The sequence below is a fragment of the Jeongeupia naejangsanensis genome (assembly GCF_016865585.1).
Taxonomy (GTDB): Bacteria; Pseudomonadota; Gammaproteobacteria; order Burkholderiales; family Chitinibacteraceae; genus Jeongeupia; species Jeongeupia naejangsanensis.
Window position 1 is genome coordinate 56,994 of sequence record NZ_JAESND010000009.1, and the last position, 52,302, is coordinate 109,295.

The 52,302-nt window shown below is 65.2% G+C and carries 63 protein-coding genes and 1 riboswitch (2 of these 64 running past the window's edge); of the genes, 33 read left to right on the top strand and 30 right to left on the bottom strand.

Annotated elements, in window-relative coordinates:
• The 10 genes from JMJ54_RS15475 to JMJ54_RS15520 form a co-directional block, all read left to right on the top strand.
• Positions 1-428, top strand: the 3' portion of a protein-coding gene (locus tag JMJ54_RS15475) for a glycosyltransferase (RefSeq protein WP_203539459.1). The gene continues 391 nt to the left of window position 1, outside the view; 428 of the gene's 819 nt are visible here — the last part of the coding sequence; its start codon lies off the left edge, out of view; it ends in the stop codon at positions 426-428.
• Positions 425-1,243 carry a glycosyltransferase gene (locus JMJ54_RS15480; RefSeq protein ID WP_203539460.1) on the top strand — a complete coding sequence of 273 codons (819 nt, stop codon included), beginning with the start codon at positions 425-427 and terminating at the stop codon, positions 1,241-1,243. Before JMJ54_RS15475 ends, JMJ54_RS15480 begins: the two co-directional genes overlap by 4 nt.
• Entirely contained in the window at positions 1,240-2,319 is a 1,080-nt protein-coding gene (locus JMJ54_RS15485) for a glycosyltransferase (RefSeq protein WP_203539461.1), read from the top strand. The genes JMJ54_RS15480 and JMJ54_RS15485 overlap by 4 nt, the downstream gene beginning before the upstream one ends.
• Positions 2,312-3,769 (top strand): undecaprenyl-phosphate galactose phosphotransferase WbaP, encoded by a 1,458-nt coding sequence (gene wbaP / locus JMJ54_RS15490; RefSeq protein ID WP_203539462.1) that lies wholly within the window; start codon positions 2,312-2,314, stop codon positions 3,767-3,769. The genes JMJ54_RS15485 and wbaP overlap by 8 nt, the downstream gene beginning before the upstream one ends.
• A 46-nt stretch (positions 3,770-3,815) precedes the next feature.
• Positions 3,816-5,132 carry an amino-acid N-acetyltransferase gene (argA, locus tag JMJ54_RS15495; protein ID WP_203539463.1) on the top strand — a complete coding sequence of 439 codons (1,317 nt, stop codon included), beginning with the start codon at positions 3,816-3,818 and terminating at the stop codon, positions 5,130-5,132.
• 62 nt (positions 5,133-5,194) lie between these two features.
• Entirely contained in the window at positions 5,195-7,615 is a 2,421-nt protein-coding gene (locus tag JMJ54_RS15500; protein WP_203539464.1) for a putative bifunctional diguanylate cyclase/phosphodiesterase, read from the top strand.
• Complete coding sequence (locus JMJ54_RS15505; protein ID WP_203539465.1) at positions 7,596-8,009, top strand: CoA-binding protein; 414 nt, start codon at positions 7,596-7,598, stop codon at positions 8,007-8,009. The genes JMJ54_RS15500 and JMJ54_RS15505 overlap by 20 nt, the downstream gene beginning before the upstream one ends.
• Before the next feature lie 65 nt (positions 8,010-8,074).
• Positions 8,075-8,908: a diaminopimelate epimerase gene (gene dapF / locus JMJ54_RS15510; RefSeq protein WP_203539466.1), complete on the top strand. Its 834-nt coding sequence runs from the start codon at positions 8,075-8,077 to the stop codon at positions 8,906-8,908.
• Positions 8,909-9,013: 105 nt separating this feature from the next.
• On the top strand, positions 9,014-9,709 hold the full coding sequence (locus JMJ54_RS15515) for a DUF484 family protein (RefSeq protein WP_203539467.1): 696 nt from the start codon (positions 9,014-9,016) through the stop codon (positions 9,707-9,709).
• Positions 9,678-10,619 carry a tyrosine recombinase XerC gene (locus JMJ54_RS15520; protein ID WP_203539468.1) on the top strand — a complete coding sequence of 314 codons (942 nt, stop codon included), beginning with the start codon at positions 9,678-9,680 and terminating at the stop codon, positions 10,617-10,619. Before JMJ54_RS15515 ends, JMJ54_RS15520 begins: the two co-directional genes overlap by 32 nt.
• Positions 10,620-10,794: 175 nt before the next feature.
• On the opposite strand, the gene JMJ54_RS15525 is transcribed toward JMJ54_RS15520, so the two are convergent.
• Entirely contained in the window at positions 10,795-11,085 is a 291-nt protein-coding gene (locus tag JMJ54_RS15525) for a DUF7674 family protein (RefSeq protein ID WP_203539469.1), read from the bottom strand.
• Positions 11,086-11,202: 117 nt separating this feature from the next.
• On the opposite strand from JMJ54_RS15525, the gene JMJ54_RS15530 reads away from it, so the two are divergent.
• Positions 11,203-11,904 carry a hypothetical protein gene (locus tag JMJ54_RS15530; protein ID WP_203539470.1) on the top strand — a complete coding sequence of 234 codons (702 nt, stop codon included), beginning with the start codon at positions 11,203-11,205 and terminating at the stop codon, positions 11,902-11,904.
• Between the two features lie 296 nt (positions 11,905-12,200).
• Here JMJ54_RS15530 and JMJ54_RS15535 read toward each other — a convergent pair whose 3' ends face one another.
• On the bottom strand, positions 12,201-13,709 hold the full coding sequence (locus JMJ54_RS15535; protein WP_203539471.1) for a cyclic-di-GMP receptor FimW-related protein: 1,509 nt from the start codon (positions 13,707-13,709) through the stop codon (positions 12,201-12,203).
• Positions 13,709-15,052, bottom strand: coding sequence for an adenosylmethionine--8-amino-7-oxononanoate transaminase (locus JMJ54_RS15540; RefSeq protein WP_203539472.1), 1,344 nt, complete (start codon positions 15,050-15,052; stop codon positions 13,709-13,711). Before JMJ54_RS15540 ends, JMJ54_RS15535 begins: the two co-directional genes overlap by 1 nt.
• Before the next feature lie 263 nt (positions 15,053-15,315).
• On the opposite strand from JMJ54_RS15540, the gene JMJ54_RS15545 reads away from it, so the two are divergent.
• The 8 genes from JMJ54_RS15545 (at position 15,316) to JMJ54_RS15580 (ending at position 19,484) form a co-directional block, all read left to right on the top strand.
• Positions 15,316-15,561 (top strand): BufA1 family periplasmic bufferin-type metallophore, encoded by a 246-nt coding sequence (locus tag JMJ54_RS15545; RefSeq protein WP_203539473.1) that lies wholly within the window; start codon positions 15,316-15,318, stop codon positions 15,559-15,561.
• 167 nt (positions 15,562-15,728) lie between these two features.
• Entirely contained in the window at positions 15,729-16,574 is an 846-nt protein-coding gene (gene bufB / locus JMJ54_RS15550; protein ID WP_203539474.1) for an MNIO family bufferin maturase, read from the top strand.
• Positions 16,568-17,293, top strand: coding sequence for an HvfC/BufC N-terminal domain-containing protein (locus JMJ54_RS15555; protein WP_203539475.1), 726 nt, complete (start codon positions 16,568-16,570; stop codon positions 17,291-17,293). The genes bufB and JMJ54_RS15555 overlap by 7 nt, the downstream gene beginning before the upstream one ends.
• Complete coding sequence (locus JMJ54_RS15560) at positions 17,290-17,742, top strand: DoxX family protein (protein ID WP_203539476.1); 453 nt, start codon at positions 17,290-17,292, stop codon at positions 17,740-17,742. Before JMJ54_RS15555 ends, JMJ54_RS15560 begins: the two co-directional genes overlap by 4 nt.
• Positions 17,743-17,791: 49 nt before the next feature.
• Entirely contained in the window at positions 17,792-18,097 is a 306-nt protein-coding gene (locus JMJ54_RS15565; RefSeq protein ID WP_203539477.1) for a panthothenate synthetase, read from the top strand.
• Positions 18,098-18,162: 65 nt separating this feature from the next.
• A complete protein-coding gene (locus JMJ54_RS15570) occupies positions 18,163-18,774 on the top strand; it encodes a sigma-70 family RNA polymerase sigma factor (protein WP_203539478.1) in 612 nt (203 codons plus the stop codon).
• On the top strand, positions 18,761-18,964 hold the full coding sequence (locus JMJ54_RS15575) for a zf-HC2 domain-containing protein (RefSeq protein WP_203539479.1): 204 nt from the start codon (positions 18,761-18,763) through the stop codon (positions 18,962-18,964). The genes JMJ54_RS15570 and JMJ54_RS15575 overlap by 14 nt, the downstream gene beginning before the upstream one ends.
• Before the next feature lie 106 nt (positions 18,965-19,070).
• Positions 19,071-19,484: a VOC family protein gene (locus JMJ54_RS15580; RefSeq protein ID WP_203539480.1), complete on the top strand. Its 414-nt coding sequence runs from the start codon at positions 19,071-19,073 to the stop codon at positions 19,482-19,484.
• 13 nt (positions 19,485-19,497) lie between these two features.
• Here JMJ54_RS15580 and JMJ54_RS15585 read toward each other — a convergent pair whose 3' ends face one another.
• The 9 genes from JMJ54_RS15585 to JMJ54_RS15625 form a co-directional block, all read right to left on the bottom strand.
• Positions 19,498-19,749 (bottom strand): hypothetical protein, encoded by a 252-nt coding sequence (locus JMJ54_RS15585; protein ID WP_203539481.1) that lies wholly within the window; start codon positions 19,747-19,749, stop codon positions 19,498-19,500.
• 145 nt (positions 19,750-19,894) lie between these two features.
• Positions 19,895-20,329 carry a nuclear transport factor 2 family protein gene (locus tag JMJ54_RS15590; RefSeq protein WP_203539482.1) on the bottom strand — a complete coding sequence of 145 codons (435 nt, stop codon included), beginning with the start codon at positions 20,327-20,329 and terminating at the stop codon, positions 19,895-19,897.
• Positions 20,319-21,104, bottom strand: a complete 786-nt coding sequence (locus JMJ54_RS15595; protein ID WP_203539483.1) for an SDR family NAD(P)-dependent oxidoreductase — start codon at positions 21,102-21,104, stop codon at positions 20,319-20,321. The genes JMJ54_RS15590 and JMJ54_RS15595 overlap by 11 nt, the downstream gene beginning before the upstream one ends.
• Complete coding sequence (locus tag JMJ54_RS15600; protein WP_203539484.1) at positions 21,089-21,640, bottom strand: DUF3833 domain-containing protein; 552 nt, start codon at positions 21,638-21,640, stop codon at positions 21,089-21,091. The genes JMJ54_RS15595 and JMJ54_RS15600 overlap by 16 nt, the downstream gene beginning before the upstream one ends.
• Positions 21,637-22,881, bottom strand: coding sequence for an MFS transporter (locus tag JMJ54_RS15605; protein ID WP_203539485.1), 1,245 nt, complete (start codon positions 22,879-22,881; stop codon positions 21,637-21,639). The genes JMJ54_RS15600 and JMJ54_RS15605 overlap by 4 nt, the downstream gene beginning before the upstream one ends.
• Positions 22,878-23,393, bottom strand: coding sequence for a chalcone isomerase family protein (locus JMJ54_RS15610; protein ID WP_203539486.1), 516 nt, complete (start codon positions 23,391-23,393; stop codon positions 22,878-22,880). Before JMJ54_RS15610 ends, JMJ54_RS15605 begins: the two co-directional genes overlap by 4 nt.
• 4 nt (positions 23,394-23,397) lie before the next feature.
• Complete coding sequence (locus JMJ54_RS15615) at positions 23,398-24,609, bottom strand: SAM-dependent methyltransferase (RefSeq protein ID WP_203539487.1); 1,212 nt, start codon at positions 24,607-24,609, stop codon at positions 23,398-23,400.
• Positions 24,606-25,394: a DUF1365 domain-containing protein gene (locus JMJ54_RS15620; RefSeq protein WP_239000131.1), complete on the bottom strand. Its 789-nt coding sequence runs from the start codon at positions 25,392-25,394 to the stop codon at positions 24,606-24,608. The genes JMJ54_RS15615 and JMJ54_RS15620 overlap by 4 nt, the downstream gene beginning before the upstream one ends.
• The gene (locus JMJ54_RS15625; protein WP_203539488.1) at positions 25,379-26,665 is read right to left on the bottom strand and encodes an NAD(P)/FAD-dependent oxidoreductase; all 1,287 of its coding nucleotides are present in this window, start codon (positions 26,663-26,665) and stop codon (positions 25,379-25,381) included. Before JMJ54_RS15625 ends, JMJ54_RS15620 begins: the two co-directional genes overlap by 16 nt.
• Before the next feature lie 110 nt (positions 26,666-26,775).
• Here JMJ54_RS15625 and JMJ54_RS15630 point away from each other — a divergent pair, with 110 nt between their 5' ends.
• Positions 26,776-27,411: a TetR/AcrR family transcriptional regulator gene (locus JMJ54_RS15630; RefSeq protein WP_203539489.1), complete on the top strand. Its 636-nt coding sequence runs from the start codon at positions 26,776-26,778 to the stop codon at positions 27,409-27,411.
• Here JMJ54_RS15630 and JMJ54_RS15635 read toward each other — a convergent pair.
• A complete protein-coding gene (locus tag JMJ54_RS15635) occupies positions 27,408-29,438 on the bottom strand; it encodes a pyridoxamine 5'-phosphate oxidase family protein (protein ID WP_203539490.1) in 2,031 nt (676 codons plus the stop codon). The genes JMJ54_RS15630 and JMJ54_RS15635 overlap by 4 nt on opposite strands.
• Positions 29,439-29,447: 9 nt before the next feature.
• Positions 29,448-30,095, bottom strand: coding sequence for a glutathione S-transferase family protein (locus JMJ54_RS15640; protein ID WP_203539491.1), 648 nt, complete (start codon positions 30,093-30,095; stop codon positions 29,448-29,450).
• A gap of 131 nt (positions 30,096-30,226) precedes the next feature.
• Here JMJ54_RS15640 and JMJ54_RS15645 point away from each other — a divergent pair, with 131 nt between their 5' ends.
• From JMJ54_RS15645 to JMJ54_RS15660, 4 genes are all read left to right on the top strand, one after another.
• Positions 30,227-31,108, top strand: coding sequence for a LysR family transcriptional regulator (locus JMJ54_RS15645; protein WP_203539492.1), 882 nt, complete (start codon positions 30,227-30,229; stop codon positions 31,106-31,108).
• A gap of 244 nt (positions 31,109-31,352) precedes the next feature.
• Complete coding sequence (locus JMJ54_RS15650; RefSeq protein WP_203539493.1) at positions 31,353-31,643, top strand: co-chaperone GroES; 291 nt, start codon at positions 31,353-31,355, stop codon at positions 31,641-31,643.
• A gap of 54 nt (positions 31,644-31,697) precedes the next feature.
• Positions 31,698-33,335 (top strand): chaperonin GroEL, encoded by a 1,638-nt coding sequence (groL, locus tag JMJ54_RS15655; RefSeq protein ID WP_203539494.1) that lies wholly within the window; start codon positions 31,698-31,700, stop codon positions 33,333-33,335.
• 167 nt (positions 33,336-33,502) lie between these two features.
• Positions 33,503-33,802, top strand: coding sequence for a hypothetical protein (locus JMJ54_RS15660; protein ID WP_203539495.1), 300 nt, complete (start codon positions 33,503-33,505; stop codon positions 33,800-33,802).
• On the opposite strand, the gene JMJ54_RS15665 is transcribed toward JMJ54_RS15660, so the two are convergent.
• The 7 genes from JMJ54_RS15665 to JMJ54_RS15695 form a co-directional block, all read right to left on the bottom strand.
• Entirely contained in the window at positions 33,799-34,254 is a 456-nt protein-coding gene (locus JMJ54_RS15665; protein WP_203539496.1) for an acyl-CoA thioesterase, read from the bottom strand. The two genes, JMJ54_RS15660 and JMJ54_RS15665, sit on opposite strands and share 4 nt — an antisense overlap.
• Before the next feature lie 66 nt (positions 34,255-34,320).
• Positions 34,321-35,286 carry a lipoyl synthase gene (gene lipA / locus JMJ54_RS15670; protein WP_203539497.1) on the bottom strand — a complete coding sequence of 322 codons (966 nt, stop codon included), beginning with the start codon at positions 35,284-35,286 and terminating at the stop codon, positions 34,321-34,323.
• A 37-nt stretch (positions 35,287-35,323) separates the two neighbouring features.
• Entirely contained in the window at positions 35,324-35,962 is a 639-nt protein-coding gene (gene lipB / locus JMJ54_RS15675; protein WP_308438020.1) for a lipoyl(octanoyl) transferase LipB, read from the bottom strand.
• The gene (locus tag JMJ54_RS15680) at positions 35,959-36,255 is read right to left on the bottom strand and encodes a YbeD family protein (RefSeq protein WP_203539498.1); all 297 of its coding nucleotides are present in this window, start codon (positions 36,253-36,255) and stop codon (positions 35,959-35,961) included. Before JMJ54_RS15680 ends, lipB begins: the two co-directional genes overlap by 4 nt.
• Positions 36,252-37,136, bottom strand: a complete 885-nt coding sequence (locus JMJ54_RS15685; RefSeq protein WP_203539499.1) for a D-amino acid aminotransferase — start codon at positions 37,134-37,136, stop codon at positions 36,252-36,254. The genes JMJ54_RS15680 and JMJ54_RS15685 overlap by 4 nt, the downstream gene beginning before the upstream one ends.
• Positions 37,137-37,187: 51 nt before the next feature.
• On the bottom strand, positions 37,188-38,348 hold the full coding sequence (locus JMJ54_RS15690) for a D-alanyl-D-alanine carboxypeptidase family protein (protein WP_203539500.1): 1,161 nt from the start codon (positions 38,346-38,348) through the stop codon (positions 37,188-37,190).
• Between the two features lie 153 nt (positions 38,349-38,501).
• Positions 38,502-39,368, bottom strand: a complete 867-nt coding sequence (locus JMJ54_RS15695) for a PhzF family phenazine biosynthesis protein (protein ID WP_203539501.1) — start codon at positions 39,366-39,368, stop codon at positions 38,502-38,504.
• A 186-nt stretch (positions 39,369-39,554) separates the two neighbouring features.
• Here JMJ54_RS15695 and pcnB point away from each other — a divergent pair, with 186 nt between their 5' ends.
• The 6 genes from pcnB (at position 39,555) to panC (ending at position 44,361) form a co-directional block, all read left to right on the top strand.
• On the top strand, positions 39,555-40,889 hold the full coding sequence (gene pcnB, locus JMJ54_RS15700) for a polynucleotide adenylyltransferase PcnB (RefSeq protein WP_203539502.1): 1,335 nt from the start codon (positions 39,555-39,557) through the stop codon (positions 40,887-40,889).
• Positions 40,889-41,386 (top strand): 2-amino-4-hydroxy-6-hydroxymethyldihydropteridine diphosphokinase, encoded by a 498-nt coding sequence (gene folK / locus JMJ54_RS15705; protein ID WP_203539503.1) that lies wholly within the window; start codon positions 40,889-40,891, stop codon positions 41,384-41,386. The genes pcnB and folK overlap by 1 nt, the downstream gene beginning before the upstream one ends.
• A 128-nt stretch (positions 41,387-41,514) precedes the next feature.
• Positions 41,515-42,306, top strand: coding sequence for a 3-methyl-2-oxobutanoate hydroxymethyltransferase (gene panB, locus JMJ54_RS15710; protein WP_203539504.1), 792 nt, complete (start codon positions 41,515-41,517; stop codon positions 42,304-42,306).
• Positions 42,307-42,315: 9 nt separating this feature from the next.
• A complete protein-coding gene (locus JMJ54_RS15715) occupies positions 42,316-42,906 on the top strand; it encodes an HD domain-containing protein (protein ID WP_203539505.1) in 591 nt (196 codons plus the stop codon).
• Between the two features lie 13 nt (positions 42,907-42,919).
• Positions 42,920-43,519: a transglutaminase-like domain-containing protein gene (locus JMJ54_RS15720; protein ID WP_203539506.1), complete on the top strand. Its 600-nt coding sequence runs from the start codon at positions 42,920-42,922 to the stop codon at positions 43,517-43,519.
• A 5-nt stretch (positions 43,520-43,524) separates the two neighbouring features.
• Entirely contained in the window at positions 43,525-44,361 is an 837-nt protein-coding gene (gene panC / locus JMJ54_RS15725) for a pantoate--beta-alanine ligase (RefSeq protein ID WP_203539507.1), read from the top strand.
• A 133-nt stretch (positions 44,362-44,494) separates the two neighbouring features.
• On the opposite strand, the gene JMJ54_RS15730 is transcribed toward panC, so the two are convergent.
• From JMJ54_RS15730 to JMJ54_RS15750, 5 genes are all read right to left on the bottom strand, one after another.
• Positions 44,495-45,013, bottom strand: coding sequence for a P-loop nucleotide/nucleoside kinase family protein (locus JMJ54_RS15730; RefSeq protein WP_203539508.1), 519 nt, complete (start codon positions 45,011-45,013; stop codon positions 44,495-44,497).
• A gap of 67 nt (positions 45,014-45,080) precedes the next feature.
• Positions 45,081-45,668: a hypothetical protein gene (locus JMJ54_RS15735; protein ID WP_203539509.1), complete on the bottom strand. Its 588-nt coding sequence runs from the start codon at positions 45,666-45,668 to the stop codon at positions 45,081-45,083.
• A gap of 96 nt (positions 45,669-45,764) precedes the next feature.
• The gene (locus tag JMJ54_RS15740; protein ID WP_203539510.1) at positions 45,765-46,085 is read right to left on the bottom strand and encodes a DUF1330 domain-containing protein; all 321 of its coding nucleotides are present in this window, start codon (positions 46,083-46,085) and stop codon (positions 45,765-45,767) included.
• Between the two features lie 151 nt (positions 46,086-46,236).
• Complete coding sequence (locus JMJ54_RS15745; RefSeq protein ID WP_239000132.1) at positions 46,237-46,863, bottom strand: LysE family translocator; 627 nt, start codon at positions 46,861-46,863, stop codon at positions 46,237-46,239.
• 138 nt (positions 46,864-47,001) lie between these two features.
• A complete protein-coding gene (locus tag JMJ54_RS15750; protein ID WP_203539511.1) occupies positions 47,002-47,385 on the bottom strand; it encodes a Rid family detoxifying hydrolase in 384 nt (127 codons plus the stop codon).
• A 194-nt stretch (positions 47,386-47,579) separates the two neighbouring features.
• Between JMJ54_RS15750 and JMJ54_RS15755 the strand changes: the two genes are divergently transcribed.
• Entirely contained in the window at positions 47,580-47,882 is a 303-nt protein-coding gene (locus JMJ54_RS15755) for an Lpp/OprI family alanine-zipper lipoprotein (RefSeq protein WP_203539512.1), read from the top strand.
• Between the two features lie 62 nt (positions 47,883-47,944).
• On the opposite strand, the gene JMJ54_RS15760 is transcribed toward JMJ54_RS15755, so the two are convergent.
• A complete protein-coding gene (locus tag JMJ54_RS15760; RefSeq protein WP_203539513.1) occupies positions 47,945-48,487 on the bottom strand; it encodes a L,D-transpeptidase family protein in 543 nt (180 codons plus the stop codon).
• A 27-nt stretch (positions 48,488-48,514) separates the two neighbouring features.
• On the opposite strand from JMJ54_RS15760, the gene JMJ54_RS15765 reads away from it, so the two are divergent.
• A complete protein-coding gene (locus tag JMJ54_RS15765; RefSeq protein ID WP_308438021.1) occupies positions 48,515-49,567 on the top strand; it encodes a L,D-transpeptidase family protein in 1,053 nt (350 codons plus the stop codon).
• A 7-nt stretch (positions 49,568-49,574) separates the two neighbouring features.
• On the opposite strand, the gene rnk is transcribed toward JMJ54_RS15765, so the two are convergent.
• Positions 49,575-49,988, bottom strand: coding sequence for a nucleoside diphosphate kinase regulator (rnk, locus tag JMJ54_RS15770; RefSeq protein ID WP_203539514.1), 414 nt, complete (start codon positions 49,986-49,988; stop codon positions 49,575-49,577).
• A 178-nt stretch (positions 49,989-50,166) separates the two neighbouring features.
• A riboswitch (FMN riboswitch) is annotated at positions 50,167-50,320 on the top strand.
• A gap of 96 nt (positions 50,321-50,416) precedes the next feature.
• Here rnk and ribB point away from each other — a divergent pair.
• A complete protein-coding gene (ribB, locus tag JMJ54_RS15775) occupies positions 50,417-51,091 on the top strand; it encodes a 3,4-dihydroxy-2-butanone-4-phosphate synthase (protein ID WP_203539515.1) in 675 nt (224 codons plus the stop codon).
• Positions 51,092-51,129: 38 nt separating this feature from the next.
• On the opposite strand, the gene JMJ54_RS15780 is transcribed toward ribB, so the two are convergent.
• Both JMJ54_RS15780 and hemW read right to left on the bottom strand, forming a co-directional pair.
• Entirely contained in the window at positions 51,130-51,660 is a 531-nt protein-coding gene (locus JMJ54_RS15780) for a hypothetical protein (protein WP_203539516.1), read from the bottom strand.
• A gap of 160 nt (positions 51,661-51,820) precedes the next feature.
• On the bottom strand, positions 51,821-52,302 hold the 3' end of the coding sequence (gene hemW / locus JMJ54_RS15785; RefSeq protein WP_203539517.1) for a radical SAM family heme chaperone HemW. Its footprint extends 745 nt past the window's final position; 482 of the gene's 1,227 nt are visible here — the last part of the coding sequence; its start codon lies beyond the right edge, outside the window; its stop codon occupies positions 51,821-51,823.

The window sequence follows — 52,302 nt, forward strand, 5'->3', positions numbered from 1 at the left end:
ACGAGAGCGGTGACCGTTTCACCGTGCAGCAGCCACAGACGCATGAAGAAATCGTGCTGCAGATGCACGACGACAACGCCTTCACCCATCCGGCGGTGATGTTCCGGACCAGCGCGGTACGCGAGATCGGCCTGTATCCGACCGACTGCCGTGCCGCCGAGGATTTTGCCTATTTCTGGCGCTTTGTCGCGCGCTACCGCACCGCCAATCTCGCCGAAGTGCTGACGAAGAGCGAGTACAACGACGCCGGCATTTCGATGAGCAAGCGACGGGTACAGCAGGCCGCGCGGTTGAAGCTCCTGTGGCGCCATTTCGACTGGACGCCGCGCTCGGCCGCGAAAATGGCCAAGGCGCTGATCTCGCTCATTCTCCCTTTAGCCGCAGCCCGTACAATCAAACGTCTCATTGGGCGCAAGAACTGGTCATGAACGACACGCAAAACCGGCTGATCTGCCTGATCCCGCATTACAACAATCCCGGTGCGCTGGTCGCGTCGCTCGGCTCGATCGGCGCAGCCGAAGCCTGCGACGTGCTCGTCGTCGACGACGGCAGCACGCGTGCGCCGATCGATGTCGCCGCCTGCCGCTCGGCGTTTGTCGCGCAGGGGACGCTGCGTTTCCTGAACCTGCCGCAGAACCGCGGCATCGAGCATGCGCTGAACGCCGGCCTCGAGTGGATTCGCGGACGCGGTTACGAACTGGTTGCCCGACTCGACTGCGGCGATCTCAACGTCTCCGACCGGTTCGCAATGCAGACCGCGTTTCTGGATGCCCACCCCGACATTGCCTTGCTGGGCGGCGCGGCGGAGTTCGTCGACCAGCAGGGCAAGGTGCTCTACGTGATGCGCCATCCGAGCGAACACGCCGACATCGCCCGGACGATGCGCGCCAATTCGGCCTTCATCCACCCGGCGGTGATGTACCGCGTTGCAGCGCTGGCCGAAACCGGGCTGTATCCGCTCGATACGCCCGCCGCCGAGGATTACGCACTATTCTGGCAGTTCGTTGCGCGTTTCCGGACCGCCAATCTGCCCGAGGTGCTGATCCGGTACGAACTCGATCCGGGCGGCATTTCACTGTCGAAGCGCAGCAAACAACTGAAAAGCCGGCTGCTGGTGCAGCGCCGTCATTCGGACGGCAGCCCCGCCGCGCTGGCCGGCATCGCGCGCACGTATGCGCTGCGTCTGGCACCGGCCGGGCTGATCGGCAGGCTCAAGGCCCGCCTGCGCAAGGGGCGCACATGAGCGCCATCGTCCACGTCGTCGAATCGTTCGGCGGCGGTACGCTGTCGATGGTGTCGGCGTTTGCCAACCGCCAGGCCCGCGACGGCCATACGGTGACGGTGATCCACAGCGTGCGAGAGGAAACGCCGGACAACTGGCCGGCGCTGTTCGACACGCGCATCCGTTTCATCCAGCTGCCGATGCAGCGGTCCATCCACCCGGTCAACGACTGGCGCGCGGGCAGGGCGCTGGCACGCTGGCTCAAGGAACTGGCGCCTGACGTCGTTCACCTGCATTCGAGCAAGGCCGGGGCGCTAGGACGGATCGCCAGCATGTTCGTGCGCGGTCCGCGCTACTTCTTTTCGCCGCACGGACTGTCCTTCCTGCAGCGTGCCGAAGGCCAACTGAAGAACACCGTATTCCTCGTGCTGGAAAAACTGCTCGCACATACCTCGGTCACCGCGATCGCGTGTTCGCACTCGGAAGCCGGCGAGATCCGCCAGCACCTGACGCCGCGCGTCGTCGTGGTCGAGAATGCCGTCGACGTCGCGGCGATTCCGCAAGCCGCCGGCAACGACGGCGTGGTGCGGATCGGTACCGTCGGCCGGGTGGCGCTGGCGCGCAATCCCGAGCTGTTCGCCGAGGTTGCAACGCGCTGCCGGCAAGCCGGCGTCGAGTTCGTCTGGATCGGTGGCGGTGACGCGGCCGGTGAAGCGGCGCTGAAAGCCGCCGGCGTGGACGTGCTTGGCTGGCTGCCGCGCGCGCAGGCGCTCGAACAACTGGCGACGCTCGACATCTATATCCAGACGAGCCGCTGGGAAGGCCTGCCGGTGGCCGTGATCGAGGCGATGGCCGCCGGCCTGCCGGTGGTCGCGACCGATGTCGTCGGCAACCGCGACCTGATCCGCCATGGCGACAACGGTTATCTGGTCAGCGATGCGGCCGGCTTTGCCGAACGGCTGGCGCCGCTTATTGCCGACGCCGACGCGCGCCGGTCGATGGGCGCGCGTGCGCGCGGTTTTGCGGCCAGCCACTATTCGCTCGATACGATGATGAACACGCTCTACGACGTTTACGGAATTCCCCCGCATGGATAAGCACCGCCAACCCGAACGCGCCAAGCCCTGGCTGGCGCTGGCCGACTTTGCCGCGCTGGCCGCCGGTTTCGCCATCGCGATCGGTCTTTTGTACCTGTTCCGCTACCACCGGATCGGCAGCGGCCTGGCCTTGTGGTGGGAGTGGGAGGGCAAGCAGCAGGGCCAGGCCTTCCTGTTGCTCGCCGGCCTGTCGGTCGCCAATTTCTGGTGGCGCGGTCATTACAGCGTGCGGTTGCCGTTCTGGGACGAACTGCTCGAACTGTGCCGCTGGCTGCTGCTGGCGGCACTGCTGAACGGCATGGTCGTGCTGCTCGGCAAGTTCACCGTCTCGCGCTTCCTGTGGCCGGTGTCGTGGAGTCTGGCGCTGGTGCTGGTGCCCTGGTTCCGCGCACTGATGCGGTCGTGGCTGCTCAAGCGCGGTGTCTGGCAATTGCCGACGGTGATCATCGGTGCCGGCAGCAACGCCGTAGAAGCATTCCGGGCGATGATGAGCGAGAAGCAGCTCGGTTTCCGGGTCAAGGCGCTGGTGTCGATCGACCGTGATGCGCCGGACGAAATCGCCGTCGACGACAAGCATGTGCTGCGCGTGGTCAAGCTCGACGCCGGCGAACTGATTCCGTGGCTCGAGGCCGAGGGGCGGCCGCACGTAGCGATCGCCGTCGACGCAGACGAGCTGCGCGCGCTCGAAGGGCCGATCGAGCAGCTCAGCCTGCGTTACAAGCATCTGCACATCATTCCGCCGGTTGCCGGCCTGCCCTTGTTCGGCGTCGTACCGCACCATTTTTTCAGCCATGAAGTGCTGTTGCTGCGGGTCAGCAACAACCTGATGGTCTGGCCGCTGACCTTGCTCAAGCGCGCGTTCGACCTGTTCGGCGCATCGGTCGGCCTCTTGCTGCTGTCACCGCTGTTCGCTTATGCGGCAATCCAGATCAAGCGCCAGGGTGGTCCCGGCGCGGTCTTCTTCGGTCATGTGCGCATCGGCATGAACGGCGTGCCGTTCAAGTGCTGGAAATTCCGCACCATGGTGCACAACAGCCAGGAAGTGCTCGACAGGCTGCTGGCGTCCGATGCGGAAGCCCGGGCCGAGTGGGACAAGGACTTCAAGCTCAAGAACGACCCGCGCGTGACGCGGATTGGCGCCTTCCTGCGCAAGACCAGTCTCGACGAGATTCCGCAGCTGTGGAACGTGATCAAGGGCGAGATGAGCCTCGTCGGGCCGCGTCCGGTGATCGAGGCCGAACTCGAGCGTTACGGCGACAAGGTCGATTTCTACCTCGAGGCGCGACCAGGGCTGACCGGGCTGTGGCAGGTCTCCGGCCGCAATGACACGACCTACGCCGAACGCGTGGCGCTGGATGCGTGGTATGTAAAGAACTGGAACCTGTGGTATGACATTGCAATCGTCTGCAAGACGATCAAGACCGTCGTAACCGGTCGCGGCGCGTACTGACGTGACCGCGAGCAAACCCACCGAACCCAAGGAGAGCTTCCCGCGCATGGATACCCCCGATTTCGTGCAATGGTGTCGTCAGGCCGCCCCGTACATCCATGCCTTCCGCGGCCGCACCTTCGTGATCGCGCTGGGTGGCGAGGTGGTGCGTGACGGCCGTTTCTCGACGCTGACCTACGACATCAACCTGCTCGCCAGCCTTGGCGTGCGGCTGGTCGTGGTACACGGGGCGCGACCGCAGATCGATGCGCGGGTGCAGGAAAAGGGACTCGAACTCGATTACCACAAGGGCGTGCGCGTTACCGACAGCGTCACGCTCGAATGCGCGATGCAGGCGATCGGCCAGGTCCGCGTCGAAATCGAATCGATGCTGTCGATGGCGATGGCCAATTCGCCGATGGCCAATGCCGACATCCGCGTTTCGGCCGGCAACTTCATTACCGCGCAGCCGATGGGCGTGCGCGACGGTATCGACCTGCAGTACACCGGCGAGGTCCGCAAGGTCGATACCACGGCGCTGAACTACCGGCTCGACGACGGCGAGCTGGTCTTGCTGTCGACGCTGGGCTACTCGCCGACCGGCGAGATCTTCAATCTGACGCTCGAGGACGTCGCGACCAGCGCGGCCGTGGCGCTCAAGGCCGACAAGCTGCTGTTCATGTTCGGCCACGACGGCGTCGTCGATCCGGAGGGCGAGCTGCTGCACGAACTGACGGCGCTCGAAGCAGACCAGTTCCTGGTCGCGAACCCCGAGGTCAACGAAGACATCCGCCTCTATCTGCCGTGTGCGGCGCGCGCGGTGCGGCGCGGCGTGAAACGGGCACACCTGATCAACCACTCGCTCGACGGCGCGTTGCTGATGGAACTGTTCACCCACGACGGCGTCGGTACGATGGTGTCGCGCGAATCGCTGGAAACGCTGCGCGAGGCGACGATCGACGACGTCGGTGGCATGCTGTTGCTGATCGAGCCCCTCGAGGATGCCGGCGTGCTGGTGTTCCGGGGGCGCGAGCTGATCGAGCGGGAAATCCACCGCTACTCGGTGCTCGAACACGACGGCAAGATCATCGGTTGTGTCGCCATCCATCCGTTTGCCGATAGCCGCATGGCCGAAATGGCCTGTCTGGTGATCCATCCGGACTACCGCGACGAGGATCGGGGCGAACAATTGCTGCATCACGTCGAACAGCGCGCGCGTTCGCTCGGCATGACCCGGCTGTTTGCGCTGACGACGCGCACCAGCCACTGGTTCGTCGAACGCGGATTTGCACAGGCTTCGATCGACGATTTACCGATCGAGAAGATGCGCCTTTACAATTACCAGCGCCGCTCCAAGGTTTTCATCAAGTCGCTCAAGGGCTAGGGCCTGCCCGAGGCGGCGATTTCGCTCACAGGGATAGAATGCGGCTGTCCGTTCCGCCTTTCATGCGCAGTTTGCGCGGTCGCTTGCTGACCGCCTGCGCGGTGATCCAGCTTGTCGTGCTGATGATGGTGATGGCCAATACCTCGCGTATCTGGCACGACACGGTACGGCAGGCGCTCGGCGTGCGCATCAATGCGCTGTCGCAGCTGTTCAATGCCACGCTGGCGCCACCGCTGACCCGCAGCACCGCCGAGGCCAAGGCGGTGCTCGACTCGCTGCAGTCGGTCGACGGTATCCGCTATCTGGTGCTGCGGCGTGCCGACGGGACCGTGATTGCCTCGCGGGGCTGGCAGATCGGCGTGCCGCTGCCCGAGGTCGACGTGCTCGACGCCGATCATCCGCTCGGCAAGCAAGTCCATGCCGCGGCGCCGATCAGTGTCGGCGATCAGGCACTGGGGGAGCTGCGCTACGGCGTATCGACCCAGCCGTGGCACTCGCTGATCGGCACGCTGAGCGTACAGAACGCCGCCATTCTCGCTTTCGGTCTGATCTCGACGCTGGTGCTGATGATCTGGCTCATCGTCTGGCTGACGCGGGCGTTGAACCGGCTGGTCGACAGCGCCGCCGATCCGCTGCATTTTTCGCCGTTGCCGGTGCCGGAGGGTAGTGACGAACTGGCGCTGCTGACGCGCCGCTTCAACGGCATGGGCGAGGCCATTCGCGAGCGGTTGCGCGAGCTGGCCGAGGCACGGCGGCGCGGCGAGGCGAATCTGGCGCTGGCCGAGACCGAGCGTGCCCGCCTGACCGCACTGCTGTCGGCGATGCGCTTCGGCGTGCTGTTCGTCGACAACGAGCAGCGCATCGTGTTTCACAATCCCGCGTTTTCCGCGTTGTGGGGCGTACCGTCGACGGGCCTGACCGGCCGGCCGGTCGACGACGTCCTGCGGCAGGCCGCCAATCGGCCACCATTGGTCGATCTGCCGGCGCACTATCGGGGCGAATTGCCGCCGGGGCACGATCGCGTCGATTTTGGCGAGCTGACGATGAATGACGGCCGCATCATCACCCAGCAGGGCTATGGTGTCGCCGAGCGCGACGGCAGTGCCAATGGCCGCGTCTGGCTGTTCGAGGACGTCACCCAGGCACGGCAGCTGGCCGAGCGCATGGTCAACCTCGCCGAACGGGATGCCCTGACCGGACTCTACAACCGGCACCGTTTTCAGGAAGAAATCGAACGGATGGTCGTGGATGCCGAGCGTCGGAACGGCACGACGGCCTTGCTGTATTTCGACCTCGACGAGTTCAAGTACGTCAACGACACCTTCGGCCACGCCAGTGGTGACGAACTGCTCAAGACCATCGCCCGCGAAGTCGGCACCCAGGTCCGTCGGCACGAGTTGCTGGCCCGGCTGGGCGGCGACGAATTCGCCATTCTGCTGCCCGACTGTACGGTATTCGAGGTCGGCAAGCTGGCCGACCGCCTGGTCAGCCGCATCGCCCAACTGCAGTTCTCCACCGACGGCCACGTGCTGCGGCCGTCGACGTCGATCGGCGTTGCCCTGTATCCGCAGCATGCGAACAATGCCGCCGAACTTGTCGCCCACGCCGATGCGGCGATGTACCAGGCCAAGGCGGCCGGCAAGTCGACGTGGCGCATGTACCGTGCCGACTCCGATACCTCGCGCATCGCGCTGACCCGGCTGTCGTGGAAGGAGCGCATCATCAATGCGCTGGAAACCGACGGCTTCGAGCTGCACTTCCAGGGCATCTACCGTACGGCCGATCGCGAACTGGTGCACCTCGAGGCGCTGGTGCGGATGAAGGACGCCAGCGGCGCGCTGATCATGCCCGGCTCGTTCATTCCGCATGCCGAAAAAACCGGCAAGATCGTCGACATCGACCGCTGGGTCATCAAGCGCACGATCGAGCTGCTCGCCGCCCGGCCGAACATGCCGTCGGTGGCGATCAATGTCTCCGGCCGTTCTTTCGACGAGCCCGAGCTGCCGGATTTCATCGGCCGGCTGCTGCGGCTGCACTGCGTCGAGCCGACGCGGCTGCTGGTCGAGCTGACCGAAACCGCAGCGGTGTCCGATATCGGCGAAGCGCAGCGCTTCATCGACGCGCTGCGCGCGACCGGCTGCACGGTCTGCCTTGACGATTTCGGCAACGGTTTCGCCTCGTTCGCCTACCTGAAGCAGCTCAAGGCCGATATCCTGAAAATCGACGGCCTGTTCATCCGCGATCTGCCCAACGACACCGACAGCCAGGTGTTCGTGCGCGGCATGGTGTCGATGGCGCACGATATGGGCAAGACGACGATTGCCGAGTTCGTCGAAAACGAAACGATCTACCGGATGCTGCTCGAGATGGGCGTCGATCTGGTGCAGGGCTATTACCTCGACCTGCCCAACCGCGAGCATCCCGGCCTGTTGCGCGGCCTTGAACGCCGCAAGGAGAATGACGATGTTCCGCAATCCGACTGACGCAGAGGTCCGAGACTTCCTGAGCGGGGTGAAACGCATCGCCGTGGTCGGCCTGTCGCCGAAGCAGGACCGGCCGAGCTTTCGCGTCTCGTACTATCTGCAGGCCGAGGGGTTCACCATCGTGCCGGTGCGGCCGGGCGTCAACGACGTGCTGGGCGAAATTGCCTATCCGACACTGGATGACATTCCCGGCGATATCGATCTGGTCGACGTGTTCCGTCGTGCCGAAGAAGTCGGTGCGGTGGTCGACGCGGCGATCGCCAAGGGCGCGCGTGGCATCTGGATCCAGTCGGGTATCATCAACGAAGAAGCCGCCGAGCGCGCGCGCGACGCCGGGCTGTTCGTCGTGATGGACCGCTGCCTGATGGTCGAGCACGCACGGCTGCTCGGCTGACGCCGCTGGCCGGTCCGATTGTGGCCGCCCCTTAATCCGAACGAATCCCGAACGAATTCCGACTCATGAGCTCACTCCGCTTTACCAAGATGCAGGGCCTCGGCAACGATTTCGTCGTCGTCGATGGTGTGCGCCAGCAGGTCGCGCTCGACGCGGCAACGCTGCGCCGTCTCGGCGACCGCCATTTCGGCGTCGGTTTCGATCAGTTGCTGCTGGTCGAGACATCGAGCACGCCCGGCATCGATTTCCGCTACCGCATCTTCAACGCCGACGGCAGCGAAGTCGAACAGTGCGGCAACGGCGCGCGCTGCTTTGCACGCTTCGTCGTCGATCAGGGTCTGACCGACAAGACCGAGATCGCCGTCGAGACGGCCCGCGGGGTGATCTACCCGCGGCTCGAAGCCGGTGGCGACGTTACCGTCGACATGGGCGCGCCGCGTTTCATTCCGGCCGACATTCCGTTTGTTGCCGAGGCCGACGCGGTGGTTCATCAACTTGACGTCGGCGGTGAAACCGTCGGGATCACCGTCGTATCGATGGGCAACCCGCACGCGGTGCAGGTCGTGTCCGACGTCAACAACGGCGCGGTCGAACGCTTCGGCGCCGCCATCGAAAACCACCCGCGCTTCCCGGCGCGCGTCAACGCCGGCTTCATGCAGGTGCTGGCGCGGGACGAGATCGCGCTGCGCGTGCACGAACGCGGTGCCGGCGAGACGCTGGCCTGCGGTACCGGTGCCTGCGCGGCGGTCGTTGCCGGCATCCGCCGCGGTCTGCTCGATGCAACGGTGCGCGTGCATACGCGTGGCGGCGGCCTGAGCATCAGCTGGGCCGGCGAAGGCCGGCCGGTGCTGATGACCGGCCCGGCCGTCACCGTGTTCGACGGCGTGATCACGCTCTAGGCAGCACGTTTCCCTGTCGTCGTATACCGGGCTGCGTCCCGGGATGGCGGCAGGGCGGCTGTTTAATCAATTCCCAGAAGCAGCGATTCCAATCGAGGAGTACCGATGCAACCGCACGAGATCGTCGCCTGGCTGCAGGCCAATCCCGCATTTTTCGACGATTTTGCCGACGAGATCGCCCAGATCTACGTACCGCACCATCACCACGGGCAGGCGGTGTCGCTGGCCGAACGCCAGCTGGTGACGCTGCGCGAACGCACCCGCAAGCTCGAGTCGCGCATGGGCGCGTTGCTGCAGTTCGGCGAGGAAAACGATGTCACCAGCGAACGGCTGCATCGGCTGACCCTGTCCCTGCTGCGTGCCACCAGTGTCGGCGAAATGCTGGCATCGCTGCGGGCATCGCTGGCCGGCGAATTCGGTCTGGCCAACGTCGCGCTGCGGCTCTGGGGGCTCGACGCCGATGGGGCCGATGCCGGCCTGCCCGAGCTGGCACCGGCCGGCGAGGCCGCACAACGGCTCGCCGAACAGCTGGTGTCGCCGTACTGCGGCGCGCATCTGAGCGACGACCTCCGCGCCTGGTTCGGCGAACGCGGTGCCGAGCTGGCATCGTTCGGGCTGTTCGCGCTGCGCATCGCGGACCGGCCGGTCGGCCTGATGGTGCTCGCCAGCGACGATGCCGAGCGTTTCTACCCGGACATGGGCACGCTGTACCTGAACCGTCTGGCCGAGCTTGTCGCGGCGGCGCTGTCGCGGCATGCGGTGCTGAACGATGCCGAAGCCGCCGTCAGCGATCCGGTCTGAGCCGCCGCGCCATCTCGGCGATTTCGAGCATTTCGATCTCGTCCTGACGGCCGAAGCGGCAAGCCCGCAGACCCGTTCGGCCTATCGCCGCGACCTGCTGGTGCTGGCCGAACTGGCCGGCGATACCGATCTGGCCGGGCTCGAGACCAGAACTGCGCGTGGCTATGTGCGCATGCTTGTCAGCCGGCAACTCTCCGGGCGGAGCGTGGCACGCATGCTGTCGGCGTGGCGCAGTTTCTACCGGGTGATGATGCGCGATCGGGGCTGGACGCAGAATCCGTTCGCCACGGTGCGCGCGCCCAAGGCGCCGAAGCCGCTGCCGGCGGCGTTCGATGTGGCGACGGTCAACGCCGTGATCGACGGGATCGGCGACGACGATGCGATCGACTGCCGCGACCGGGCCATTCTGGAACTGTTGTACTCGTCGGGGCTGCGTGTTGCCGAACTCGCCGGACTGCCGCTGGCGGACATCGATTTCTCTACCGGCTTCGTGCGCGTGCTCGGCAAGGGCGGCAAGACGCGCGAAGTGCCGGTCGGTGCCTCCGCGATCGAAGCGATCCGGCGCTGGCTGCTGTTGCGACCGCAATACGCGTCGGTCGGGGTCGCCACTCTGTTCGTCAGCATTCGCGGTACGCCGATGACGACACGCGCAGTCGAATACCGGCTGCGCCACTGGCAGCGCAAACTGGGCCTGAGTGAACGGCTTTATCCGCACAAGATGCGCCATAGCGTTGCCAGCCATCTGCTCCAGCGCAGCCACGACCTGCGCGCGGTACAGGAGTTCCTCGGCCACGCCAACCTCAGCACGACGCAGGTCTACACCCACCTCGACTTCGAACACCTGAAGGAAGGCTATCTGAAGGCCCACCCGCGCGCGAAGCGAAGCGGAGATGACGACAGCGACGCTTGAACGCCTTGGCTTGTTGCTGCCGTTCTAACCTGAACACGGCTTAGTTGCGGCCTCATTCCAGCGGCAGCTCCTCGTACGCCGTACAGAGCAAAATACGCCAGCCGTCGTTGCCGCGCAGCAGGTTGCAGGTCGTGTGAAACCGCCATGAAGGCAGCTCGCCGGTGCGTTCGATTGTTCACTGTAAGTCGACAACGGCATGATCCGGTCCTTGGGCGAGAAATGCCGAAGGGGCAAACCGGGCGTCAACATAGCCGTTGTTCCGGTATTGCCTGCACAAGACCGTCATATTAGGCAGGAGCGGCCAGCAAAGGACGGTGGTCCGGCGGGAGACTTGCCAGAACAGGCTTTCAACAAAAGCGACGTTAATGCAGTTCCTGACTTCGATGCTGCCCGATGCATAGGCACGACCGACAAAGTCGAAAAGTATCTGAGTCCCGTCGGCATAGGCGCTGTGCTGCATTGGCATGCATAGATCACCCCATCTCTTTTGTACGCTTTCTTTTGTTGTAATTTAAAAATCATGGCCTACGGTGACTGTTCGACAGATTGCCTGTCGAAAAACCAAACCATGAGGATGAATGCCATGCCGTCGATTAATCAGTTCGCTTATGTACCCAATAGCACCTACTACCAATTCGCCTACGGCGGATCCATCCCGAACATGGCAATCGTCAACCTGCCGTCCGATGCAAATCTGGCGCGCTGGACGATGCTGAATGACGGTCAGCATTACCGTTTTTACTGCTTCAAGGGCAGCACGAACGACACCCTTTATCAGGCTGCTTTCAATCCGGCCACCGGAAACTATGAATATGGCTTTCAGTCCATTCCGGAACTGAAAATCACCGGCGCGCCAGCAGATGCCGATGCAAGCAGCGTGTCCATGCTTTATGACGGGAGCACCAACACCTACCGCCTGTATTTGCGTCGTTTGGGTGATGCTACGGTGCTGTATCAGTTCGGCTTCAACCCCGCCACCAATCATTACGAGTACGGCCACAACTCGATCCCGGTGCTGCATGTGACCGGTGCACCGGCAGATACCGACTTTCATCGTTGGTCCATGCTGTTCGATGGCAGCGTCTACCGTTTGTACGCATTCAAGGTGGGCAGCGTGAACAGCTTCTACCAGTTTGGTTACAACCCGCAGACGCAAACTTATCAGTACGGCCATGAGTCGATCCCCGTGCTGAATCTGGAAGGCACGCCGTCAAACAGCAATCTGACGAGCATGGCGCTGCTGTACGGTCAGGGTGATTACCGTTTTTACTTCCAGACTCTGTAAACACTGGCGCTGGTAGTCATGAAAACGACGAAGCGGCCCACAGGCCGCTTCGTCGTTGATTTCCGCAGATTCTACACGTCACTAGCTGCACCAAATCAGGCCATTCCATAGTGATCGCGCTGGGGGGCTTTCAAACCGGATGCAGCCGTGACTGTTTTTGTCGAGTTCGCTCCAGTGTTTAGCGGCTCTGGCAGTCCGCTTTGGCAGCCAGCTCCGGAAAGCAGTGTCGCGATGTTCGAAAGGACTCGGCGATGGTTTTCGGTGAGCCGTGCACGGTGTGGTCCTGCAACCCGCGCTCAGCCGGGCTGGTACTCGAACAGGTCGTAGCCCATCTGCTGCTCGACCAGTTTGGTGGCGCGCAACCGCAGTACGCCGTTGCCGGTATCGACCGCCAGCTCGCGTAGCGGGGCGTAGGTCCCCTTGGATGCTGCCAGTTGCGCGGCCTGCTTGAGGACGGTGATTTCGGGAATCAGTAGCGCCGGCTGGGCCGGAACGTTTTCCCTCGGACCGGCCGCGCGCACCATCGCCGGTGTCGGCTGGGCACTCATCACCTGCAGGCCCATGTCGATGCCGCCGTCGTCGCGCTGCTGCAACCAGCGGACCGAGGCGATCATCCAGGGTTCGTCGGCGCTGGCCCGCAGCGCGACGATTTCGCCGGCGCGGGCCAGTTCGGCCGGCATCGCGTCACCGCGTACCGCGTAGCCGCCCGGGCTCTCGTTGACGATGCGCCACTGGCTGATTTTCGGCGATACGGTGCCGGTGTCGATCTGGCCGGCGCTGGTGGTGTGTACGGTGGCGGCGAGACCGAGACAAAGCTCGATGCGCGTATCGGCGAGGATGCGCTGGAACAGGCGTTTCGGCGCGATGCTCCATTGCCGGCTGACGCGACGGAGGATTTCCATCCACATCAGCACCTTGGCACGGTCGTGCGCCAGTGGAGCCTTGGCTTCGAGCGCATGCAGCGCGCGATACAGCTTCTTGCCGAGTTCGATCGTATCGATGAGCAGTGCGGCGCCGTCGATCCCGTCGGTGTTGCGCGCGCCGATGTAACGCGGCGCGCTGTCCTGGTCAAGCCGGACCAGAAAGAAGCCGGCCGCGGCGCTGAGCTTGGACGGGGACTGGAAGCGGATCAGCGGCGCGTAGCTGTCGACGAGTTCGATGACCTTGTCGAGTTCGTCCTGTGCATAGCGCGACGGGTCGGCCAAGGCCAGCAACAGCATGCGCTTGTAGTACAGATTGCTGCTGGTCTGGTGATCGTCGTTGCCTTCCTCGAGCAGCTTGTGTTCACCGGCATGACGGAACAGCTGGTGCGTCTCGCGCCAGAAACCGGCCGGCATCGCCATATAGGTCCGGCTGGCCAGCCGCAGCTGCTGGTAGTGCGTCTGCATGGTCCGCTGGATCACTTGCGCGGCCAGGCGCTGGTTGCCGAACAGGCTTCGTTTTTCCAGCCGGTCGATCAGGGTTCGCTTGTAGCCGGTGGCCAGCTCCTGCCACAGCGCGCGCATCAGCTGCGCGGCCTGGCGGGCGCGTTCCGCCATCGGCAGCCCCGGTACGCGATACAGGCTTTCCAGCCCGCCAGCGAGCAGGTCGATGGCCGTGCCGTACTGCTCGAGCAGCGCGAAGCGTTCGTCCGGCGCGATGCGGACACGGTTGCAGCTGGCGAGTGCGTCGAGCACCTGGCGGCCTGCGTCCTGCACCTGCGACATCGGCAGGCGGATCAGCCAGTCGCGCAACTTGGCGGGGTCGCGCTCGACGATGGGGTCGAGGCGGGGATCGAAATCGGGGAGGGCGAGCGTCAGCATCATCAGGCCAGCGGCAGGTCCTGGGTGTGATCGCCGCTCGCGAGCGCGGCGTCGAGTGCGGCGAGCGCGCCATCGGCCAGCAGCCGGGCTTCGTCGTCGCTCATCACGTACGGCGGCATGAAATAGACGGTATTGCCGATCGGCCTGACCAGCAGGCGCTGTTCGAGCGCGGCGGCAAAATAGCGTTGGGCAAAGCCGGCACCGGCGTCCGAAACATCGAAAGCCCAGATCATGCCGGTCCGGCGGAAATGGGTGACGTTCGGATGCGCACGCAGCGGCACGAAAAGCGCATCCCAGCGCTCGGCCTTGGCGTGGTTGGTCGCGATGACGTCGTCGGTCTCGAAAATGTCGAGCACCGCGTTCGCTGCGGCACAGGCCAGCGGATTGCCGGTGTACGAGTGCGAATGCAGGAAGCCGCGCGATACGTCGTCGTGATAGAAGGCCTGGTAGAGCGTATCGCTGCACAGCACGCACGCCAGCGGCAGGAAGCCGCCGGTAATGCCTTTGGACAGGCACATCAGGTCCGGCTGCACACCGGCGCCCTGGCTGGCGAACATGCTGCCGCTGCGGCCGAAACCGACGGCGATTTCATCGGCGATCAGCAGGACGTGGTGCCGGTCGCAGGCGGCACGCGCCAGTTGAAGGTAGCGCGGCGAATGCATCGCCATGCCGGCGGCGCCCTGAACCAGCGGCTCGACGATCAGCGCGGCGATTTCGCCATGATGCCGCGCCAGCAGGTGCTCGAGCCGGCTGGCGGCGCGATCGACGACGTCGTCCGCGCTTTCGCCCGGCAGCGCGCGGCGCGGATCGGGGCTCGGCGCGACGAAGTGCTGGCCGATCAGCGGGGCGTATGCGTCGCGGAATACCGGGACGTCGGTGACGGCCAGCGCGCCAGCGGTTTCGCCGTGATAGCTGCCTTCGAGATAAACAAATCGGTGCTTGGCCGGATGGCCGACATTGCGCCAGTAGTGGGCGGCCATCTTCAACGCGATTTCGACCGCCGACGCACCGTCGGAGCCGTAGAAGGCATGACCGAGACCGGTGAGTGCGCCAAGCCGTTCGGACAGCCTGACGACCGGTTCGTGGGTGAAGCCCGCGAGCATCACGTGTTCGAGTTCGTCGAGCTGGGTCTTGATCGCGGCCTTGATCCGCGGTTCGCCATGACCGAACAGGTTGACCCACCAGCTCGATACCGTGTCGAGATAGCGCCGGCCATCCGCATCGACCAGCCATGCGCCTTCGCCACGGGTGATCGGTATCAGCGGCAGCGCCTCGTGTCGCTTCATCTGGGTGCAGGGGTGCCAGACGGCGGCAAGGCTGCGGGCGAGCAGGTCGGAATTGGCCATGGGAAAACTTGCAGGTTTGGAATGTCATTGTAGCCGCATCCGCGTGCCGGAAGCGCCGGTATGGCTGCCGCTGTGGCCTTCTTGCGTCGTCATGGCCAAGCAGAGCAGAGGCAAGGTTTTCTTACGGCCGTAGACCGTTTTCGCCGCTCGGCAGAGCGATGGCCAGATTTTTTTCGCCCTCGCTGTCATATCCAGGGGCCTTGTCCGACTCTGATTGGGAGAGACGCAATTGCGGCTCCCTTTCAACTCTCTGGAGAACGATCATGGAAAAGAAACATTTGCTGGTTGCATCGGCGCTGGCCGCGGTCCTCGGCGCAACGATGTCGGCGCCGACATTTGCTGCGGACAAGGAGAAGTGTTTTGGCGTTGCCAAGGCAGGCCAGAACGACTGCAAGGGCAACAGCCATTCGTGCGCCGGTCAGGCCAGCAAGGACATGGACCCGGCTGAATGGAAGTTCGTCCCGGCAGGCACGTGCGCCAAGATGGGCGGCTCGCTGAAAGCAATGTAAACGAGTGGCTGACAAAACCGGGGCGGGTGGCGCGGTGCTGGCCGGGTGTCCCTGCAGTCCGAACGGCGTCTGCGTGCCTTGTCTGCATGCGTTTCTCCGGGGCCTGTCAGCTGCTTCTTGCGCTACAACGGGGCCGGGTCCGTCCGACCGGCTCGCTGGAAGATGAGATGAGTACATTACCCCACTCCGTTTTGCCGCCTGCCGCAGGGCTGGGGCTGCGATCGCCGCATGTCGCCGACGTGCTGTCGCAGCGTCCCGATGTCGCCTGGTGGGAAGTGCATAGCGAGAACTATTTCGGTGGTGGTCTGTCGATTGCCCAGCTCGAGGCCGTGCGTGCCGATTACCCGGTCAGTCTGCATGGTGTCGGTCTGGGGCTGGGCAGCGCCGAGCCGCTCGATCCGGCGCATCTGGCGCAGCTGAAGGCGCTGGTCGCGCGGATCGAGCCGGCCATGGTGTCGGAACACCTGTGCTGGAACCGCGCGGCCGGGCGCTTTTTCAATGACTTGCTGCCGGTGCCGCGGATCGAAGGTGCGCTGGCGCTGCTGGCTGACCGCATCGACGCGGTCCAGACCGCGCTGGGCCGGCGCATCCTGATCGAAAACGTCTCGAGCTACATTGCCTACGACGACGAAAGCTATGGCGAGGCAGAGCTGCTGGCCGCGCTGGTCGGGCGGACCGGCTGTGGCGTGCTGCTCGATGTCAACAATCTGTATGTCAACGCGCTCAATCTTGGGGTCGATCCGCTGGCCGAGATGGCCTGCCTGCCGGTTGATTGTGTCGGTGAAATTCATGTCGCGGGTTTCGAAGTCCTCGACGGTGTGGTGATCGATACCCACGGCACATCGGTCAGCGCACCGGTGTGGGCCTTGCTCGACGCCGCGCTGGCGCGGTTCGGGCCGCAGCCGGTGCTGCTCGAGCGCGACACCCATCTGCCGCCGCTGGCCGAATTGCTCGACGAGTACCGGGCGCTGACGGCGCGGGTCGAAGCCAGGAGCGAGGTCTTCGCATGCTGAGCTATGCCGACACGCTGGCCGAATTCGCCGCCGGCCTGGTGGACGACGCGTTCGAGCCAGGCTGCCTGACTGCGGCAAGCCGGGGCAATCTGGCGCTGTATCGCAACAATGTCCGGCTGAACCGGGTCGACGCGCTGGAAAACGCATTTCCGACCGTGGCGGCGCTGGTCGGGCGCGACTGGTTCCGGGCGATGGCGCGCGCCTACGTGATCGCGATGCCGGCTGCGTCGGCGAACCTGCACGACGACGGTGCGGCACTGGCCGGTTTTCTTGACGGCTTCGCGCCGGCTGCGGACTTGCCTTACCTCGCCGACGTCGCGCGTTTCGACTGGGCGCGCCACCGCGCGTGGTATGCCCCCGATTCGGCGCCGCTGGATCGGGCGCGGCTTGCGGCGCTGGATGAGGGCGGCTTTGGGCGCTGCACGCTCGGATTCGATCCGGCGCTGGCACTGGTTGTTTCATCGCGCTGGCCGATCGCCGACATCGCGGCCATGCACGAAGGTGGCGCATCGGCCGACCCGGATGCCGGCGGGCAGGCGGTGCTGGTCTGGCGCGAAGGCTGGCGGGCGGTCGAGCTGCACGAAGCCGGATGGCTGAGCGCATTGCTGGCCGGATCGCCGGTCGGTGACGCGTTGTCCGGTGCCGAGGGTGAGCCCGAACTGCTGCTGGCATGGCTGTTCGGCCACGGGCTGATCCGCAATCTCGAGGAGAACGAATGATGACGATACTGGCCAGACTGGGCTGCATTTACGGTTGGGGCGAGTCGCAGGTCGCGAAACTGGCGCCGTTGCTGGCGCTGGCTGCCCGCTTGTACGTGGCCAGGGCTTTTTTCCTGTCCGGGCTGACCAAGATCCGCGACTGGGACACGACCCTGCTGCTGTTTACCGAGGAATACCACGTCCCGATTCTCGCGCCTGCGGTCGCGGCACCGCTGGCGACGGCGGGCGAGCTGGTGCTGCCGGTGCTGCTGGTGCTCGGCCTGTTCGGCCGGTTTGCCGCGGCGGGCCTGTTCGTCGTCAACATCGTCGCGGTGATTTCGTACCCGGATCTGGGCGCTGCGGAGATCAAGGATCACGTGCTCTGGGGCGTGATGCTCGTCTATCTGGTGGTTCACGGCTGCGGCGCGTGGTCGCTCGACCGGTTCTGGCAGCGGCGCTACACGAAGTAGGCGTCTGCGGCAGCGCCATTCAATGCCGCGCTTTTGAGGAGTTCATCAGATGAAAATGTTGCTCACGGTCGAGTTTCCGATCGAACCCTTCAATTCGCTGGTCAGAAGCGGCAAGGTGGGTGAGGTGATCGGGCGTATCCTTGAAACGATCAAACCCGAGGCCGCGTACTTCACCGAACAGGACGGCAAGCGCGGCGGCTTCTTTGTCGTGGACGTGCCCAGCGCGTCGGCGGTGCCGTCGCTGGCCGAGCCTTTTTTCCTCAACTTCGATGCCTGTTGCAAGTTCCGCATCCTGATGACGCCGGCCGATCTGCAGCAGGCCGGACTGGAGCAACTGGGCAAAACGTGGGGGTAAGTCTCGACGTACCGGAGTCGGGCGGCTGGCCTTGCGAGTCCGCCCACCCTCATCAGGACACGCATTTGAATACAAGCCGCGCGCAGGACGGGATTCACGACGACGCTTATCTGGTCGGGCTGCGCCGCGACCTGTTCCGCTTCGCGCGTCTGCAGTTGCGCGATGAAGCCGCCGCCGAGGATGCGGTGCAGGAGGCCATGACGGCGGCCTGGTTGCAGGCTGACGGTTTTGCCGGCCAGTCCGAACACAAGACCTGGGTGTTCGGCATCCTGCGGCACAAGATCATCGACGCGATGCGGCAGCGGCAGCGGCTGGTGAATCTGGCCGATCTGGGCAGCGAGCGTGACGACGACGCGCAGCTCGACGCCTTGCTGTTCGATGCCGGCGGCCACTGGGACAAACCCGTCAAGCCAAGGGCGTGGCCCGACCCGCAGACGCTGCTGGCGCAGCGCCAGTTCTGGCGCCTGTTCGAGGCCTGTCTCGAACATTTGCCGGAGCAGTACGGCCGCGTGTTCATGGCACGGGAGTTTCTCGGGCTGGAAATGGAGGAAATCTGCGGCGAGTTCGAAGTGACCGCCAATCACTGCAGCGTGCTGCTTTACCGTGCCCGGTTGCGGCTGCGCACCTGTCTGTCTGAAAAAGGCTTCTCGGCGGAGGACGACCATGGCCAACTGTAAGACCGTCTCGAAGTTGCTGTCCGACGCGCTCGATCGTCCGCTATCGCCGCACGAGTGGCTGGTGGTGCACGCCCACTTGCCGATCTGTTCCGGATGCCGCAACTTCCGTCGCCAAGTGCAGATGCTGAAGCAGGCCGGTGACCGGTTGCGCGGTGGCCGGCTCCCCGAGGCTCCCCCGGCCGACGACTGAGCTGCCTTCCGGCCTGGCCAACTCCCGTTTCGCCTTGCTGGAGTCCGGCGCGCGGACTAGAACGCGACGTGTGCCGCGCCGCGGCCGGACTCTCGAGGAGTACATCATGCACGTGCAAGCGTACCTGACCTTCAACGGCCGTTGCGACGAAGCGCTGGCCTTCTATCAGCAGGCGATCGGCGCGAAGGTGGGCATGCTGATGCGCAACAAGGATGCACCACCGGGATCGGGCTGCGACGGTCTGGACGAGGTGTGGCTGAACAAGGTGATGCACTGCGACTTTACCGTCGGCGATTCGCAGCTGATGGGGTCGGACGGGATGCCCGGTTCGCCGCCGCAGGCGATGAGCGGCTGTACGCTGTCGATTGCCACCAGCGATCTCGAGCAGGGGCGCAGGATGTTCGATGCGCTGGCCGATGGCGGGAACGTGCAGATGCCGTATCAGCAGACGTTCTGGGCCAGAGGCTTCGGGATGCTGACCGACCGGTTCGGGATCAACTGGATGGTCAACTGCGAATAGCGGTTGCGCCGGGTCAGATGTGGCCGGACTGCTGCCGGTAGATCTGTGCCAGCTCGCTCAGCAGGTGCTCGGGTGTATCGCCGAGCTCGCGAGCCTTGGCCACGATCCGCGACATCACCGCGCTTTTCAGTTTGACCAGTGCCATACGGCGCGCCTTGGCGGCCTGCTCGGCACGGTCTTCGGGGCTGACCGTGGCCGGTGACGTGGCGAACAACAGCGACGGATGGTCGCCATCCTTGATGCCGTCGGGGAGTTTGAAGTTCATGGCTGCGATTCTAGTCGGCTTGTGTGACCAAAGGATGATGTTTCTTACAAGATAGCCTAAAACGCGGCCGAGCGGCGATGCCCAGTAAGCAATTAATTTGTTAACAAATTGTGCAGCCCCGTCTCCGGCGCTTGCGGCCAGGGATTCAGCCGGCTGCAGCCGCTGGCAGCGCCAGACGGCGGCGCAGCCAGCGTAGCGGTGCACCGACCACGGGCAGCTTCTGCAGCAGCTCCTCGGCGGCATCCCAGTAGTCGCGGTGCACGGTGATCCGGCCCCGGTCATCGAAACGGAAATGGGTGCCGCCATGCACGCGGTAGGGGCGACCGCGAAAGCCGAAGTCGAAATCCCAGGTCACGAAGGCCTGCGTTCCCTGCTGCAACCGCGTGACGATGCGAAAGTGCGGCTGTTCGAGCGTCGCGAACATGTGCGCGTACAGCCGGGTGATGTCGTGATGGCCTTGCAGCTCGTTGAACGGGTCCTTGAAATACGCGTCGGCCGCATAGAACTGCGCAATCCGGTCCAGACCGGCCGGCGTCAGTCCGGCGTACCAGTCGAGCAGCGCGTCGAGATCAGGACTCATGGGCGACCATCCTTTGCAGCAGGGCCAGACGCGGCCGTTGCGGCAACAGCCGCAGCAGCTTCATCAGCAGGGTGAAACGGCGGGGAAAGTGGATTTCGAAGCGGCCGCGCGCAATGCCGCTCAGGATGCGGGCGGCGGCCTGTTCGGGGGTCTGCAGTGCCGGCATGGTGAAGTCGTTCTTGTCGGTCAGCGGCGTTTTGACGAAGCCCGGGTTGACCAGATACACCCCCAGCCCGTGCCGGTGCAGGTCGCAGTACAGCAGCTCGGCCAGATTGATCAGCGCCGCCTTGGTCGGCCCGTAGACGGTGGCGCCGGGCAGGCCGACGTAACCGGCCACGCTGGCGATCAGCGCAATGCCGCCGTGCCGGCTGGCGAGCATCGCCGGCACGATCAGCTCCAGCCCGTAGTAGACACCGGCAAGGTTGATTTCGAGCGTACGGCGGGCCGGGCCGGCGGCGATCTGCCAGCTGCGTTCGGGCCGGTAGTCTGCGGCGCAGAAGACCACCAGATCCGGCATGCCCCAGTGCAGCAACAAGGTGTGCCAGCCGGTTGCCCATGCCTGCGGGTCGGTGACGTCGAGCGGCAGCACGAGTGCGGCCGGATTCTGCGCGGCGAGCCTTTCAAGTTTGTCGGCGCGACGGGCCGACAGCGCGACACGGGCGCCGGCGGCCAGCAGCCTGCGCACCAGCGCCGCGCCGATGCCGCTCGATCCGCCGATCACCCAGACGGTCTGCCCGGTCCAGGCCGCGAAGCGGGGATTCAGCGGTCCGAACATGGCGGCGCCTCCCCGCAGCGCTTGCGGAAGAACAGCGTGACCTGACCGAGTTCGATGCCGAACTTGCGCATGCTGGCCCGGTTGATCAGCGTGCGGTCGTCGGCAAGGAACATCCAGTCGTCGAAGTCGACCTCGTACTCGCTGCCGTCGACCGGCAGTCGCAGCCGGTAGCGCCAGTGCAGCGCATTGCCGGCCAGATCGCCAACGGCTTCGCCGATCACGTCGTCGGCGCGGCCGCGCCAGCGGCCGGGGCCGTCCGGTGTCAGCGTCCAGATGCGCTGTTGCCGGCTGCCGTCGCTGTAGACGAAGCGCTCGTCCAGGATCAGCCGGTCGCCGTCGCGGCGGCCGTCGATGTCGACCTTGAAGCGTTTGATGACTTCGCCGTCGCGCTTCTGGAACATGCCCCATGCCTCGGTACGGCCGGTGAAATAGTGGGCCGGATCGAAGACCGGTGTCTGCTGGCGGTACGTTTCGATATCCGGTGCCGCGCAGGCGCCGAGCCACAGCGCGGCCAACAGGCTGCAGACCGTTTTCATCGCATCTTCCCCATGGGCAGGCGCGCCAGCCAGCGCTGCAAGGTCAGGAAGGCCAGCAGTTTCAGCGCGCAGGGCAGGCCGGCGTAGACGAGTGCCAGCGCCGTGCCCCCCGCTGGGCCACCCCGGTTGCCGCCGTGGTAGCCGAGCGCGGCCAGCAGCGGCAGTGCCAGCCCGGACAGCGCCAGCGCGAGTTTGCCGAGCAGGCTCCAGACGCCGTAGTAGGTGCCCGGTGCATCACCGAGTGGAATGATCCGCGCCAGCAGCACCGGCGGCAGCGCCAGATCGGCGCCGAACGCCAGCCCCGACAGCACGCAGACCGCCAGATAGGCCCAGACCTGCCCCGGCTGCAGCAGCACCGCCCAGACGAAGCCGGCCATGCCGGCGAGCATGCCGGCCTGCCACGCGCGGGCGACGCCGATGCGGCGGCACAGCCGTGTCCAGCCCGGCAGGCCGGCTGCGCCGGCGACGAAATAGGCCGACAGGAAGACGCCGGACCACGCCGGTGCCATCAGGCGGTCGCGAATGAAGAACAGTGCCAGCGTGGCCGGGATCGCCACCGCCACGGCATTGATGAAGTAGGGCCAGAGCAGACCGCGGAACACCGGAAGCGCCAGCGCATGCCGCCAGCCACCCCGGGCCGGACCGGCTGGTTGACCCATCGACGGCGCCGCGCGCAACAGCAGGCCGAGTCCGATGGCCAGCAGCAGCGCGAAGACCAGCGAAAACAGCTGCCACCAGCGTGCCTGATCCGGGTTGGTCAGCGTTGCACCGTAGCCGGCGAAGGCGCTTGCCAGCAGGACCCCGACGAGCCCCGCGCCTTCGCGCCAGGCGGCCGCAGCGGTCTGGCTGGCTGGCGCCAGCGTTGCGCCCCAGGCCAGATAGGCGATGTTGATGAAGCCGTGCGCGGTACAGGCGAGGACCAGCATTGTGCCCAGCCACCATGCCAGGGCCCCGTCGACGACCTGCGGTGCCCACAGTCCGGCAAAGCCGGTCGCCAGCAGCAGGCCGCTCGCGGCGAGCCAGCGGTGCAGGTGCCGGCGCCGCACCAGATGGTCGACCCACTGGCCCAGCCACGGGTCCTGCAGCATGTCGATCAGCCGGGCGGCGAACAGCACCGTGCCGGTGATCGCCAGCGGCAGCCCCAGCTGCTGGCTGTAATAGGCCGGTGCAAGCACGTAGACCGGCAGCGCCGCCATCGCCAGCGGCAGTCCGAGCAGGCCGTAGGGCAGCAGCGGGTTCATGGCTGCAGGCCCAGCAGTTGCCGCCGCAGCCCGGCGTCGCGGCTGTCCGGCGCCAGCCAGATGCGGAAGAAGGCCCGGGCGAACTCGGGGTCGGCAATGCCGGCAAGCCGGCGGTCGCGCGCGTAGAAACGGCAGCCGTAGCCGGGCAGATAGACGCCGGTCAGCTCGTCGCCGGGGGCGACGTCTATGAAGGCCTGTTCCAGCTGGCTGCGCCAGCGGCCCAGCGTGGCGGCATCGACCGGCCTTGCGGCCAGACGCTGCATCTCGTCGAGGCTGGTGTCGACCAGACGGGACCGGCTGATCGAACGGTGATAGGTCAGCTGCAGGGCGAACGGCGTGCCGTCGTCGCGCAGCGGGCCGGCGCTCCAAAGCCTTGCCGTGTACACGCGCCAGCCCAGCCAGGTGAAGTCGCCCTGGCCCTGCAGTGCCGCCTGCGGCAATGCCTCGCGCCACGACTGCGCCGCCGCGGCAGGGCCGAGCAGCGCCAGCACGAGCAGCAGCGCGGTTTTCATCGTCTCAGTCCCGGCGCAGCGCGAACTGGGCGACGCCGATCCGCCCTTCGTCGAAGCCGGCTTCGCAGTAGGCAAGGTAAAGCCGCCAGATGCGGATGAAGGCCTCGTCGAAACCCTGGGCGCGGACCTCGTGCAGCCGGTGCTCGAAGGCCCGGTGCCAGCGGCGCAGCGTTTCGGCGTAGTCGGCGCCGAAGTGCAACTGGTCCTCGCAGCGCAGGCCGCGGCGTGCAGCGGCGGCAACGAAGCGTTGCGGGCTGGGCAGCATGCCGCCCGGAAACACGAACTGCTGGATGAAGTCGCTGCCGGCGCGATAACGCGCGAAGCGGGCCTCGTCGATGGTGATGCTCTGCACCAGTGCCGCGCCGCCGGGCCTGAGCAGACGTTGCAGCGTGGCCATGTAGCCGTCCCAGTAGGCTTCGCCGACGGCTTCGAACATCTCGATCGACACGATGGCGTCGTAGCGGCCGCGCAGGTCGCGGTAGTCGCACAACTCCACGCTGGCGGACGGCAGCCCGGCCAGCCGCGTCTGCGCCAGTGCCAGTTGTTCGCGCGACAGCGTCACGCCGTGCACGGTCAGCCCCCGTTGCGCCGCATGTTCGAGAAAGCCGCCCCAGCCGCATCCGATTTCGAGAATGCGCATGCCGCGCCGCAGCTTCAGTACGTCGATGATGCGCTGGTATTTGGCCGCCTGCGCATGGCCGAGGTCCTGCCGCAGGTCGCCGTCGAACCAGGCGCTCGAATAGGTCTGGCTGTCGTCGAGCCACAGCGCGTAAAAATCGTTGCCCAGATCGTAGTGGGCGTGGATGTTGCGGGCGCTGCCGCGCCGGCTGTTGCGGTGCAGCCAGTGGCGCAGGCGGTGGACGAGGCCGGCGAGCCGGCCGCCGAACAGCGTCCGCGTCAGCACGGCTTCGTTCTGCAGCACCAGCCGCAGCAGGGCGGTCAGGTCGGCGGACGCGAGCCAGCCGTCGCGCAGCGCCTCGGCAAAACCGATGTCGCCGCTGCGCAGGATCCGCGCGCAGGCCCGCCAGTCGTGCAGTTGCAGCTCGGCATGCGGGCCGCCGTCGGGCTGGCCGAAGCGCAGCTGCTGGCCGTCGGGCAGCGTCAGCAGCAGCTGGCCGCGTTGCAGCCGCGGCAGCATGGCGAGCAGCGCGCGGGCGGTGGCCGGCGGCCGGGATGCCGGCAGCGGGATGGCGGAACGGGGCAGGATGGCGCTCATGGTCGGGACTCCGGTTCTGCACTCAGCCGCTGTTCGGGTGGCGCCGGTTTGCGGAAGAACGGCACGCCGCGCAGCCAGAGCTGCAGCGCCTGCCAGTGGATGCGGAAAACGACGCCGAGTGTCAGCAGCGGCTGGCGCAGCAGCGCGCGGCGCAGCGTCGGGGCCTGCCACGGCAGCAGCCGGCCCGAAATCGCCGTGCGGATCAGCGTGCCGTCGCGGTCGTCATGGTCGATGGCGACGCAGCTCAGGCCGTCGCGTTCGGTCACTCGGAAGCGGTAGCCGCCTTCGACGCGGCAGAACGGCGACACGTGCAGGCGCTTGCGGCAGTGCAGCTCGGTGCCGGCGGTGATCACGCCGCCGTCGGGGGCGCCGAGCAGGTAGGCGTGATGCTCGCCGAAGGTGTTGTTGACCTCGGCCAGCAGCGCCCGCAAACCGCCGGCCGCGTCGTGGCAGAACCAGAAACTCACCGGGTTGAACACGTGGCCGAACACGCGCGGAAACGTCTGCAGCCAGACCTCGCCGTCGGCCGGCAGGCCGGCATCGGCAAGCTGGCGGCGGATCCACGGCAGCAGCGGGCTGCCGTCGCGCGGGCCGTAGTCGCGGATGCGCAGCGACAGCGGCCGGCGGGCGTCGATGCCGAACCAGCGGTTGCCGACGGCGTCGAGCTGGCCGAGGTTCAGCCGGATGCAGAACACCGGGTAGACGAAACGGTGGCGCACCGGCCGCAGCCGCGCGTGCATCACGCGGCCGACGAGGACGAAGCCGGCGTTCACAGCTTGGCCCATGGCGGCAGCAGGTCGAAATCGGCGGCGACGCGCAGTGCCGATTTCAGCCCGTCCTCGTGAAAACCGTAGCCGGTCCAGGCGCCGGCGAACCAGGTCCGCCGCTGGCCCTGCAAAGCCGGCAGCATCTGTTGCGCGGCGATCGCCGCAGTATCGAGCAGCGGGTGTTCGTACTCGAAACGCGCCAGCAGCTTCGATTCGGCCGGCCAGCGGGTCGGGTTGAGCGTGACGATCACCGGGGTGTCGAACGGCAGCGGCTGCAGGCGGTTGATCAGATAGCTGACCGACGTCGTCCGGCCCTGTCCGGCATCGACGTCGCCGAGGTAATTCCACGCCGACCAGACGCTGCGGCGCTTGGGCAGCAGCGTGGCATCGGTGTGCAGCAGCGCGGTATTGGGCTGGTAGCGCACCGATGCCAGCACGGCGCGTTCGCGCTCGCTCGCATCGGCCAGCATGCGCAGCGTTTGCGGTGCGTGCGTGGCGAGCACCACGGCATCGAACTGTTCGTTGCCGGCATCGGTATGCAGCTGTACGCCATGCGCGTGCCGGGTGACCGACCACACCGGCGTGTCGAGACGGATGTCGGCGACGGCGGCGGCCAGCCGGCGCACGTATTCGCGCCCGCCGCCGGCCACGGTGCGCCACTGCGGCCGGTTCGACAGCCGCAGCAGCCCGTGGTTGAGGCAGAAGCGCAGGAAGGTCTCGGCCGGAAACTGCAGGATGTCGCGGGTCGAGCTCGACCAGATCGCGCCTGCCATCGGCAGCAGGTAGTCGTCGGCAAAACGCTGGCCGTAGCCGTCGCGCTGCAGCAGTGTCGCCAGTGTCTGGTCCGTTCCGGCCGTGGCCAGCAGCCGGTTTTCGGCCAGCCGGTTGAAGCGCAGGATGTCGCCGAGCATGCGCCAGAAGCCCGGCGACACGAGGTTGCGGTGCTGGGCGAATACCGTGCGCAGGCTGCTGCCGGCCCATTCGAGCCGGCCGTCGTCGACCGAAACGCCGAACGACATGTCCGAGGCGTGCGAGCCGATGCCGAGTTCGTCGAACAGGGCGATCAGGTTGGGATAGGTGTGGTCGTTGAAGACCAGGAAACCGGTATCGACCGGGTGGGTGTGGCCCTCGAGCGTGACGTCGACGGTATTGGTGTGGCCACCCAGCCGCGATCCGGCCTCGAACAGCGTGACGTGATGCTGGCGGGACAGCAGCCAGGCACTGGCAAGGCCGGCAATGCCGGCACCGACGACGGCGATCCTGCTGTGCTGGGCAACGGTAGCGTTCACGGGTTTTCCCCTGCTGGGCCGGAAGGGCTTGGCACCAGTGCGTGCGGTGCTAATATGCAGGTTAGAACCGGAAAGTAAAAAATGCTACTCGTTAGTAAAAGAGAATACCGATGAGTTTATCCGACAGGTTGAGCTTCAAGGATCAGGCCTTCCGGCTGCGCGAGGAGGCCGTGATGGCGGCGACGACGCGTCTCCTGGCGAGCAAGGGTTTCGACCTGATGACGATGGACGACGTCGCGCTCGAGGTCGGCATTTCCAAGCCCAGCCTCTACAAGCATTTCAAGTCCAAGGAAGACCTGGCGACCGAGGCGATGGTGCGGCTGCTCGATGGCGCGCTGGATTTTCTGGCCGGGCAGGATGCCGCGCTGACACCGTTGCAGCGCCTGCAGGACCTGCTGGCGTGGGCATTGCGGGTGCGCCTGCAGGGCGGACTGCCTTTCCTGCCGTCGGGCAGCCCGCAGGTGCGTGCCATGCTGGTGCGCAGCCTGCGTTACGTGACGCGGGTGCTGAAGCTGAACGGCCAGCTCGACCGGATCGTCACGCAGGCCAAACAGCAGGGGGCGCTGCGTGCCGACCTGCCCAACGACGTGATCCTCTACAACTACTATTCGCGCACCTGCGATCCGGCGGTCGAGTACCTGCAGCTCTACGGCAAGTACGACAGCGACGCGATCGTCGCCCACATGCTCAGTGTGGTGTTTGACGGCCTAGCTCCGCCCCGGGCCGACAGCGCGGACGCCGGCTAGAGCGCCAGCACGACCGGGCTGACCGGCATCGCACAGCAGATCAGCGCTTCGCCTTCACGCGGCGTGTAGGCGGGCGGATTCGGATAGCAGACCTCGCCCGAGCGCAGCGGCGTGCTGCAACTGCCGCACAGGCCGGCGCGGCAGCTGTAGGCCGGCGAGAGCCCGCTGGCTTCGGCGGCCTCCAGCAGGGTCTGGCCCGGGTTCCATTCGGTGCTTCGGTCGCTGCGTTCGAACCGGACCGGTTGTGCCACCGTCGGCGCCGGTACCGCTGCGGCAGCGTCGGCTTCGAGCGGCTCGCCCTGACCGAAGAATTCGTAATGGATGCGGTGCTTCGCGATGCCGAGCCCGCGCAGCGCCCAGTAGGTCTGGCGCATGAAGCCGTCCGGGCCGCACAGATAGACATCGTAATCGTCGAGTGGCAGCAGGCTGCGCAGCAGGTCGGCGTCGATCCGGCCGGCGCTGTCGTAATCGTGCCCGAGCCGGTCGGCTTCGTCCGGTTGCGAGTAACGGACGTGAACCCGCAGCTTCGCGTGTTGCGCGGCGCGTTCGCGCAGCATCGCGCCGAACGCGTGTTCTCGCCCGTTGCGCGCGGCGTGGACGAACCAGACCGAACGCGCGCGGTGGCGTTCGCCGCTGGCCGGCGCCAGCGTGTCGAGCATCGCCAGCATCGGCGTGATGCCGACGCCGCCGCTCAGCAGGATGACCGGGCGTGTGCTCGCCGCGTCGAGCACGAACTGGCCGCGGGGCGCCTGTGCGTCGAGCAGGTCGCCCGCCTGCAGTGCATCGTGCAGATGCCGGGAGACCCGGCCTTCGCGTTTGACCGAAATCCGGTACGTCTGGCCGTCGGCCGCCTGCGACAGCGAATATGTCCGCGTCAGCAGCCCCAGGCCCGGCACGTCGATGCGGATCGGCAGGAACTGGCCGGGCTGGTACGGGACGACGCCGAGGCCGTCGGCCGGCTGCAGATGGAAGGACGTGATCGTCCCGCTTTCGCGGACGCGTTGCAGCACCCGCAGCGGCCGGTACCGGTCGGCCAGCTGCATCAGTGCCACCGCTTCGTCGACGGCCTGCCAGTCGCCGGTACCGGCGAGGATCGGCGAGGTTTCCTGCAAGGCCCAGCGCAGCGGCAGGCGGCCGCGCAGCCGCAGCACCCGCTCGACCCGGAAGCGCACCAGCCGCTCGGCGCCGGCAAAAGCGCGCAGCTCGTCACCGTCCCAGACGATCTCGCCACGGCCGGCCAGATACAGCAGGTCGCCGCTGTCGAAGTCGGGGAACAGCAGCCCGGCGCGCGGATTGGCCTGCAGGTTGCCTAGCGTGTTGAAGTGGAAATTGCCGACGAAGTCGGGCCAGACCAGCGTGTTGTCGTCGACGCGGACAAAACCGGGCTTGCCGCCACGGTGCGAGACATCGGCGCCGTCGCGGCCGGTATCGACGCCGGCTTCGGCGAAGTGGGTGGCGATGAAAAAGGTGTCGGCGGCGGCGATCCGGGCGAGTGCCGCTTCATCGAGCACCGTTGCAGACTCCGGTGGCGCCGGTATCGCGTCGGGCTCGACGCGGCGGTATTCGCGTTTCTGGATGTACTGCGGACAGTTGCCGAAGCTCTGCGTCACCGCGACCGAGATGCCGCGCGCATCGGTGTCGGCAACCGTTCCGTTCATCCGGTTGCGCCGGCGGGTTTCCAGCTCGATGCCGAGCAGGCCGACCGGTGCGCCGGCCTGCAGCGCGGTGGCGAGCGGATCGTCGGTCACCGGTCGGGCGTCGAGCCGCAGCGTGCGCGGCTCGGGCGAACGGGCAAAGCCCGGATCACCGACCAGCAGCGTCGCCCACGGCTGGCCGTCGGCATCGACGGCGCCGAGGACGACGAAAGGCAGCTGGGCGAAGAACTCGCGGTGCTGGTCGGGCATGTAGCCGCGAACGACCTGCCGGCCGATCGCCTCGACCTTGTCGCGCACGCCGACGCGCGCCTGTACCGCCTGCTCGCCGGGGTGGAACGGCGAGGACTCGTGCGACCATCCGACCAGGGCCATCGTTGTCTCCTATGCGGTCTGTGCGGCGAGGCCGACCGGCGATTCGATCATCGGGACGAAGCCCGGCAGTGCCTCGATCCGGGCCAGCCAGCTGCGCACTTGCGGGTAATCGGCCAGCGAGACGTCGCCTTCCGGCGCGCGGGCGATATAGCTATAGCAGGCCACGTCGGCGATCGTTGCCTGTTCGCCGGCCAGATAACCCTGTGGCGGCAGTTCGGATTCGATCACCGCGAGCAGTACATGGCTGCGGGCGATCAGCGCCGGCAGGTCCAGCTTGGCGCCGAACAGGTTGACCAGCCGCGCCGATGCCGGGCCGGCGGCGATCTGGCCGGCGGCGACCGACAGCCAGCGCTGCACCCGGGCCGCGCCGAGCGGATCGGCCGGCAGCCAGCGGCCTTCGCCGTAGCGCTGCGCCAGATAGACGAGGATCGCGTTCGAGTCGGCCAGTACGGTGCCGTTGTCGTCGATGACCGGAATCTGGCCGAAGCGGTTCAGCTTCAGGAAATCGGGGCTTTTCTGCTCGCCGCCACGGAGGTCGATGTCGACCAGTTCGTACGGCAGGCCGAGCAGGCCGAGGAACAGTTCGACGCGATGGCTGTGGCCGGACAGCTGGTGGCGGTAGAGACGGATAGGCTGGGCAGGGTGTTGGGTACTCATGATGGTGGCCTCGTTGGGGAGTAGGTGTTATGCATTCTGGATAGGTTCTTCTTCCGGATAAATGTCATCTCGACTATTTAACTACTCCATAATCCGGATCAATCCGGCCGTTCCGGTCATCGGGAAAGCTCATGGACAAATTGCGTGCGATGCAGACTTTCGTCGCCATCGTTGAACACGGCAGCCTCACCCGCGCGGCCCGCGCGCTGGCGTCGTCGCTGCCGGTGGTGGTGCGCACGCTGGCGGCGCTGGAGGAGGCGCTCGGCGTACGGTTGCTGAACCGCACCACCCGCAGGCTGTCGCTGACCGACGAAGGCCGCGCCTATCTGGAGAGCTGCCGCCACATCCTCGGCGCGGTCGACGAAGCCGAGCAGCGCCTGTCCGACCAGCACGATGAACCGAGCGGCCGGCTCGTCGTCACGGCATCGGTGCTTTATGGCCAGATGTACGTTGCGCCGGCGGTCACGGGCTTCCTGCAGGCCCACCCCAAGGTGCAGTGCCGGCTGGTGCTGCTCGACCGCGTCGCCAATCTGATCGAGGAAGGGATCGACGTCGGCATCCGCATCGGCCCGCTCGACGATTCGAACCTGATCGCCCAGCGTGTCGGCGAAATCCACCGCATTGCGGCGGCCAGCCCGGACTATCTGGCCCGGCACCCGGCGCCGCAGCTTCCCGGCGATCTCGTTCACGCCAACTGTATCCGCTTTACCGGCAACGGCCGCACGACCTGGCTGTTCCAGAATCAGGGGCGGTCGCTGAGCGTGCCGATCTCGGGTAACCTGGAGTGCAATCACGGCCTGCCTGCGGTGGATGCCTGCGTGGCCGGCCTCGGCATCGGCCAGTTCCTGTCCTACCAGATCACCGAGCATCTGGCCGCCGGCCGATTGCTGCCGCTGCTGCAGGATTTCCAGCTGCCGCCTCTGCCGGTCCACATCGTCTATCCGCACGCCGGCCTGCTGCCGCACCGGACCCGTCTGTTCATCCAGTGGATGAAGCGGGCGCTGGCGGGCTGACTGCGCGGGTGTGAATTGTCCCGGACACTTTGCCCCGGGGTGATGGGCGGTCTTCCTTGGCGCCCGACAGTTGTGTTCACAACTCGCGTGAACGGTACGTGCCGACAAGCGCGGTGGTTTCACCCTCTTGAAAAACCCCTACCTCGCCCCTACTATTGGCACTCGTTAGCCTCGAGTGCTAAAACCGTCTGTCTAGAACGCGTTGCGTTCGATTTGCGTTACTCATCTTCAGGAGAAGTCAACGATGAAAATCCGTCCTTTGCATGACCGCGTTGTCATCAAGCGTGTCGAAGCCGAAGAAAAAACCGCTTCGGGCATCGTGCTGCCGGGCAACGTCGCCGAAAAGCCGGACATGGGCGAAGTGGTCGCCGTCGGCAACGGCAAGGTCCTGGAAAACGGTTCGGTTCGTCCGCTCGGCCTCGCCGTCGGCGACAAGGTGATCTTCGGCAAGTACAGCGGCCAGACCGTCAAGGTCGACGGCAACGAGCTGCTGGTGATGCGCGAAGAAGACGTGATGGGCGTCGTCGAGCAATAAGCTCCGATCCGCACGGTTCAATCTTTCCCTAAAGAATTCAGGAGTATCTGGAAAATGGCTGCAAAAGAAGTCAAGTTTGGTGATTCCGCCCGTTCGAAGATGGTTGCCGGCGTCAATGTGCTCGCCGACGCGGTCAAGGTGACCCTGGGCCCAAAGGGCCGCAACGTCGTGCTCGAGCGCTCGTTCGGCGCCCCGACCATCACCAAGGACGGTGTGTCGGTTGCCAAGGAAATCGAACTGAAGGACAAGTTCGAGAACATGGGAGCACAGCTCGTCAAGGAAGTGGCGTCGAAGACCAGCGACATCGCCGGTGACGGCACCACCACCGCGACCGTGCTGGCCCAGGGCATCGTCAACGAAGGCCTGAAGTACGTGGCTGCCGGTTTCAACCCGACCGACCTGAAGCGCGGTATCGACAAGGCCGTGATCGCCCTGGTTGAAGAGCTGAAGAAGATCTCCAAGCCGACGACCACCAGCAAGGAAATCGCCCAGGTCGGTTCGATCTCGGCCAACAGCGATGAAGCCATCGGCCAGAAGATCGCAGAAGCGATGGACAAGGTCGGCAAAGAAGGCGTGATCACCATCGAAGACGGCTCGGGTCTGGAAGACGAACTGGCTGTCGTGGAAGGCATGCAGTTCGACCGCGGCTACCTGTCGCCGTACTTCATCAACAACCCGGACAAGCAGATCGCCCTGCTGGACAACCCGTTCGTGCTGCTGTTCGACAAGAAGATCAGCAACATCCGCGATCTGCTGCCGGTGCTCGAGCAAGTCGCCAAGGCTGGCCGTCCGCTGCTGATCATCGCTGAAGACGTCGATGGCGAAGCGCTGGCGACTCTGGTCGTCAACAACATCCGCGGCATCCTCAAGACCGTGGCCGTCAAGGCTCCGGGCTTCGGCGACCGTCGCAAGGCCATGCTCGAAGACATCGCCATCCTCACCGGCGGTACCGTGATCGCCGAAGAAGTCGGCCTGTCGCTGGAAAAGGCAACCCTCGACATGCTCGGCCAGGCCAAGCGTATCGAAGTGGCCAAGGAAAACACCACCATCATCGACGGCGCAGGTCAGGAAGACGCGATCAAGGCACGCGTGTCGACCATCCGTGCACAGATCGAGGAATCGTCGAGCGATTACGACCGTGAAAAGCTGCAGGAACGCGTGGCCAAGCTGGCTGGCGGTGTTGCCGTGATCAAGGTCGGCGCTGCGACCGAAGTCGAAATGAAGGAAAAGAAGGCTCGCGTCGAAGATGCGCTGCACGCTACCCGCGCTGCGGTCGAGGAAGGCATCGTGGCCGGTGGTGGCGTTGCGCTGCTGCGTGCACGCGCCAACCTGGGCGAGCTGAAGGGCATCAACGCCGATCAGGACGCCGGTATCAAGATCGTGCTGAAGGCGATCGAAGCACCGCTGCGCCAGATCGTTGCCAACGCCGGCGACGAGCCGTCGGTGGTCGTGAACCGCGTCGTCGAAGGCACGGGTAACTTCGGTTACAACGCTGCCACCGGCGAATACGGCGATCTGGTCGAGATCGGCGTGCTGGATCCGGCCAAGGTGACCCGTTCGGCGCTGCAACACGCTGCGTCGGTTGCCGGTCTGCTGCTGACGACCGATGCGATGGTCGCCGAGCTGCCGAAGGAAGACGCACCGGCAATGCCGGGCGGCGGCATGGGCGGCATGGGCGGCATGGACTTCTGAGTCCGGCTTTCCCCGCGCGATCCGCAACAAAGAAAACGCCACCTTCGGGTGGCGTTTTTTCGTTGGTCGGTCGGGCTTGGGGCCATGGAAGGGGCTGGTCTAGCGTGGAGAAGGCCGGTACCGCGTACGCGGGATGCGCCGGCCCGGCAGAACACCGGAGATGCGCCATGTCCACCTTGCTCGAATTCCAGCTTCGCGAATGCGTCGGCCCTTATCCGCAAGCCTATCCGGATCAGCTGATCCGGCAGTTTCCACGCATCGCCGATCGCGTCGCCACGTTGTGGGGCAAAGCCGAACTGGATGACTATTTCGACGCGCTGCTGATCGACAGCCGGGGTGACAGGAAGGGCTTTCCGACGCTGATCGGCCGTGAACTGATCGTGCTGTCGCTCATCTATGATCTGGTGCGGTCGAGGCCGCTGCCACAGCCGCCGGCGATCTGGGGGCTGTCGTCCCGGCGCGATTAACGCACCGCAAGCCGCTGCTGGCGGCGTTGCTCGGCTTCCTGCCAGCGTTTCTGCTCGCTGGCGTCGTTCGGCGTGTGGGTCGGGATTTCGAGCGGGCGCTTGTCGTCGCCGAGCGCGACCATGGTGAAATAGCTGCTGTTGGTATGACGCACGGTGCGTGCCCGGATGTCCTCGGCGATCAGTTTGATGCCGATCTCCATCGACGTCCGGCCGGTGTAATTGACGCTGGCGAGGAAGGTGACCAGCTCGCCGACGTGGACCGGCTGCTTGAACGTCACCTGATCGACCGACAGCGTCACGCAGTAGGCGCCGGCGAAGCGGCTGGCGCAGGCATAGGCGGCTTCGTCCATCAGCTTGAGCAGCGCGCCGCCGTGGACGTTGCCGGAGAAATTGGCCATGTCCGGCGTCATCAGCACGGTCATGGTCAACTGGTGGCGGGGCAGGTCGGTCATGGGTTTTCCTTGATGGGCATGAAAAACGCCGGGCGAGCCCGGCGTTGTCGTCTGCAGCGAGCCTGATCAGAGGCCGGCGTGATGCGCCTGCTGATCTGCATGATAGCTCGACCGCACCATGGCGCCGACGGCGGCGTGCTTGAAGCCAAGCTCGTACGCGAGGTTTTCCCACGCCTTGAACTGGTCCGGGTGCACGTAGCGCAGCACCGGCAGATGGCCGTTCGACGGCTGCAGGTACTGGCCGATGGTGATCATGTCGATGTCGTGCGCGCGCATGTCGTGCATGACCTGGACGACTTCCTCGTCGGTTTCACCGAGGCCGACCATGATGCCGGACTTGGTTTTGACGTCCGGATACATCGCCTTGCAGTCTTTCAGCAGCTTGAGCGAATGCAGGTAGTCAGAGCCCGGGCGAGCCTGCTTGTACAGCCGTGGCGCGGTTTCGAGGTTGTGGTTCATCACGTCCGGCAACGCCTGACCGAAGAGGTCGAGCGCCAGCTCGAGCCGGCCGCGGAAGTCCGGTACCAGCACTTCGATCTGGGTATCCGGGCTCTTGGCGCGGGTCAGGCTGATGCAGTCGACGAAGTGCTGGGCACCGCCGTCGCGCAGGTCATCGCGGTCGACCGAGGTGATTACCACGTACTTGAGCTTGAGCGCGGCAATGGTTTCGGCCAGATGCACCGGTTCGTTGGCGTCGAGCGGGTTCGGCCGGCCGTGGCCGACGTCGCAGAACGGGCAGCGGCGGGTGCAGATGTCGCCCATGATCATGAACGTCGCCGTGCCCTTGCCGAAGCACTCGCCGATATTGGGACAGGAGGCTTCTTCGCACACCGTGTGCAGCTTCTGCTCGCGCAGGATCTGCTTGATCTCGCCGAAGCGGCCATTGAGGCTCGGTGCCTGCACGCGGATCCAGTCGGGCTTCTTCAGCTTGGATTCGAGCTGGACCACCTTGATCGGAATGCGGGCGGTCTTGGCTTCGCCCTTGAGCTTGGTGCCGGTGGTAACGGGGGCGTTCTTGGTGTCTTGGGTCATGATCCGTGCCGATCAACCTTGCGGTGAACAGGGTTAATCAGTTGATTTGTTGCAGGATTTTGTCGGCCATTTTACCGGCTAACGTCGCCGGTGTCTCCGCAAAGCCGAAATCGTTCAGCTGGGCGACGCGCAGGCCTTCGTAACCGCAGGGATTGATCATCGAGAACGGCGCGAGGTCCATGTTCACGTTGAACGACAGGCCGTGGAAGCAGCAGCCGTTGCGGATGCGCAGGCCGAGCGCGGCGATCTTGGCTTCGCCGAGCGCATCCTTCACGTAAACGCCCGGCGCGTCGACCTTGCCGTAGCTGTCGATGCCGTAGTCGGCGAGCAGCGCGATCACGCTGTTCTCGAGCCGGCGCACCAGTTCGCGCACGCCGAAACCGAGCCGGCGCAGGTCGAGCAGGGTGTACGCAATCAGCTGGCCGGGGCCGTGATAGGTGACCTGACCGCCACGGTCGATCCTGACGATCGGAATGTCGCTGCGCTGCAGGATGTGTTCGGGCTTGCCGGCCTGGCCGAGCGTGAACACCGGCGGGTGTTCGAGCAGCCAGACTTCATCGGGCGTGGCCGCGTCGCGGGCGTCGGTGAACGCCTGCATCGCGTGCCAGGTGGTCTCGTAGTCGGCGAGGCCGAACTGTTTGACCACGGTCGCCGGCGCGGCCGCGACCTCGCTCACAGCACCATCCGCACCAGCGGGTGCGCACGCAGCGCGGCGTCGAGCGCGCGGACCTGGTCGGCGGTCTCGAAGGTGATCATCAGCGTCGCGGCGAAATAGTTGCCGGCGCTGCTCGGGCGGATCGTCAGCACGTCGGCGGTGACGCCGGGCACGTGCTCGCACGACAGCGCGAACAGCACGGCATGGAATTCGTCGTGGCTGACCTGCTTGTGGCTGATCGCCTTGATCGGCAGTTTGGCCGGGAAATCGACCAGTTCTTCGAGCGGCGGCGGTGCCGGGGTATTGGTGTTCATTGGGTATCCTTGCCGGTGCGCATCACCCCGGCCTTGAAGACCTGGTAATGCTGGTACATGGCTTTGTAGATGGGGCCGGGCGCGCCGTTTCCAACCGGGGCACCGTCGAGCGTGACGATGGCGAGCACTTCCTTGCTGCTCGACGTCAGCCAGACTTCACCGGCGCCGCGCAGTTCGGCCTCGGTGATGTCGCGTACCTGATGCGGCAGGCCGTGCCGGTCTGCGAGTTCGAGCACCAGATCGTAGGTGATGCCGGTCAGCATCAGGTTCGATGGCGGCGGCGCAAGAATCACGCCGTCCTTGACGACGAAGATATTGCTGGCCGAGCCCTCGATCAGCTTTCCGTCCCGCAGCAGCACCGTCTCGGCGACGCCGGCGTCGACGGCGCTCTGCCGGGCCAGCACATTGGCCAGCAGCGAAATCGCCTTGATGTCGCAGCGCAGCCAGCGCACGTCGGCTTGCGTGACTGCGGCGATGCCGGTCTGCACCAGTTGCGTCGGCGGTGGCGTCAGCGGATCGGCGAACGCGAAGACCGTCGGGGTCGTCGGTTCAGGTGGGAATGCATGGTTGCGTGGATAGGCGGCGCCACGTGTCACCTGCAGGTAGATCGACTGGTCGTCGAACGGCTGGCGCGCCACGATGGTTTCGATGATTCCGCGCCATTCGGCCAGCGTATGCGGATTGCCGATCCGCACCGACGCCAGGCTGGCCGCGAGCCGGCCCAGATGTTCGTTGAGCCGGAACGGCGTGCGGTTGTAGACCGGGATCATTTCGTAGATCCCGTCGCCGAACAGGAAGCCACGGTCGAGCACCGGCACGCTCAGATCGCCCAGCGGGGCGAAGCGGCCGTTCAGGTAGGCAGTGAGGTCGGGTACGTTCATGGCGACAGTTTACGCCGCCGGCATGACCGGGTCATGCCGGCGGGTTCGGTGTCAGGCGAACAGCTGTTTGAACCAGAGGCGGATCGCATCCCACGCACGGCCGAAGATGCCGGCCTCGGCCACCGGTTCGATCGCGACGACCGGGTAGTCACCCAGCGCCTTGCCATCGAGCTGGACCTTGACGGTGCCGATCTGCTGGCCCTTGGCGATCGGCGCGATCAGCGGCTGCTGGCTGGTGAACTCCAGCTTGATCTTGGCGGCATCGCCCTTCGGGACCGTCAGGTAGCGGTCTTCAAGGAAGCCGGCCTTGACGCTGTCGAGCTTGCCCTTCCACACCGGCACGGTGGCGATGCTCTGGCCGGCAGAATAGACCTTCGGTGTGTCGTAGAACTGCACGCCCCAGTTCAGCAGCTTGGACGATTCGGTCGCGCGGACCTGGTCGCTGGTGGCGCCGACGACGACCGAAATCACCCGGCGGCCGTCACGCTTGCTCGACGCGACGAGGTTGTAGCCGGCCGAGCTGGTGTGGCCGGTCTTCATGCCGTCGACGTTCGGATCGCGGTACAGCAGCAGGTTGCGGTTGCCCTGCTTGATGTTGTTGAACGCGAATTCCTTCATCGAGTAGATCGGATAGAACTCGGGGAAGTCGTGGATGATGGCCGCGGCGATCTTGGCGAGGTCGGCGGTCGTCGTGTACAGGTTCGGGTCGGTCAGGCCGGTCGAGTTCGAGAAGTGGCTGTTCTTCATCCCGAGGCGCTGGGCTTCGCGGTTCATCAGCTGGGCGAACACTTCCTCGTTGCCGGCGATGGCTTCGGCCAGCGTCACGCAGGCGTCGTTGCCGGACTGGACGATCATGCCCTTGATCAGCTGGTCGACCGTGGCCGGGGTGCGCGGGTCGAGGAACATCGTCGAGCCGCCGCTGCCGCCACCGGCCTTCATGCCGGCGGCCGACACGGTCAGCTGCTGGTCAAGCTTGAGCTTGCCTTCCTTGACGGCCTTGAACACGACATAGGCGGTCATCAGCTTGGTCAGCGAGGCCGGTTCGATCCGGGTGTCGGCGTCGCGCGCGGCCAGCGTCGCGCCGCTCTGGAAATCGGTCAGGAAATAGGCTTTGGCGGCGATGTCCGGCGGCGGCGGCGTGAAGGCCTGGGCGGTCATCGAGACGAGCGGGGCAACGAGGGCGGCGAGGGCGAGGGTACGGCGGATAGTCATTGGTGGGACAACGCTCTTGGGTAGGGGGCGGAACAAGCGGCCAAGTATAAAACCGGCATGCAGGCCGGGTCTGCCGTCATGACCGTGCAAATTGCCTTGCACTGACGGATGGCATGGGTCACGGCGTGATGGCGGTGCAGCTCATTGGAGCCATCATTCGTCCGGCAGTTCAAACGTGCCGTAACCGATGCGCCTGACCCGGCCGCTGACGCGGATCGCGCCATTGCCGGTCAGGTCGAGTTGCAGGTGGGCGAGGCGGTTGACGCCGTGCCCCTGCAGCATGGTCGACGAGAACGGCAGCGTCTGGCCCTGTCCCAGCAGCCAGCCGCCGAGGTTGGCGCAGGCCGAGCCGGTCCCGAAGTCCTCGCCGATCTGGCCGGCCTGCACCCAGAAGAAACGGGCGACGATGCCGGCCTCCGACGGAGCCCACACCAGCGCCTGGGCAATGCCGCGGCCGTTGACGGCCGCTTCGCCGAATCGCGTGATATCGGGCTGGCAGGCGAAGACGTCGCCGGCAGTGGCGACGGGCACGATCAGCTGTTCGGTCCCGGTATCGACAAAGCGGGCGCGGCCGGCAAACCGGCTGGCCGCCAGCCCGAGCGCCCCGGCCAGCACCGAATCGTCCGGCGCGTCGCGATAGCGCGGTGGCTGCGCGGTCAGCGTGACCAGTCCGTCCCGGATCGACACCGGGACGGTGCCGGACGGAAAGCGCAACGCCACTTCACCGCCGAGGCCGCGTTCGGTATCGAGCACCGCTGCGGTGCCCAGCGTCGGGTGGCCGGCAAACGGCAGCTCGTAACCGGGGGTGAAAATGCGTACGTCGGCGTCGGCCCCGGTGGTTTCTCGGGCACAGTCGCGCACGAAGGTCGTTTCGGACAGGTTGAGTTGCTGGGCAATGGCCTGCATGCGCGCATCCGAAACGCCATCGGCGTGCGGGAACACCGCCAGCGCGTTGCCGCTGAACGGGTTGCCGTCCGGCGCGGTGAAGACGTTGACGACGTGGTAATGCAGCGTGCGCATGGCGGGCTCCGGCAGGATTCGGGAGGCTCATTCAACCACGAGCCCGTTGCACGGGACAGTGACAATCCGCAGCCCGCATCGCCACCACAGCCGGCCGGCGCGCGCGGGGCTGTGTTTTGCATCGGGTCGTGGCCGCGCGCGCCTGTATAATGCAGCGTCAAGCCATCAAACCTTCCTGACTCGCGAATGATCCGCAAACTGATCGGAAAAGTGCTTCGCCGCCCCGGCAAGCGCGTCCTCCACGCCAAACATTACGGCATCCGCCGCGACCAGCTGCACTCGGGTGCACTCAAGGTCTGCGACCGTCTGCAAGCCGCCGGCTACGATGCCTACATCGTCGGCGGCGCGGTACGCGACCTGATGCTGGGTAAACATCCCAAGGATTTCGACGTCGCCACCAGTGCGACGCCCGAGCAGGTCCGCCACGTCTTCAACCGCTCGCGCATCATCGGCCGCCGCTTCAAGATCGTCCACGTGCCGTTCTACGACCGTGACGGCGAGGAAATCATCGAGGTGACGACCTTCCGCAGCGCGGCCGAAGCACCGACCGACGACGCCGGCCGCATCCTGCGCGACAACGTCTACGGCACGATCGAGGAAGACGCGTCGCGGCGCGATTTCACCGTCAACGCGCTGTATTACGACCCGAACCGCGAGGAAATCCTCGACTTCCATCACGGTGTCGACGACCTCGAGCGTCGCCAGCTGGTGATGATCGGCGACCCGGCGCAGCGCTACCGTGAAGATCCGGTGCGGATGCTGCGTGCCGTCCGGCTGGCCGCCAAGCTCGAACTGACCATTGCGCCGGCAACGAAGAAGCCGATTGCGACGCTGACCAGCCTGCTCGAGAACATTCCGAGCGCCCGGCTGTTCGACGAAACGATGAAGCTGCTGCTGTCGGGCAAGGCCTGGGCCTGTGTGTCCGCCTTGCGTGCCGAAGGGCTGCACCGCTCGCTGCTGCCGATCCTCGAGCGTCAGCTGGACGATCCGAACGCGGCCACCTTCATCCAGCGCGCGCTGGAAAACACCGATTCCCGCCTTGCCGACGACAAGCCGGTGTCGGCCGGCTTCCTGTTCGCGACGCTGCTGTGGCACGACGTCGAGCAGCTGTGGAAGAAGAAGGAAGCAGCCGGCGAGCACACGATGCCGGCGCTGGTCGCGGCGATGAACGAGGTCGACGACCGCGTCAGCAAACGCCTGGCGATCCCGAACCGTTACGGCGCGGCGATGAAGGAAGTGTGGCTGATGCAGCCGCGCTTCGAACAGCGTGCCGGCCAGCGCCCGTTCCGCCTGCTGGAGCAGCCGCGTTTCCGCGCTGCCTACGACTTCCTGGTGCTGCGCGCGCAGTGCGGTCTGGCCGACAAGGCGCTGGCCGAATGGTGGCAGCAGTTCCAGTACTGTGACGATGCGACGCGCTCGTCGCTGATCGCCAATGTCGCCGGCAGCGACAAGAGCGGTCCGCAGCGCAAGCGCAAGCCGCGCCGCAAGAAGCCCGCCGCGGCCCCGGCCAGCGGCGCGTGATGGTCGACGCTTATATCGCGCTGGGCGCCAATCTGGGCGATCCGGCGCGGCAGCTCGACGCCGCCGTCGACGCGCTCGCGCTGCTGCCGGAATCCCGGCTGATCGCCGTGTCCGATTACTACCGCAGTGCGCCGGTCGGCTATGCCGACCAGCCCGATTTCCACAATGCCGTCGCCCGGGTCACGACAACGCTGGCGGCACCGGCGCTGCTCGACGCGCTGCTCGGCATCGAAACCGGACTGGGGCGGCACCGCAGTTTCCGCAATGCGCCGCGCACGCTCGATCTGGACCTGCTGCTGTACGGCGACGCAACGCTGCACCTGCCGCAGCTGAACGTGCCGCATCCGCGCATGCACGAGCGCGCCTTCGTGCTGCTGCCGCTGCTGGAGATCGCGCCGGACGTCGTCATCCCCGGTTTCGGCCCGGCGAAGGACGGTCTGGCGGCAGTGGCCGGTCAGGCCATCGCGCGGATACCGGGCAGCGGCCGCCGGCCCTGAGCGGGATCAACTGCAGCCCTCGGCAACAATACGTATGGGCGCAGCCGCCGCACAGGTGGAATAATGCCCCTCGCGGCGGTATTACCCTGCTGCCGTGACGTCTGCCCAACCATCCACGGGATTACGCAATGAAGACCACGATTACCACGCTGCAGAAAATGAAGCAGGACGGCCAGAAGATCGTCATGCTCACGTGTTACGACGCCAGTTTCGCCACGCTGATGGACGAAGCCGGGGTCGATATCCTGCTGGTGGGCGATTCGCTCGGCAACGTGATCCAGGGGCAGACCAGCACGCTGCCGGTGACGATGGACCAGATGGTCTACCACACCCAGTGCGTTGCCCGCGGCAACCGCGAAGCGCTGGTGCTGGCCGACCTGCCGTTCGCCGCCTACCAGCAAAGCCCGCAGCAGGCGTATGAAAACGCCGCCAGGCTGATGGCCGCCGGCGCCGAAATGGTCAAGATCGAAGGCGGCATGGTGATGGTCGAGACCGTCGCCTTCCTCGCTGCCCGCGGGATTCCGGTGTGTGCGCACATCGGCCTGCAGCCGCAGTCGGTCAATGTCTACGGCGGCTTCAAGATCCAGGGCAAGACCCAGCACGAGGCCGAGGTGCTCAAGCGCGATGCGCTGGCGCTGCAGCAGGCCGGTGCGGCGATGGTGCTGATGGAAATGATCCCGGCCGATCTGGCCAAGACCGTGACCGAGTCGCTGTCGGTGCCGACCATCGGCATCGGTGCCGGCGTCGACGTCGACGGTCAGGTGCTGGTCGTCTACGACATGCTCGGCGTGTTCCCGGGCAAGAAGGCGCGCTTCGTGAAGAACTTCATGCACGGCGTCTCCAGCATCCAGGGCGCGTTCGAGTCCTATGTGCACGAGGTCCGTGCCGCGACCTTCCCGGCCGCCGAACACAGCTACTGAGGCGGCGCGATGGCCGAACGTCTCGACGCGATTTTCGCCTTCGCGCTGGAGCTGGAAAAGCTCAAGGGCATCCTGCGCCGGAACAAGCCGATCGGGCTGGACCGGCGCGAGAACACCGCCGAGCACAGCTGGCAGATCGCCATGCTGGCGATGACGCTGGCGCCCGAAGCGGTCCGCCCGGTCAACGTCGACCGGGTGCTGAAGATGCTGCTGGTCCACGACATCCCCGAAATCGATGCCGGCGACGTGATGGTCTACGACGCGGCGCAGCGCCAGGCCGCCGAAGCGCTCGAGCTGGCCGGGGCCGAGCGCATTTTCGGCCTGCTGCCGGACGACACCGGCAAGGCGCTGTTCGCGCTGTGGCACGATTTCTCGCACGGCGACGATGACGACGCGCGCTTCGCCCGTGCCATCGACCGGGTGATGCCGATGCTGCAGAACCTCAACAACGGTGGCCAGAGCTGGCGCGAACACGGCATCCGCGTGTCGCAGGTGGTCGCGATGAACCAGCCCAAGGTCGAGCCGGTGTTGCCCGGCGTCTGGGCGAAACTGCGCGCCGGTCTCGACGACGCCATCGCGCGCGGCGACCTGCAACCCTGAACGGAGTGACGAAGTGAACGCAGCCCTTGATCTGTCGCCGTACCTGAACGCCAGCGAAGTCGTCGATTTCGACCACCTGGACGTCGCCGCACTGGCCGAGTCGCTGGCGGCGCCGACCCAGCTCGAAACCGCGCGCAACTGTTTCAACTGGGTGCGCGACCGGATCGAGCACTGCATCGATTTCAGCCGGGAAGAAGTGCCGGTATCGGCGTCCGACACGCTGGCGACCGGCACCGGCTTCTGTCACGCCAAGAGCCATCTGCTCGTGGCACTGTGGCGCGCCAACGGTCTGCCGGGCGGTTTCAGCTACCAGCGGCTGACCTGGGACGGCCCGATTCCGCCGTACTGCCTGCACGGCTTTGCCGCAGTCTGGCTCGACGGCCACGGCTGGTACCGCTGCGACGCGCGCGGCAACAGCAAGCCCGGCATCGACTGCCAGTTCACGCCCGGCGCCGAAAACCTCGCGTATCCGGTGCAATACGCCGGTGAATGCACATATCAAGAAGTCTGGGCCGAACCGTGGCCCGAACTCGTCGACCGGCTGCAAGCGTGCGACAGCGTCTCGCAGTACCGCGCCCGGCCGATCGACCTGAATCCGCCTGTCTCCGAGTGAACGACATGAAAATCATCCACACGATCAAAGAACTGCGCGAATGGCGCAAAACCGCCGGCACCGTCGCCTTCGTGCCGACGATGGGCAACCTGCACGCCGGCCACATGGCGCTGGTGCGCGAAGCCCGCGAGCGCGCGCAGTCGGTGGTCGTCAGCATCTTCGTCAACCGGCTGCAGTTCGGCCAGGGCGAGGACTTCGACCGCTATCCGCGCACGCTGAGCCACGACGCGTCGCTGATCGAGCACGAATGCCCGCACGCCGTGGTGTTCGCGCCGGACGAGAAAGAGCTGTATCCGCACGTGATCCAGCAGTACAAGGTCGAACCGCCTGCGCTGCAGGACGAGCTCTGTGGCGCGTTCCGCCCGGGGCATTTCCGCGGTGTCGCCACCGTGGTGAGCAAGCTGTTCAACATCGTCCAGCCGACCGTGGCCTGTTTCGGCAAGAAGGACTACCAGCAGCTGTTCATCCTGCAGCAGATGGTCGAAGAGCTGAACATGCCGATCGACGTCGTCCCGGTCGACACGGGCCGTGCCGGTGACGGGCTGGCGCTGTCGTCGCGCAACAGCTATCTGTCGGAAGCCGAGCGCGCCGAAGCGCCGCGGCTCTATCACCACCTGACGCGGATGCGTGACGCGATCGCGTCGGGCGAGCGGGATTTCGCCCGGCTGGCCGAGGAAACGATCGAGGATCTGGTCCGCCACGGCTGGGTCGTCGACTACGTCGAAACCCGCAACGCCCGGACGCTGAAGCCGGCGGTGCACACCGACCATGCGCTGGTGATCCTGCTGGCGGCGCGGATCGGCTCGACACGACTGATCGACAATATCGAAATCCAGTGCTGAGCGTTTGCCGCGGCTGCGGAGAATGAACGCGCTGAAATGAAAGAAGGCTCCTGCGGGAGCCTTCTTTCTTTGGGTTGCTGCCAAACAGGGAATGATGCCCCAGCTGCCGTTACATGTCCTGGCGGCTGACCGGCTACGTACGAACGACCGTTGCCGATGCCAGCTCTTGCTCGTTTGGCGCTTGGAACATGCTCTCGGCGAAAGCGAACATCGCCGGCGTGATGGCGACTGCATAGGTCTGGCCTCGCTCGGCATTCCGGTGTTCGACACGCTTCTGGCGCACGGCCTGTTCCGCCATGACGTAGTGCAACCGGGCCTGAACGTTCTGGTTCGACGCAAAAGCGTACGCGGTGTCTCGCCGGGCCTGGCGGATGAAGCCGAGGTCAAGAATCACCACGCCACCGGCTGACAGGATGTGCGAACTTGTTTCGTAGATCATCGATTCGCAACGATCAACACGATCCGAAAACCATGAAGGGTTCATCGTCTTGAGGTCGACCTCCGGATTCAGGTCGGGCTGAAAGAGCTTGGCCATCCATTGGTCAATGGAAAACACGACGCCGTTCGACTGCTCGGCCAATTGGTACGAATAGCTTGTTTTCCCTGCGCCAACAGGGCCGCATACCAGGTGAAGGCGATGATGATCGTTCATGGTTTCCTCTGCTTGCTGGCAGTTGTTCCCGAGACGCGAGCTTGATGTTTCAAGATGACAGGCCGATTTAAACCGGTCCCGACTGGGCGAAGCATCCGGCCGGGAGCAGACTCTCTGCGGAATCCCATACCTGAATTTCGACATAGAGTTCGAAATCCGTTTCCCAGTATTTTTCATACGGAACCAGATGGTCGTTGGCCGGCAGACCGAAGCGATCCAGCATCTGTTCCAGCTCGCCAAGCAGGAAAACCTGGTTGTAGTACGGCTTGTCGGGCCGGCTCACGGTCATGAAGCTGTCGGGGAAGGTGAGCGACGTCGTTTCCGGATCGAGGCGCGACAGGGGAATCCGGATTTCGTGATGCAGCTCGTTGAGCCCCTTGAACCATGGCGACGCGCCGAGCGTGAGATAAACCGGATAGTCGCGCGCGGGTTTGCCGCCCCGCTCAATGAACAGCGCCCGTAGCCTGTCTTCGGTGAATTTTCGTCTTTGAATGTATTCACGCCCGAACCGCCGACGGTAGCCGGGTTCTCTTTGATGCCGGGTCAACAACTCATGGAAAACCGGATTGTCATCGCCGCCAGGAAGATCGGAAAGGGTCTTGAACGGGCCGTTTTCCGGAAGATAGTAGTGTGATGCAAACGAAGGAATATTCATTGCAGCATTCTCCGGCGTCATGGCGACTAATAATCAATTAGCGTCAATTTGCGAGGCAACTTCGGTTTGTGCGAATTGTTGGCTCACGCCGTGTTGTTAGCCAAGAATATCTGCGCCTCTATAACCCTCCGGTACGCCTTGAACCAGAAATACTTCTCCCTCCGTATGTTCGGTACGCAGAGGGCGAATTGCCTTGTAGGCATCGGATTCGTACCAGCTTTGGGCCTGCGCCATGGAGGGAAACTCAATGACAACCAGGTCACTGGACCATGCACCTTCAAGCGGTTGATAGGGACCGCCATGTACACGGTACTTGCCAGAGAAAGGGGCCAACGTGTCGTCGATACGTTGCAAGTACTCCTTGATCTCGTCACCAAACCGGGTTTCACGTATCACGGCAACAGCATAAGCAGGCATTGATTGCTCCAAAGCATACTTGAATGTATCTGGCGATTTAGCAATTAAGCTGGCAGGCTTGAAAAACCTTAGATTACATAATTAATTGTCTATGCGTAATGTACGCTAAAAGTATCTCGACCTTTTTTGCCTGAATTGCCGAGTCATTGCTTTACCGCCTTGCCAGCGCCAGCATCCCGCCAACGGCAAAAAACGCCGTGCCGCAGAAGCGGTTGAAGCTGCGGATCCGGCCGGGACGGTGCAGCCAGGCGGCGAGGCGCGTGCCGCCGGCGGCGTAGGCAACCTGCCAGCCGGCCTCGATCACGAAGAAGGTCAGCAGCAGCAGCGCCCATTGCGGACCCTGCGCCAGCTTCGGATCGACGAACTGCGGCAGGAAGGCGGCGGCGAACAGGATGGCCTTGGGGTTCGACAGTGCGACCGTCAGCCCGAGCCGGTAGCGTGCCCACGCCGAATCGCCACGGATGTTCGGTTCCTCGAGCGTGTCGCCGGCGCGCCAGCACTGGATGCCCAGATAGATCAGGTAGGCGGCGCCGACGAGCTTGAGCAGCAGGAACAGCTTGGCGGAGGCGGCGAGAATGGCGGCAAGTCCGAACGCCGACAGCGTGAACAGCAGCGCCAGCCCGGTCAGCGCGCCAGCCATGGTCGACAGCGTCGGCTGCCAGCCATAACGGGTGCCGTGGCTGAGCATCAGCAGCATGTTCGGCCCCGGCGTGCCGGAGATGAAGAACGTTGTCGCAACGAAGGCAAGCCAGAGTTCGAGGTGCATGGTGTCGGGCATGGGGCGTGGTCAAGGTGTCCAGCCTAGGCGGCAGTGCTCTGTCGCGATAGTGGCAATCCGCCGGATGGGGGCGGGTTACAGTTCCGCCAATGAAAAAGGGCAGCCCGCCGGGCTGCCCTTTGCCGTGACCGGCGTGGCTTACTGTGCCAGCACCAGCACGCCGTCGGCTTCGACCAGCGCACCCTTGGGCAGTGCGGCGGCCTGGATGGCGGCGCGGGCCGGGAACGGTGCGCTGAAGTAGTCGCCCATGATTTCGTTGAGCTTGGCGAAGTTGGCCAGATCGGTGACGAACACGCCGAGTTTGACGATGTCGCCGAGGTCGCCGCCGGCAGCCTGACACACCGCCCGCAGGTTCTTGAATACCTGATGGCATTGCGCTTCGAAGCCGTCGACCAGGGCGCCGCTCTGCGGGTCGAGGCCGATCTGGCCCGACAGGTAGACGGTATCGCCGACCTTGACGGCCTGCGAGTAGGTACCGACGGCGGCCGGCGCATGATCGCTGTGGATGATGGTCTTGCTCATGAGGCGTTTTCCGGTGGCGTTGTAGAGGCCGCTATTGTAGCGACGATTGCGCCCCCGGCGCCGATATCTGCCGGTCATCGGCCCGGCATCCATTGATTTGGCATATCCCGCTTGCGTCGCGCGGAATGGCGAACTCTAAAGAGGAAAGATGCGCCTTCGGCGTGTCCTTACTGACTCTCTTGAAGGAGTACGTCATGCAGACGGTTCTTCGCCACCGGGCCGCGCTCGTCGTTGCGGCCGCCACCCTGACTTTGCTCGGCGGTTGTGCGAGCGACAGCGCGCTCAAGGCCGCTGTCGACAAGGCTCAGGCGACCGCTGATCAGGCGCTCGCCAAGGCCAATGCCAATGCTGCCACCGCGAACAACGCGGCAGCCATGGCGCAGCAGGCCAACCAGAAGTCCGACCAGGCCCTGGCCGAGGCGAAAGCGGCACGGCAGGAAGCCGCCGCCGCCAACGAAAAGGTCGATCGGGCGTTCAAGAAATCGATGATGAAATGACGGGTGACGCGGGGCGCGCCACCGTGCGTCCCGCTGGCGACCGCAGCTGCTGGGTTGCCGGGTCAGCGGATTTCGATCCGCATGCCGACGTCGGCCCACTCGCCGAAGGCGGCCAGTGCATCGTTGTCCAGCGCCACGCAGCCGTCGGTCCAGTTGAACGAACGGTGAATGTCCAGGTTGCCGAGGCCGACGCCGTGAATGCCGATCCAGCCACCGAGAATGGAGCGCTGGACCGCACGCTGACTGGCGTCATTCTGCGCCACGATCAGGTCGCGGGTGGCGGCGGAGAGCCGTCCGTCGCGGAACGCCTGCTCGGCTTGCGCGGTCAGAGGGTAATCCAGCTCGTAAAAGGTGACGAAGCGATGCGACTTGCGAATCGCCCGGATTCGATAGTGGCCGCGGGGCGTCGTGTTGTCGCCGCGGTAATGCACGTCGGACACGCCGCCGCTGCCGAGGGCGACGTGATCGACCGTGAGCAGCGCCACGCCCGAGGTCGAAAAAACGGTCAGCGTCTGCGCGCCGGTATCGACCAGCGCCCAGGGCTCGGCAAAGGCGCTCAGGCTGGCGAGCAACAGCACGGGCAACAACAGACGGATGCGCATCATCGGACTCCGCGGCAGGCGCCCGGGGGCGTGCTCGGAGCACTCGCCGGGGCGGCCATGCTGGTTTCGACCATTGCCGGTGCGGCAACGTTCGCTTTACCCAAGGATGGCAGCACCGTGGTCGGTGAAGTCAAGGTCGTCGTGCCGACACCCGACAATACGCTGCTCGACCTGATGCGCCATTTCGATCTGGGTTACGACGAAATCACCAGCGCCAACCCCAGGGTATCGGTGTGGACACCGAAGGCGAACACCCGGGTGGTGATTCCGACCCGGTTCATCCTGCCGCCCAAACCGTGGGAAGGCATCGTCGTCAACATTCCGCAGCGGCGGATGTACTACTTCCCGGTGCCGAAGAAAGGCCAGCCGGCGCAGGTGATCACCTATCCGATCAGCATTGCCCGCGAGGGCTGGTCGACCCCGTTGGGCACCAGCAAGGTCACCGCCAAATACCGCGATCCGGGCTGGTTCGTTCCCAAGAGCATCCGCGACGAACACCGCGAGGAAGAGGGCGTCGAGCTGCCCGAGTATTTTCCGCCCGGCCCCGACAATCCGATGGGCATGCTGGCGATGCGTACCGGCTGGCCGGGCATCTACCTGCATGCGACCAACCGGCCGTGGGGCATCGGCATGCGCACCAGCCACGGCTGCATGCACCTGTATCCGGAAGACGCCGCCGAGCTGTTTCCGCAACTGAAGGTCGGCACGCCGTTCCGGGTGATCAATCAGCCGGTGCTGGTCGGCGACGCCGGCGGGCAGGTCTGGATGGCGAGCTATGACGGTGTCGCCGAGTATCCGGATCAGCCGGCGCCGGCGACGCTGGCAGCCAGCCTGCTCGACCAGCGCATCATGGAAGCGGTACTGGCCGGCCAACCGCTGGATCAGGACCGGGTGCGCAAGCTGCTGGCGGACCCCAGCGCGATACCGCAGTCCCTGAATGCCGACAGTCCGGCGCTGTCCACCGCGCTGGCGGCACTGCCGGCCGAATCATACGCGTTTGCGCCCTATGGCATTGATGCCAACGATGCATCGTTGCCGGAGCCGCGCCAGCATCGCGACGATGCTGCGTCGGTTGCGCCGTGAGCCAGGCTCAGCGGCCCAGTTCGCCGGCGCGCTCGGGCTGATACACGACGTCGAGGATCGTGACGCTGGTCGTGCCGCCACCGGGTGCCGGCCAGCTGATCTGCTGGCCGACCGACAGGCCCAGCAGCGCGCTGCCGACCGGTGCGGTGATCGAAATCTGGTCGGCCGCGCCGTTCAGGTCCTTCGGGTAACAGAGCGTCAACTCGAAGGGCTGACCCGAGCCGGCGATGTCGAAGCGCACGCGCGAGCGCATCGTCACCACGTCGGCAGGCATGTCTTCCGGTTCGAGCAGCGTTGCCCGGTCGAGTTCGGCACGCAGTGCAGCCGCACCCGGAAAGGCGCTGGCGGGCAGCGTGTCGATCAGTTCGTACAGTCGATCGGCGTCGAGCGACGACACCGTAATCGGGGGCAATGCGGACATGGGAAAGCCTCATCGGGTTGCATGAAGTCCATTAGACCGATTTGCCGGCCATTGTTCCCTGTCCGGGCGCAAGAACCGGTGGGTGCGCATGGTGCGTGGCCGTGCGGGAAGGCCGCAGCTGCCCGTATCGCGACGATTTTGTTAACATCTGAATCGTCGTGACACAGGTCGCGACACAATGCGTCTTCAGGGCGGGGCGAAATTCCCCACCGGCGGTAGGGCTCCATCTGGCAACAGGGGGGCCAAGCCCGCGAGCGCCTGCGCAAGCAGGGTCAGCAGATCCGGTCCGATTCCGGAGCCGACGGTCACAGTCCGGATGAGAGAAGACCAGGTGAGTCCGCATGCCGAAGGGCAGGCGGGCGGCCGTCTCCGACCCGGTTCCGGGTTGGCCCTGAACGCTTTCGCCAATTCTGCGGAGCGTTTCCCCGATGTCCAGGCTTGATTCCAGGTTCGACCAGTACTTTTCCTCCACCCATCCCCGGCAACGGCTCGAAGCTGCCGTCATCGCCACCGGTATCGGCCGGCCCGTCGTATTGCTCGACGACGAAGACCGTGAGAACGAAGCCGACCTGATCGTCGCAGCCGAGCGCATCGACGCCAGCAGCATGGCGCAGATGATCCGCGACGGCAGCGGCATCGTCTGCCTGTGCCTGAGCGATGCGGCATTGAACCGGTTGCAGTTGCCGCAGATGGTGACCCACAACGGCAGCCGCAACAGCACCGCGTTCGCCGTCTCGATCGAAGCGCGTGACGGCGTGTCGACCGGGGTGTCGGCCGCCGACCGTGTGACGACGATCCGTGCGGCGCTGAGCCACGATCCGGCGCAGCTCGTCAGCCCCGGCCATGTTTTTCCGCTGCGCGGTCGTCCCGGCGGCGTACTCGAACGGCGCGGCCATACCGAAGGATCGATCGAACTGGCGAAGATGGCCGGCCTGAGCGAGGCATCGGTGCTGTGCGAACTGATGAGTCCCGACGGCACGATGATGCGTGGTGACACGGTCATCGCCTACGCCGAACAGCACGGCCTGCCGGTACTGACGATCGAAGACCTGGTCTGGTACCGGCAGCAGGTGGAACAAGGCGAGGTGGCGGCTGCCGCTTGATGGAACATGGCAAGCGGCGGCTGGCCTTGTTTCAAGGGCTAGCCGCAGCTGCCAATGCCAATGTCGTTGCTGCCGAAGATGGCTGCGCTGCCCGTTGCACATTGCGGATCGCCTTGCTCGTTCCTGAATGAATAACCGGTGGGGCAAATCCCGGCAAACGCGCGCACAGATTTCAGTTCGCTCTCCGAAAGATTGGCACGCATATATTCCTGCAGTTCGGCTTTGATCTCACAGTCGCTGGTGATGTTGATGCAGATAAACAGGCCGAACAGCGTAACGGGCAGAATCGCAATTGATGCCAGTAACGGGAAAGCGCGCTTAGCGGCAAGCGCGTGAACGACGCCGATTACAGGCGGGGAGATCGACACTGTCGCTGCGACGACAAGCAACACAAGTGATGCATGGATTTCTGTTGCAGACGGGGTGTAATCCCAAGCCGACAGCCTGATTCGATAGATTGTGGCGATTGCCGCGATCAGCCAACAAGCCGCCAACAATCTTGCGTAGATTGTGAGTGTGGCTGTTGTTGCTTCATCCCTTGCGGGTTGGAAGTTGTCACTTGATGGCATGGGGTTTCTCGACGCAAGCAGGTGGTGAGAAGTCGATCAGAAGTTTTCGTTGATTCGGAATGGCGCGTGCTGAAGCCTTGGATCAAACATGCTCTCGACGCACTGCACGCGGTGCGCCTGCTCCGTTCATCCGTTTCAGGTGGCCACACGATCTGGTCTTCTAGTCGTCGGGCAGGAAGCGCTCGAGCAGGGTATTGAGGAAACGCCGGCCCTGTTCGGTCGGCTTCACGTGTTCGAGGTCGCGCTGGAGCAGGCCCTCGGCACAGGCGCGGTCGATTTCGTGGATCACACGGGTCAGTGGCAGACCGGTGCGCTCGGTGAACAGGTTCAGCGCGAAGCCATCGGTCAGCCGCAATGCGTTGAGCATGAACTCGAACGGCAGCTGTTCGAGCGTGATCGCGTCTTCGGTCTGCACTGCGCTGCCTTCGCGCATTTTCGCCAGGTAATCGGCCGGCTGCTTGTAGCGCATCTGCCGGATCACCCGGTCGGGAAAGCTGATCTTGGCGTGCGCGCCGGCGCCGATGCCGAGGTAGTCGCCGAAGCGCCAGTAGTTCAGGTTGTGCTTGGCCTGACGCTTGGGCCGGGCGAAGGCGCTGGTCTCGTAGTGCTCGAAACCGGCGGCGGCCAGTCTTGCCTCGATCG

Bases quoted from the DNA above. Each gene is read 5' to 3' on its own strand.
- JMJ54_RS15480 (WP_203539460.1), top strand. From the start codon at position 425: ATGAACGACACGCAAAACCGGCTGATCTGCCTGATCCCGCATTACAAC.
- JMJ54_RS15485 (WP_203539461.1), top strand. From the start codon at position 1,240: ATGAGCGCCATCGTCCACGTCGTCGAATCGTTCGGCGGCGGTACGCTG.
- wbaP (WP_203539462.1), top strand. From the start codon at position 2,312: ATGGATAAGCACCGCCAACCCGAACGCGCCAAGCCCTGGCTGGCGCTG.
- argA (WP_203539463.1), top strand. From the start codon at position 3,816: ATGGATACCCCCGATTTCGTGCAATGGTGTCGTCAGGCCGCCCCGTAC.
- JMJ54_RS15500 (WP_203539464.1), top strand. From the start codon at position 5,195: ATGCGCAGTTTGCGCGGTCGCTTGCTGACCGCCTGCGCGGTGATCCAG.
- JMJ54_RS15505 (WP_203539465.1), top strand. From the start codon at position 7,596: ATGTTCCGCAATCCGACTGACGCAGAGGTCCGAGACTTCCTGAGCGGG.
- dapF (WP_203539466.1), top strand. From the start codon at position 8,075: ATGAGCTCACTCCGCTTTACCAAGATGCAGGGCCTCGGCAACGATTTC.
- JMJ54_RS15515 (WP_203539467.1), top strand. From the start codon at position 9,014: ATGCAACCGCACGAGATCGTCGCCTGGCTGCAGGCCAATCCCGCATTT.
- JMJ54_RS15520 (WP_203539468.1), top strand. From the start codon at position 9,678: ATGCCGAAGCCGCCGTCAGCGATCCGGTCTGAGCCGCCGCGCCATCTC.
- JMJ54_RS15525 (WP_203539469.1), bottom strand. From the start codon at position 11,085: ATGCCAATGCAGCACAGCGCCTATGCCGACGGGACTCAGATACTTTTC.
- JMJ54_RS15530 (WP_203539470.1), top strand. From the start codon at position 11,203: ATGCCGTCGATTAATCAGTTCGCTTATGTACCCAATAGCACCTACTAC.
- JMJ54_RS15535 (WP_203539471.1), bottom strand. From the start codon at position 13,709: ATGATGCTGACGCTCGCCCTCCCCGATTTCGATCCCCGCCTCGACCCC.
- JMJ54_RS15540 (WP_203539472.1), bottom strand. From the start codon at position 15,052: ATGGCCAATTCCGACCTGCTCGCCCGCAGCCTTGCCGCCGTCTGGCAC.
- JMJ54_RS15545 (WP_203539473.1), top strand. From the start codon at position 15,316: ATGGAAAAGAAACATTTGCTGGTTGCATCGGCGCTGGCCGCGGTCCTC.
- bufB (WP_203539474.1), top strand. From the start codon at position 15,729: ATGAGTACATTACCCCACTCCGTTTTGCCGCCTGCCGCAGGGCTGGGG.
- JMJ54_RS15555 (WP_203539475.1), top strand. From the start codon at position 16,568: ATGCTGAGCTATGCCGACACGCTGGCCGAATTCGCCGCCGGCCTGGTG.
- JMJ54_RS15560 (WP_203539476.1), top strand. From the start codon at position 17,290: ATGATGACGATACTGGCCAGACTGGGCTGCATTTACGGTTGGGGCGAG.
- JMJ54_RS15565 (WP_203539477.1), top strand. From the start codon at position 17,792: ATGAAAATGTTGCTCACGGTCGAGTTTCCGATCGAACCCTTCAATTCG.
- JMJ54_RS15575 (WP_203539479.1), top strand. From the start codon at position 18,761: ATGGCCAACTGTAAGACCGTCTCGAAGTTGCTGTCCGACGCGCTCGAT.
- JMJ54_RS15580 (WP_203539480.1), top strand. From the start codon at position 19,071: ATGCACGTGCAAGCGTACCTGACCTTCAACGGCCGTTGCGACGAAGCG.
- JMJ54_RS15585 (WP_203539481.1), bottom strand. From the start codon at position 19,749: ATGAACTTCAAACTCCCCGACGGCATCAAGGATGGCGACCATCCGTCG.
- JMJ54_RS15590 (WP_203539482.1), bottom strand. From the start codon at position 20,329: ATGAGTCCTGATCTCGACGCGCTGCTCGACTGGTACGCCGGACTGACG.
- JMJ54_RS15595 (WP_203539483.1), bottom strand. From the start codon at position 21,104: ATGTTCGGACCGCTGAATCCCCGCTTCGCGGCCTGGACCGGGCAGACC.
- JMJ54_RS15600 (WP_203539484.1), bottom strand. From the start codon at position 21,640: ATGAAAACGGTCTGCAGCCTGTTGGCCGCGCTGTGGCTCGGCGCCTGC.
- JMJ54_RS15605 (WP_203539485.1), bottom strand. From the start codon at position 22,881: ATGAACCCGCTGCTGCCCTACGGCCTGCTCGGACTGCCGCTGGCGATG.
- JMJ54_RS15610 (WP_203539486.1), bottom strand. From the start codon at position 23,393: ATGAAAACCGCGCTGCTGCTCGTGCTGGCGCTGCTCGGCCCTGCCGCG.
- JMJ54_RS15615 (WP_203539487.1), bottom strand. From the start codon at position 24,609: ATGAGCGCCATCCTGCCCCGTTCCGCCATCCCGCTGCCGGCATCCCGG.
- JMJ54_RS15620 (WP_239000131.1), bottom strand. From the start codon at position 25,394: ATGGGCCAAGCTGTGAACGCCGGCTTCGTCCTCGTCGGCCGCGTGATG.
- JMJ54_RS15630 (WP_203539489.1), top strand. From the start codon at position 26,776: ATGAGTTTATCCGACAGGTTGAGCTTCAAGGATCAGGCCTTCCGGCTG.
- JMJ54_RS15635 (WP_203539490.1), bottom strand. From the start codon at position 29,438: ATGGCCCTGGTCGGATGGTCGCACGAGTCCTCGCCGTTCCACCCCGGC.
- JMJ54_RS15640 (WP_203539491.1), bottom strand. From the start codon at position 30,095: ATGAGTACCCAACACCCTGCCCAGCCTATCCGTCTCTACCGCCACCAG.
- JMJ54_RS15645 (WP_203539492.1), top strand. From the start codon at position 30,227: ATGGACAAATTGCGTGCGATGCAGACTTTCGTCGCCATCGTTGAACAC.
- JMJ54_RS15650 (WP_203539493.1), top strand. From the start codon at position 31,353: ATGAAAATCCGTCCTTTGCATGACCGCGTTGTCATCAAGCGTGTCGAA.
- groL (WP_203539494.1), top strand. From the start codon at position 31,698: ATGGCTGCAAAAGAAGTCAAGTTTGGTGATTCCGCCCGTTCGAAGATG.
- JMJ54_RS15660 (WP_203539495.1), top strand. From the start codon at position 33,503: ATGTCCACCTTGCTCGAATTCCAGCTTCGCGAATGCGTCGGCCCTTAT.
- JMJ54_RS15665 (WP_203539496.1), bottom strand. From the start codon at position 34,254: ATGACCGACCTGCCCCGCCACCAGTTGACCATGACCGTGCTGATGACG.
- lipA (WP_203539497.1), bottom strand. From the start codon at position 35,286: ATGACCCAAGACACCAAGAACGCCCCCGTTACCACCGGCACCAAGCTC.
- JMJ54_RS15680 (WP_203539498.1), bottom strand. From the start codon at position 36,255: ATGAACACCAATACCCCGGCACCGCCGCCGCTCGAAGAACTGGTCGAT.
- JMJ54_RS15685 (WP_203539499.1), bottom strand. From the start codon at position 37,136: ATGAACGTACCCGACCTCACTGCCTACCTGAACGGCCGCTTCGCCCCG.
- JMJ54_RS15690 (WP_203539500.1), bottom strand. From the start codon at position 38,348: ATGACTATCCGCCGTACCCTCGCCCTCGCCGCCCTCGTTGCCCCGCTC.
- JMJ54_RS15695 (WP_203539501.1), bottom strand. From the start codon at position 39,368: ATGCGCACGCTGCATTACCACGTCGTCAACGTCTTCACCGCGCCGGAC.
- pcnB (WP_203539502.1), top strand. From the start codon at position 39,555: ATGATCCGCAAACTGATCGGAAAAGTGCTTCGCCGCCCCGGCAAGCGC.
- folK (WP_203539503.1), top strand. From the start codon at position 40,889: ATGGTCGACGCTTATATCGCGCTGGGCGCCAATCTGGGCGATCCGGCG.
- panB (WP_203539504.1), top strand. From the start codon at position 41,515: ATGAAGACCACGATTACCACGCTGCAGAAAATGAAGCAGGACGGCCAG.
- JMJ54_RS15715 (WP_203539505.1), top strand. From the start codon at position 42,316: ATGGCCGAACGTCTCGACGCGATTTTCGCCTTCGCGCTGGAGCTGGAA.
- panC (WP_203539507.1), top strand. From the start codon at position 43,525: ATGAAAATCATCCACACGATCAAAGAACTGCGCGAATGGCGCAAAACC.
- JMJ54_RS15730 (WP_203539508.1), bottom strand. From the start codon at position 45,013: ATGAACGATCATCATCGCCTTCACCTGGTATGCGGCCCTGTTGGCGCA.
- JMJ54_RS15735 (WP_203539509.1), bottom strand. From the start codon at position 45,668: ATGAATATTCCTTCGTTTGCATCACACTACTATCTTCCGGAAAACGGC.
- JMJ54_RS15740 (WP_203539510.1), bottom strand. From the start codon at position 46,085: ATGCCTGCTTATGCTGTTGCCGTGATACGTGAAACCCGGTTTGGTGAC.
- JMJ54_RS15745 (WP_239000132.1), bottom strand. From the start codon at position 46,863: ATGCCCGACACCATGCACCTCGAACTCTGGCTTGCCTTCGTTGCGACA.
- JMJ54_RS15750 (WP_203539511.1), bottom strand. From the start codon at position 47,385: ATGAGCAAGACCATCATCCACAGCGATCATGCGCCGGCCGCCGTCGGT.
- JMJ54_RS15755 (WP_203539512.1), top strand. From the start codon at position 47,580: ATGCAGACGGTTCTTCGCCACCGGGCCGCGCTCGTCGTTGCGGCCGCC.
- JMJ54_RS15760 (WP_203539513.1), bottom strand. From the start codon at position 48,487: ATGATGCGCATCCGTCTGTTGTTGCCCGTGCTGTTGCTCGCCAGCCTG.
- rnk (WP_203539514.1), bottom strand. From the start codon at position 49,988: ATGTCCGCATTGCCCCCGATTACGGTGTCGTCGCTCGACGCCGATCGA.
- ribB (WP_203539515.1), top strand. From the start codon at position 50,417: ATGTCCAGGCTTGATTCCAGGTTCGACCAGTACTTTTCCTCCACCCAT.
- JMJ54_RS15780 (WP_203539516.1), bottom strand. From the start codon at position 51,660: ATGCCATCAAGTGACAACTTCCAACCCGCAAGGGATGAAGCAACAACA.